The 57,671-nt window shown below is 62.6% G+C and carries 44 protein-coding genes (1 of these 44 running past the window's edge); 21 read left to right on the top strand and 23 right to left on the bottom strand.

Annotated features, from left to right (window positions below; all coding sequences use genetic code 11):
* Together DVK06_RS14985 and DVK06_RS14980 are read left to right on the top strand one after the other, a co-directional pair.
* On the top strand, positions 1-23 hold the 3' portion of the coding sequence (locus DVK06_RS14985) for a thiamine pyrophosphate-binding protein (RefSeq protein ID WP_121600881.1). It extends 1,681 nt beyond the left edge of the window; 23 of the gene's 1,704 nt are visible here — the last part of the coding sequence; the start codon falls outside the window, past its left edge; the stop codon is at positions 21-23.
* Positions 24-520: 497 nt separating this feature from the next.
* Positions 521-1,483: an NAD(P)-dependent oxidoreductase gene (locus tag DVK06_RS14980; RefSeq protein ID WP_121600880.1), complete on the top strand. Its 963-nt coding sequence runs from the start codon at positions 521-523 to the stop codon at positions 1,481-1,483.
* An 18-nt stretch (positions 1,484-1,501) separates the two neighbouring features.
* Here the strand turns inward: DVK06_RS14980 and DVK06_RS14975 are convergent, their stop codons facing one another.
* Positions 1,502-1,975: a VOC family protein gene (locus DVK06_RS14975; protein WP_121600879.1), complete on the bottom strand. Its 474-nt coding sequence runs from the start codon at positions 1,973-1,975 to the stop codon at positions 1,502-1,504.
* Between the two features lie 147 nt (positions 1,976-2,122).
* Here DVK06_RS14975 and DVK06_RS14970 point away from each other — a divergent pair, with 147 nt between their 5' ends.
* Positions 2,123-3,658 (top strand): GMC family oxidoreductase, encoded by a 1,536-nt coding sequence (locus DVK06_RS14970; protein ID WP_121600878.1) that lies wholly within the window; start codon positions 2,123-2,125, stop codon positions 3,656-3,658.
* A gap of 38 nt (positions 3,659-3,696) precedes the next feature.
* Here the strand turns inward: DVK06_RS14970 and DVK06_RS14965 are convergent, their stop codons facing one another.
* Positions 3,697-5,136: an amidase gene (locus DVK06_RS14965; protein WP_158600095.1), complete on the bottom strand. Its 1,440-nt coding sequence runs from the start codon at positions 5,134-5,136 to the stop codon at positions 3,697-3,699.
* An 84-nt stretch (positions 5,137-5,220) separates the two neighbouring features.
* Between DVK06_RS14965 and DVK06_RS14960 the strand changes: the two genes are divergently transcribed.
* From DVK06_RS14960 to DVK06_RS14945, 4 genes are all read left to right on the top strand, one after another.
* Complete coding sequence (locus tag DVK06_RS14960; protein ID WP_121600876.1) at positions 5,221-6,489, top strand: Xaa-Pro peptidase family protein; 1,269 nt, start codon at positions 5,221-5,223, stop codon at positions 6,487-6,489.
* A 538-nt stretch (positions 6,490-7,027) separates the two neighbouring features.
* Positions 7,028-7,411 carry a PaaI family thioesterase gene (locus DVK06_RS14955; RefSeq protein ID WP_094520169.1) on the top strand — a complete coding sequence of 128 codons (384 nt, stop codon included), beginning with the start codon at positions 7,028-7,030 and terminating at the stop codon, positions 7,409-7,411.
* A 423-nt stretch (positions 7,412-7,834) separates the two neighbouring features.
* Positions 7,835-8,149, top strand: coding sequence for a hypothetical protein (locus tag DVK06_RS14950; protein ID WP_121600875.1), 315 nt, complete (start codon positions 7,835-7,837; stop codon positions 8,147-8,149).
* Between the two features lie 56 nt (positions 8,150-8,205).
* Entirely contained in the window at positions 8,206-11,055 is a 2,850-nt protein-coding gene (locus tag DVK06_RS14945; RefSeq protein ID WP_121600874.1) for a penicillin acylase family protein, read from the top strand.
* 1 nt (position 11,056) lies between these two features.
* Here the strand turns inward: DVK06_RS14945 and DVK06_RS19060 are convergent, their stop codons facing one another.
* From DVK06_RS19060 to DVK06_RS14935, 3 genes are read right to left on the bottom strand one after another with little or no spacing between them, the layout of a single operon-like run.
* A complete protein-coding gene (locus DVK06_RS19060) occupies positions 11,057-11,233 on the bottom strand; it encodes a hypothetical protein (RefSeq protein WP_199718714.1) in 177 nt (58 codons plus the stop codon).
* A 57-nt stretch (positions 11,234-11,290) separates the two neighbouring features.
* Complete coding sequence (locus DVK06_RS14940; protein ID WP_121600873.1) at positions 11,291-11,881, bottom strand: HD domain-containing protein; 591 nt, start codon at positions 11,879-11,881, stop codon at positions 11,291-11,293.
* A gap of 3 nt (positions 11,882-11,884) precedes the next feature.
* Complete coding sequence (locus DVK06_RS14935; RefSeq protein ID WP_094520145.1) at positions 11,885-12,601, bottom strand: EthD family reductase; 717 nt, start codon at positions 12,599-12,601, stop codon at positions 11,885-11,887.
* A 724-nt stretch (positions 12,602-13,325) separates the two neighbouring features.
* Between DVK06_RS14935 and DVK06_RS14930 the strand changes: the two genes are divergently transcribed.
* The 5 genes from DVK06_RS14930 (at position 13,326) to DVK06_RS14910 (ending at position 18,511) form a co-directional block, all read left to right on the top strand.
* Positions 13,326-14,504: an ABC transporter substrate-binding protein gene (locus DVK06_RS14930; protein ID WP_199718712.1), complete on the top strand. Its 1,179-nt coding sequence runs from the start codon at positions 13,326-13,328 to the stop codon at positions 14,502-14,504.
* A gap of 6 nt (positions 14,505-14,510) precedes the next feature.
* Positions 14,511-16,538: an ABC transporter permease gene (locus tag DVK06_RS14925; RefSeq protein WP_094520144.1), complete on the top strand. Its 2,028-nt coding sequence runs from the start codon at positions 14,511-14,513 to the stop codon at positions 16,536-16,538.
* Positions 16,531-17,295 (top strand): ABC transporter ATP-binding protein, encoded by a 765-nt coding sequence (locus DVK06_RS14920; RefSeq protein ID WP_094520143.1) that lies wholly within the window; start codon positions 16,531-16,533, stop codon positions 17,293-17,295. The genes DVK06_RS14925 and DVK06_RS14920 overlap by 8 nt, the downstream gene beginning before the upstream one ends.
* Positions 17,292-18,014 carry an ABC transporter ATP-binding protein gene (locus tag DVK06_RS14915; RefSeq protein WP_094520142.1) on the top strand — a complete coding sequence of 241 codons (723 nt, stop codon included), beginning with the start codon at positions 17,292-17,294 and terminating at the stop codon, positions 18,012-18,014. The genes DVK06_RS14920 and DVK06_RS14915 overlap by 4 nt, the downstream gene beginning before the upstream one ends.
* Before the next feature lie 95 nt (positions 18,015-18,109).
* Entirely contained in the window at positions 18,110-18,511 is a 402-nt protein-coding gene (locus DVK06_RS14910; protein ID WP_121600872.1) for a universal stress protein, read from the top strand.
* A gap of 96 nt (positions 18,512-18,607) precedes the next feature.
* Here DVK06_RS14910 and DVK06_RS14905 read toward each other — a convergent pair whose 3' ends face one another.
* The 11 genes from DVK06_RS14905 to DVK06_RS14850 form a co-directional block, all read right to left on the bottom strand.
* Entirely contained in the window at positions 18,608-19,357 is a 750-nt protein-coding gene (locus DVK06_RS14905) for an IclR family transcriptional regulator (RefSeq protein ID WP_199718710.1), read from the bottom strand.
* Between the two features lie 394 nt (positions 19,358-19,751).
* Complete coding sequence (locus DVK06_RS14900) at positions 19,752-20,201, bottom strand: hypothetical protein (RefSeq protein WP_233561757.1); 450 nt, start codon at positions 20,199-20,201, stop codon at positions 19,752-19,754.
* A 24-nt stretch (positions 20,202-20,225) separates the two neighbouring features.
* Complete coding sequence (locus DVK06_RS19370) at positions 20,226-20,474, bottom strand: DUF6516 family protein (protein WP_394345525.1); 249 nt, start codon at positions 20,472-20,474, stop codon at positions 20,226-20,228.
* 1,067 nt (positions 20,475-21,541) lie between these two features.
* The gene (locus tag DVK06_RS14885) at positions 21,542-22,063 is read right to left on the bottom strand and encodes a 3-isopropylmalate dehydratase small subunit (RefSeq protein ID WP_121600870.1); all 522 of its coding nucleotides are present in this window, start codon (positions 22,061-22,063) and stop codon (positions 21,542-21,544) included.
* Positions 22,060-23,373, bottom strand: a complete 1,314-nt coding sequence (locus tag DVK06_RS14880) for a 3-isopropylmalate dehydratase large subunit (protein ID WP_121600869.1) — start codon at positions 23,371-23,373, stop codon at positions 22,060-22,062. The genes DVK06_RS14885 and DVK06_RS14880 overlap by 4 nt, the downstream gene beginning before the upstream one ends.
* Entirely contained in the window at positions 23,370-24,314 is a 945-nt protein-coding gene (locus DVK06_RS14875; protein ID WP_121600868.1) for a hydroxymethylglutaryl-CoA lyase, read from the bottom strand. Before DVK06_RS14875 ends, DVK06_RS14880 begins: the two co-directional genes overlap by 4 nt.
* Entirely contained in the window at positions 24,311-25,570 is a 1,260-nt protein-coding gene (locus tag DVK06_RS14870) for a CaiB/BaiF CoA-transferase family protein (protein ID WP_121600867.1), read from the bottom strand. Before DVK06_RS14870 ends, DVK06_RS14875 begins: the two co-directional genes overlap by 4 nt.
* A gap of 168 nt (positions 25,571-25,738) precedes the next feature.
* Positions 25,739-27,133, bottom strand: a complete 1,395-nt coding sequence (locus DVK06_RS14865; protein ID WP_121600866.1) for a dihydroorotase family protein — start codon at positions 27,131-27,133, stop codon at positions 25,739-25,741.
* On the bottom strand, positions 27,130-27,795 hold the full coding sequence (locus DVK06_RS14860) for an isochorismatase family protein (protein WP_121600865.1): 666 nt from the start codon (positions 27,793-27,795) through the stop codon (positions 27,130-27,132). Before DVK06_RS14860 ends, DVK06_RS14865 begins: the two co-directional genes overlap by 4 nt.
* Positions 27,796-27,868: 73 nt before the next feature.
* Positions 27,869-28,867, bottom strand: coding sequence for an LLM class flavin-dependent oxidoreductase (locus tag DVK06_RS14855; protein WP_121600864.1), 999 nt, complete (start codon positions 28,865-28,867; stop codon positions 27,869-27,871).
* Positions 28,864-29,241, bottom strand: a complete 378-nt coding sequence (locus DVK06_RS14850; RefSeq protein ID WP_121600863.1) for a nuclear transport factor 2 family protein — start codon at positions 29,239-29,241, stop codon at positions 28,864-28,866. Before DVK06_RS14850 ends, DVK06_RS14855 begins: the two co-directional genes overlap by 4 nt.
* Before the next feature lie 176 nt (positions 29,242-29,417).
* Here DVK06_RS14850 and DVK06_RS14845 point away from each other — a divergent pair, with 176 nt between their 5' ends.
* The 9 genes from DVK06_RS14845 (at position 29,418) to DVK06_RS14805 (ending at position 40,546) form a co-directional block, all read left to right on the top strand.
* On the top strand, positions 29,418-30,872 hold the full coding sequence (locus tag DVK06_RS14845) for an FAD-binding protein (RefSeq protein WP_199718708.1): 1,455 nt from the start codon (positions 29,418-29,420) through the stop codon (positions 30,870-30,872).
* On the top strand, positions 30,869-31,636 hold the full coding sequence (locus tag DVK06_RS14840; RefSeq protein ID WP_121600862.1) for an SDR family NAD(P)-dependent oxidoreductase: 768 nt from the start codon (positions 30,869-30,871) through the stop codon (positions 31,634-31,636). The genes DVK06_RS14845 and DVK06_RS14840 overlap by 4 nt, the downstream gene beginning before the upstream one ends.
* Positions 31,637-31,757: 121 nt before the next feature.
* Positions 31,758-33,413 carry an ATP-binding cassette domain-containing protein gene (locus DVK06_RS14835; protein WP_121600861.1) on the top strand — a complete coding sequence of 552 codons (1,656 nt, stop codon included), beginning with the start codon at positions 31,758-31,760 and terminating at the stop codon, positions 33,411-33,413.
* A 140-nt stretch (positions 33,414-33,553) separates the two neighbouring features.
* Positions 33,554-34,879, top strand: coding sequence for an ABC transporter substrate-binding protein (locus DVK06_RS14830; protein WP_121600860.1), 1,326 nt, complete (start codon positions 33,554-33,556; stop codon positions 34,877-34,879).
* Positions 34,880-34,884: 5 nt separating this feature from the next.
* Positions 34,885-35,856, top strand: coding sequence for a branched-chain amino acid ABC transporter permease (locus tag DVK06_RS14825; RefSeq protein ID WP_121600859.1), 972 nt, complete (start codon positions 34,885-34,887; stop codon positions 35,854-35,856).
* Positions 35,849-36,928, top strand: a complete 1,080-nt coding sequence (locus tag DVK06_RS14820) for a branched-chain amino acid ABC transporter permease (RefSeq protein ID WP_121600858.1) — start codon at positions 35,849-35,851, stop codon at positions 36,926-36,928. The genes DVK06_RS14825 and DVK06_RS14820 overlap by 8 nt, the downstream gene beginning before the upstream one ends.
* Entirely contained in the window at positions 36,918-38,246 is a 1,329-nt protein-coding gene (locus DVK06_RS14815) for an MmgE/PrpD family protein (protein ID WP_121600857.1), read from the top strand. Before DVK06_RS14820 ends, DVK06_RS14815 begins: the two co-directional genes overlap by 11 nt.
* 66 nt (positions 38,247-38,312) lie before the next feature.
* Entirely contained in the window at positions 38,313-39,698 is a 1,386-nt protein-coding gene (locus tag DVK06_RS14810; RefSeq protein ID WP_121600856.1) for an MmgE/PrpD family protein, read from the top strand.
* Between the two features lie 71 nt (positions 39,699-39,769).
* Positions 39,770-40,546 carry an IclR family transcriptional regulator gene (locus tag DVK06_RS14805; RefSeq protein ID WP_121600855.1) on the top strand — a complete coding sequence of 259 codons (777 nt, stop codon included), beginning with the start codon at positions 39,770-39,772 and terminating at the stop codon, positions 40,544-40,546.
* 328 nt (positions 40,547-40,874) lie between these two features.
* Here the strand turns inward: DVK06_RS14805 and rdfA are convergent, their stop codons facing one another.
* The 7 genes from rdfA to DVK06_RS14770 form a co-directional block, all read right to left on the bottom strand.
* Positions 40,875-41,501, bottom strand: coding sequence for a rod-determining factor RdfA (rdfA, locus tag DVK06_RS14800; RefSeq protein ID WP_121600854.1), 627 nt, complete (start codon positions 41,499-41,501; stop codon positions 40,875-40,877).
* A 186-nt stretch (positions 41,502-41,687) separates the two neighbouring features.
* Positions 41,688-43,622: an archaea-specific SMC-related protein gene (locus tag DVK06_RS14795; RefSeq protein WP_121600853.1), complete on the bottom strand. Its 1,935-nt coding sequence runs from the start codon at positions 43,620-43,622 to the stop codon at positions 41,688-41,690.
* A gap of 432 nt (positions 43,623-44,054) precedes the next feature.
* The gene (locus DVK06_RS14790) at positions 44,055-44,510 is read right to left on the bottom strand and encodes a hypothetical protein (RefSeq protein WP_121600852.1); all 456 of its coding nucleotides are present in this window, start codon (positions 44,508-44,510) and stop codon (positions 44,055-44,057) included.
* Positions 44,511-44,640: 130 nt separating this feature from the next.
* The gene (locus DVK06_RS14785; RefSeq protein ID WP_121600851.1) at positions 44,641-45,201 is read right to left on the bottom strand and encodes a hypothetical protein; all 561 of its coding nucleotides are present in this window, start codon (positions 45,199-45,201) and stop codon (positions 44,641-44,643) included.
* A gap of 429 nt (positions 45,202-45,630) precedes the next feature.
* Complete coding sequence (locus DVK06_RS14780) at positions 45,631-46,053, bottom strand: hypothetical protein (protein WP_121600850.1); 423 nt, start codon at positions 46,051-46,053, stop codon at positions 45,631-45,633.
* 353 nt (positions 46,054-46,406) lie between these two features.
* On the bottom strand, positions 46,407-46,610 hold the full coding sequence (locus DVK06_RS14775) for a hypothetical protein (RefSeq protein WP_121600849.1): 204 nt from the start codon (positions 46,608-46,610) through the stop codon (positions 46,407-46,409).
* A 2,200-nt stretch (positions 46,611-48,810) separates the two neighbouring features.
* Positions 48,811-57,618 carry a type IV secretion system DNA-binding domain-containing protein gene (locus tag DVK06_RS14770; protein ID WP_233561756.1) on the bottom strand — a complete coding sequence of 2,936 codons (8,808 nt, stop codon included), beginning with the start codon at positions 57,616-57,618 and terminating at the stop codon, positions 48,811-48,813.
* Positions 57,619-57,671 lie beyond the last annotated feature (53 nt).

Genomic DNA, 57,671 nt, shown 5'->3' with positions numbered 1-57,671 from the left:
CTGTCGGCGGTCTCCACGAGTAACGGTCAGCCATCGGCCGGGAGTTCAACTTCGATTTCGACGAATGCGTCTTCCGAGAGAGACGCATTGGCCGAGCATCCTCAGACGGGAGTGTGGTGTTGCGTCGTCGGCCGCTTTCGCGACCTCAACCGAGTTTCAGGCTTCGCGAGAAGGTAAGGGAAGTGAGCAATCACCCCCCAGCATGACCGAGCCGTTTGTCGACGACGTCACCTAGCACCCTGACGCGCTCAAACCCACCGTTCGCCCGAATGAGCGTCCTCGTCTTCAACGTTGAACCCCTCGTTCCCCGTGCCCGGACATGTGACGCGTCTCGCGACCAACCGTGTCGTGATCGTCTGCGATACCTCAAACGCCGATGAGTCGCCAAAACCGAGGGGTTCCGCTGAGGTTCACGTAATGTCGACGGGTCTGTAAAACGGCTGCTAGTGGGTGAATCGGTATCGAATCCAGCCGATAACAACCTTTTTTATTTCCCTCCGTGTGCAGTTTTCACACAACGATGGCAAACAATACAGTACTCGTTACCGGCGGAACCGGCTTCCTCGGTTCTTACGTGGTCGAGGATCTTGTCGATGCAGGTCACGACGTTGTCGCGTATGACCTTTCGACGGACGACCGAATCCTTTCGAAGCTCGGTGTCGCCACCGATGTGGAGATTCGTCGCGGCGACGTCTCCGAGCCAACCGACGTGGTGCGTGCAGTCAAACAAACGGGCGCGACTCACATCGTCCATCTCGCGGCCCTGCTTACGAACAGCGCACGCGATAACCCGCGTGCGGCACTTGACGTGAATATTCAGGGAACGAACGCCGTCTTCGAGGTTGCGCGGACTCTCGACGACCAAGTCGAACGGGTCACCTGGGCGTCCAGCGCCGCGGTGTATGCTCCTCCACACAACTACGACGCAGAGTATGTTTCCGAAGACGAACTGGTCTATCCCGACACCCTCTACGGCGCGACCAAGGAGTACAACGAACATCAGGCCCGCGTCTACCACGAGGACTACGATGTCGACCACGTCGCGTTGCGTCCGACCGTCGCGTACGGGCCGTACCGCGAGACTGGCGGTTCCGCGTTTCTCGCCGACATCATCGAGAAGCCCGCACTCGGCGAGTCTTTCAGTGTCGAGTACGGCGACCAGGTTATCGACTGGCAGCACGCTCGTGACATCGCACAGGCGTTCCGCAAGGCAACCTTCGTCGACGAATCCGCGCTCGGCCAGCGCGTCTACAACGTCCGTGGCGTCCTCGCGACAATCCAGGAGGCGGCCGACACTGTCCGTCAGATCATCCCCGACGCCGAACTCGAGGTATCCGACGAGGGCGAACTTCCCTGGACGCAGAACCTCGATATGACCGCCGCACAGGAGGATTTGGGCTACGAAGTCGAGTACGACCTCGAAACCGGCTTCCGTTCCTACATCAACACGCTGCGCGAGGAGAACGGTCTCGACCCGGTCTGAGAACGCGAGACAGCGCAGCTATCTCTCGCCGAGACGCGTTCCATCGACGTAGAGTTTCTCCGCCGCTGGCCGCCCCTCGTCGTAGCCTTCGTGGTATTCGAACAGCTGAAAGAGCGCGCCGGTCGGGTTCGACGGCGGCACGAACGCCTCCGTCCAGTCGTCGTACTCCCGGTACTCGACGACGTCGAGTCCAGCGGCCTCGATTGCCGTGGCGACGGCGTCGATGTCGGCCACCTCCAGCGTGACGTGGTGCAGTCCGGGGCCGTGCTCGTCGAGGTAGTCGGTCAGGAAGGTGTCCTCGGCCTCCGGCGCGATGAGTTCCAGCCGCGAGGCATTCCGGCCGAAGTCGTAATGGGCCCACCGGAACCGCCCCTCGACCGATTCTTCGATGAGCTTCCGACAGCCGAAGGCAAAGAGGACGCTCTCGGCGTCGGAAATAGAGTCGACGGCAATACCGGTGTGGTCGACGCGAATCGGCGTCTCGTGTGTCATCGCCGTCCGATTGCGCACCCGGACATCTATACTCTTTGCCCGGACCGCCGACGGCCTGTCCGCTCCGCCAGCGTGGAGTATACTCTAATGCTGAAGCGGGGATTAATATTATAGTGTCTTGCATATACTGGCTAGCTGTAGCATACCATGAGCAACACTATCACAGCACACGACTTCGTCGTTGTCGGCGCTGGCTCCGCTGGCTGTGCGCTCGCCCACCGTCTGACCGAGGATAGTGACAGAGATGTCCTGTTGCTTGAAGCTGGCCAGCCCGACGACAAAGAGGAGATTCACACACCGCCGCTTTTCCCGGAACTGTACCGGACAGCAGTCGACTGGGACTACTACACCGAGCCACAACCGGAACTGCACGACCGGAAGCTGTACCACCCGCGCGGGAAGACACTCGGCGGGTCGAGTTCACTCAACGCGATGATTTACATCCGGGGGCATCCCTGGGACTACGACCACTGGGCCGACCTCGGGAACGACGGCTGGAGCTACGAGGCGATGCTCGACCACTTCAAACGCGCCGAGCACTTCGAACCGGGGGATGGCGACTTCCACGGCGAGGGCGGCCCGTTGAACGTGACCACCCTCGAAGACACCCACCCGGTCTCGGAGGCACTGGTCGAGGGAATGGCGGAGGCTGGCATCGAACACAACCCCGATTTCAACGGCGAACGACTGGCTGGCAGCGGCTTCTACCACGTCACACAGCGGGATGGCAAGCGCTGCAGCAGCGCCGCCGCCTACATCAAACCGGCGCTCGACCGGTCGAGCCTCACCGTCGAAACCGGGGCACAGGTCACCGACATCACGTTCGACGGCGACCGCGCGACCGGTGTCCGCTACGAACAGGACGGGACGGAACACACGGCCGAGGCGGGCTCGGAAATCGTCCTCTCGGCCGGTGCAATCAACTCCCCGCAACTGCTCTTGCTCTCGGGAATCGGGCCGGCAGCCCACCTCGAAGAACACGGCATCGATGTTCGGGTCGACCTCCCCGGTGTCGGCAAGAACCTGCAGGACCACCTCAAAGTGGGTGTCGTCTACGAGCAGACCGGCGGCCCGGAAGCGCCAGCCCCGAGTTCGAACGTCGTCGAATCGGGCTGTTTCGTCCACCTCGACGAGGACGAGCCAGCGCCGGACCTGCAGTTCCACAACGCGCCGGTGTACCTGCTCGAACACGGACTGACGCCGCCGGATGACGACCGGAGCTTCTTCACCATCATTCCCACTCAGATTCGCCCCGACAGCACCGGCGAGGTCCGGCTGGCGTCGGACGACCCCTATCACTCGCCCGTCATCGACCCGAACTACCTCGGCGCCGACGGGGACATCGACCCGCTGGTCGAGGGCATCAAACTCGCACGCGACGTCGCCGATACCGACCCGGTCGACGAGTTCTGTGGCGCGGAGGTCCACCCCGGCCCCGAGGTCACGAGCGAGTCGGGACTCCGCGAGTTCGTCCGCGAACACGCCTCGACGGTGTACCACCCCGTCGGGACCTGCAGGATGGGCGACGACGACATGGCCGTCGTCGACGACGAACTGCGGGTCCACGGCGTCGAGGGGCTCCGCGTCGCCGACGCGTCAATCATGCCCGATATCGTGGGTGGCAACACGAACGCCCCCTCCATCGCCATCGGCGAGAAAGCGTCGGCTCTCCTGACCGAGTAGCACTGCTTCGTTTTCGACAGGTCGTCGGGGCCGGTAAGTCAGCTCCCTGCCGCGGTTTCGAGCGCCGCCCCGAGCGCGACCAGCGTCGCCTCGTCGCGCCGGGCGCCGACGAACTCCAGGCCGACCGGCTCGCCGTCGGCGGTCTCTATCGGGACCGACAGCGCCGGGTGGCCGGTGAGGTTGAACGGGACGGTGTTGGCGACGGTCCGGGCGAAGTCCTCGTCGCTCGTTATCTCGCCGAATTCGGGGGCGGTCATCGGCGTCGTCGGCGCGACCAGCGCGTCGTAGCTGCCCAGCGCCTCGTCGACGACGGCGGTGAACTCCGCCCCGAGGGTCTGCGCGGCGACGTAGTGGTCGAGCCCGTCCTCGGCGAGCGCGCCGTTGGTCAGTATCTGCTCGCGGACGTTCGCCCCGAGGTCCGGCGACCGGACCGCCTCCCGGACGGCGGTGCGCCACGGTTCGCTGTGGCCGGTACCGGTCCCGACCAGCTGGCCGTCGGCGAGCGCGAGCGCGGCGAACTCCGCGCCCGCGACGACCAGTCCCGCGAGCGTGGCCGTCTCGAACTGCGGCAGGGAAACCGACTCGGCGCTCACACCTTGTCCGCCCAGCGCGTCGACGGCGTCCTCGACTGCCGACGCGACCGCCTCGTCGGACCCCGCCATCGCGGGCTCGATGACCCCGACGCTGAGGCCGTCGACCGACTCCTCGAGCCCGTCGGCCGCGGCTGGCGGCGCCGGGCCGCCCATCGAGGAGGGGTCGCGCGGATGCGGACCGGCGATGGTGTCGTGGACGCGGGCGGCCGTTTCCACGTCCGCGGCCAGCGGACCGACGCAGTCCAGCGACGGGGCGAGGTCGGCAAAGCCAAACCGCGGGACGAGCCGGTGGGTCGGCTTGAGGCCGACGACGCCACAGAACGACGCGGGGATGCGGACGCTGCCGCCGGTGTCGCTGCCAAGCGCCGCGTCCAGCAGCCCGGCAGCGACGGCTGCCCCGCTCCCGCTGGAGGAGCCGCCAGGGACCACGCCCTCGGCTCCGGGATTCTCGATGGGGTCGAACGCACACGTCTCCCCGGTCGTGAAGTAGGCGAACTCGTCCATGTTCGTCGTCGCGGTCACGTCGCCCCCGGCCTCGTGAAGTCGGTCGACGACCGTCGCGTGGTACTCCGGGGTGAACTCGAGGGCCGCCGAGCCACAGTGCATCGGCACGCCCGCGACGGCGAGGTTGTCTTTTACGCCGAGTTCGAGGTCCGCGAGCGGCCCGTCGGTCTCGGGCAGGTCGAAGCGGTACCTGACGGCGTTGTGCCCGTCGGTCCCCGCCTCGACGTCCGTCGCCGCCGTCGCCGTCGGGGTTTCGGCGGGGAGACTGTCGTACTGCGCATCCATGCCCCGTGCCGCCTCGGCGTACTGGGCTCGCTCCTCCTCCGTCAGGTCCAGCCCGAGCCGGTCCGCGACCGTCCGTACGTGGGTGTCGTCGACCATGCGTCTGTGGCGTGGGACCATACCCACTAAGCTGTGGCGCGCAAATCCGGAGTTTAATTAGGGGCCTCCGTGCACAGAGAGGTGATGTACGAGCGTGACTTCATGGAAGGCACGCGTGGCACCATGGCCGTCGATTGGGAGGAGCGAATCGACATCCAGCGGATGCGACGCGAGCGCAAGAAGAAAGCACTGGAGCGACTGCAGGAGTCGGAACTCGGGTCGATGCTGCTCATCAACGACCCGAACGTCCGCTACGTGACCGGCCTCGCGATGACCGGCGGCAGCGGCGCCGACCACTACACCCTCCTCACGGAAGACGGTGACATCGTCCACTGGGACACGGCCGACCACGCCTCGAACCAGAAGTTCAAGTGCCCCTGGCTGGACGACATCCGGTACGCCTGTCCCGGCCTCGGGAACGTCCCGCGGGCCTCGACGAGCGCCTCCGCGCGGGACTGGCTCAAGGATAAGATGGCCGAAACCGTCTACACCGCCATGGAGGAGTACGGCGTCGACCGCGAGCCGATGGGTATCGACGTGGGCAACGGCGCGCTCATCGAGAAGTTCGAGGACCGCGGCGTCGACGTCGACACGTCGGCCGCGACGGAGATCATGCTCGACGCGCGCAAGGTGAAGACGCGTGACGAAATCGAGTGTCTCCGGCAGGTCGCGGCCATCTGTGAAGCCGGTTTCCAGAAGATTACCGAGACGGCAAAGCCGGGCATGCGCGAATCGGAAGTCTGGGGCGAGGCCGTGGGCGAACTCTGGCGTCACGGCGCGATGGCCCAGGGCGGCTACGTCACCTCCGGCCCGAACACGTGGCCGAAGCACCAGGCCAACACCACCGACCGGGCGATTCGTCCGAACGACCTCGTGTACGCGGACTTCTACAACATCGGCTATCTGGGCTACCGCTCGTGTTACTACCGCACCTTCAGCCTGGGTGAGCCGACCCAGACCCAGAAGGACGCTTACGAGAAGGCTCGCGACGACCTCTACGACGTGCTTGAACGAATCGAACCGGGCGCGACCACCGACGAGATCTGCAAGGGCTTCCCGGACGAAGAGGGCGAACATATGGACTGGTACGGCGCTGACAACTTCTGGCAGATGACCACCAACCACTGGGCGCATGGCTTGGGCCTCCAGCTCTACGAGACGCCGCTCATCTGGCGCGGTATCTCACCGGACCACCCCATCGAAATTGAAGAGGGTATGACGATGGCCGTCGAGACCATGCAGCCCACCGAACGCCAAGGTGTTCGCGTCGAGGAAATGGTCGTTGTCCGCGAGAACGGAGTTGAGATCCTCAGCGAGTGGCCCGTCGAAGAGATTACTCGCATCGACCACTGACGCAGCCAGGCTAGTCGCTACCAGCCGTCGATTCCCTGAACAACACGATCTTCGCCACCCACACTTCCAAGACCGCTGCGGGTGAGTCCGACTCGCCAACGACAGCACGGATGACACCGCTCCCGGCAGATGTCGTATTCCCTCTGACCGCTTTGAGGACCACCGATCTGTTCACGAGTGACATCCTCAACCGGCTGAAGATGGAAGCGTATCTTGTGTAACTGATGGCCGTGTAAATGAGGCCCTCGCTACGCCCGGTAGTGAAACCATGCCGCACAGACGCGGGCGACTGGGTCGCTCGCGACGGCGAGGCCGAAGGCAACCCGCTATCCGATGAGGCCATCGGTTCGGCTACCTGCCACTGTTTCGCCCTTCCTGAAGACTCCTAAGACGAGTCCCATCACGCTAGGAGAACAGCCGCGCCGAGGCAGCTCATCCCGTTTATTTTTCCTGTTGTAGTCCGGAACGCGTCGCCGTACGGTTGGTATTGGTTCGCAGCAATGTTTATTCGTCCGGCTGAGAGTTAGACGAGGTGAACATGGATGTCGAAACGTTCTTCGAGAACATGCCGTTTGCAAAGTTACTCGGTCTAGAGCTGACTGCCATCAACGACGGACATGCCGAAGGCAGCATCGAGATGCGCGAGGAACTCTCTTGGAACGAAGACAAAGTCATGGCGCACGGTGGCGTCACGTTCACCCTCGCAGATACTGTCGGCGGGGCTGCGCTCGTCTCGAAAGTTGATCAGCCGGTGCCGACCATTGATATGCGTATCGACTATCTTGAAGCTGGCACCGGAGACCTCCGCGCTGAGGCAGACGTCCGCCGACTTGGCGGCGATGTCGGCGTCGTTGACGTGGAAGTGTACTCGGCTGACGGCGTACAGGTCGCTGATGCTCGCGGCGTCTATAAGACTGAATGATCGGTCGCGACGGGCTGTGACTCGAAGTAATCAGGGACGAGCGTCTATTTTCCGGCAGCGGAATGCGTGCGTCGTCACAACTAAGTAAGTGACAAGCACCCACTATTTCCCTATACAGTCGGAATTATTACATATTGCGGCGACCATCGAACCCGAGGCGGAGAGTAGCGACGCGGTAAATCTCTACGCGTTCTGGAAATGGGTGTTCACGACGCTTGTCCAGTGGGATCCCGGGCCAATGTCTGTCATCGACCACGAAAGCAGGATACCGACCTAGAAGGGCGACATAGTCGACCTACTACACTACAATGAATACGAAGTCGTCGGACGGAACGGCTATGAGGTCTTCAAGACCGGTGGTAAGACCAGACCCTGGCCGGAACCGTTCTCCAAGAGAGGAAGCCAATCGCCAAGGCCGATATATTGACGGCGACCGACGCCGACCTGCTCCACTCGCTGGCGTTGGCAGTTCCGACCCGGGACAGACAGAGCGACGTGGTCGCCGTCGTTGAGGGCATCCCCGCGGTGACCAGCCTCATCGACAAGGCGGTCGAGCGGATGGACCGGCTCAGCGACGACATAAACTATGTGACGACACACAGTGAGAAACAAGCCCGGCCCGCCCGCAAAATGTTCGATATGGCCGAAGGCTCGAGGCCAATATCGACGCGGCCTGATCGCGATTTCGACCAGCTCAACCGTGTGTCAGTCGCACTGTCGCTCCGGTTTTCTCATTAGAATCATATTAAGATTATGCCAAAAATTTATGATGTATCTACGAACAATGCGAGTGCATGTCAAACAATGCCCAGCGCAGTTGGCAAAACGTATCACGACGTGACGTTCTGAAAGCGGGCACAGCGGTCGCCGGTGCAGCGGGTATCGGTGCCGTCTCACAGACAGAACTCGCGTACGCACAGACCGACGGCGAAGAGGCCACAGTCACGATTAAACGCGACGAGTACGGCGTCCCGCACATCTACGCGCGGGAGGCCGACAGCCGCGCTCCCGTGTTCTACGGCTATGGCTACGCGACGGCCGAAGACCGGCTTTACCAGTTGGAACTGTACAAGCGCTACTACCACGGCACCGTCGCCGCAGCCATTGGCGCGGGCGAGGGCGACAACGACTGGGTCTCCTTCGACAAGGCGGCCCGTCGCAACACGGCTGGGGAGCCGTCGCTGGACGCGCAGGCACAGGACCAGCTGAAAGCCGACCAGCGGGAGGTTTTGCAGGCCTTTACAAACGGAATCAACCGCTACATCCGGGAAGTCCAGGATAGCAACGAAATGGAGTTCCACCAAGCGTTCCAAGAAAACGGCTTCGAGCCCGAAGAGTTCTCAACGGAAGACGCCGCCGGGATGTTCGTTGGGAGCATGGCCTTTTTTAGCGGGTTCCAGTTGGAGACGCTGAACGCGACGGTCGTCGACATCCTCACCGGTCAGACCGGCGACGAGCAGCGCGCGATGGAACTCTTAGAGGACCTCAACTGGGGTGACGACCCTGGCGCACCGACGTCGACTGTCCAGTCGGACGCGGGTTATACGCCACCGTACACCGAAGTTGGGCGCAACAACCCGATGTCGTCGGGAACGTCGACCACGAGCACGCCCAGCAGCTCCGCCGACGTCTCCCGCGGTGCGACCGGCGAGCGCGTCGAGGCAAGCAACCGCATCACCGGTGGGGACTTCTCCATCCCCGACGATCCACAGGCCGTCCACGAGTCCGAGATGAAGCGGGTCCGGACGCTCGCGACCGGCCTGAACGAACTCGGCCTTCCTATCAAGTACGGCTCGAACGCGCTGGCGGTCCAGGGCGACATCACCAATAGCGGATCGTCGATACTCATGGGCGGCCCACAGATGGGCTTCAACACGCCTTCTATCATGTACGAGGCGGGGCTTCATGGCCCGGAATTCGATATCGCAGGCATCACCGTCACCGGCTACCCGTTCATCATGTTCGGGCGCAACCGCAACGGTGCGTTCACCTCGACGGCGGGCATCGACAACTGCCTCCAGATGTTCAACGAGTCAATTACCGTCAACGAGGACAGCCCGGACACCTACACTTTCCAAGGCGAGGAGTACGAGGTCAAGACCAAGGAGGAGACCATCGAAGTTACAGACGGCGAGGACGTGACATACACCGACCGCTTCACCCGCCACGGCGTCATCACGACGTGGGACCCCGAGAACGAGCAGGCCATCGCCCAGACCAAATCCTACGGGGGGCGACACATGAACTGCTGGCGGGCGTATTACGAACAGCAGTTCGCCGAGGATGCAGAGGAGTTTGTGGAAGTGTCACAGCGGTGTGACTACGCCCTGAACTTCATGTGGGCGGACAACAACGGTGATATTGCGTACGTCCATCTCGGTCGGTACCCCGACGCCGAATCCGTCGAGTTCGACACCCGCCTCCCGGCTGACGGGACCCAGTACGAACTAACCAAGGACGACTACCTCCGAGCCGCCAACGGAGAGGTGCCCGCGGCGGTCAACCCCGACCCGGGCTACTCTGCACAGTGGAACAACAAGCCCGCGCCGGAGTGGAATAACGGCGACCTCAGCTACTCGTGGTCGACCGACCACCGTGTCCAGCGCATCATCAACATGGTCGAGCACCGCCTGTCGAACACCGGCAGCGTCGGTTACGAGTTCCTCAAAGACATTGTCTACGACATCTCCTTTACCGACCTCCGCGCTATCCGGTACAAACAACACCTGATGGACGCCCTGGATGGGGCAGACCTCACCGACACCGAGCAGGCCGCGATGGCCGAACTGGAGTCCTGGGATCACTTCGCACAAGCCGACGGCGACCATCACGAGGGTCAGTACCCCGCTGGCTACACCATCTGGAACGAGACATTCCCGCATATCCTGCAGGAAGTCTTCGCCGAGACCTTCGGCGACGCCTACGGTCCGGCGTTGTACTTCCTGAACTACGACTACGGCCGCGGGACGCTGATGCGCGTGCTCAACCCCGACGAGACAGCGCTTGACACCGCCGTCGACTACGTCGGTGACAGCCCCGACGACGAACTCGTCTCAGCGTTCAAAGCCGCCGTCTCGTCGCTGAGCGGTAAGTACGACGGCGACCCATCGAGTTGGCGCGGCGACGCCTCGCTTCATACATTCAACAACCTCGCGCTGTTCGGGATGCCCATCGGCGTCACCTCCGCGGGCAGCACCGCGCGAATGGACCGCGGGACCGAGAACCACTTTGTCCGTATGAGCGACGACCCGACCGCCGAGAACATCCTCCCGCCGGGTAACGACGGCTACGTCGCACCGGACGGGTCGACCGGCCCCCACTACGACGACCAACTCTCCATGTTCGAGAGCTTCAAGTACAAAGATCTGCTCTTTGGCGACGATGAGGTCGACGCCACTACCGAGTCGACACAGGAAATAGCCCGACAGACCGACACGGTGACACCGGACGACAACACTACCACACCCGACAACAGCACGGCAACACCGGACGGGTCGACGCCGGACTCCTCAACGCCCGCTTCCGAAGACGACGCGACTACCACCACCGGCGATAGCGTCCCGGGGTTCACCGTACTGAGCGGCGCGGCGGCCGTATTCGGGTCGGCACTCGTCTGGCTCCACAAAAGCGGCGGCGAGGAGTAAGCTACTTTCCGAGCATCCCGTCTATTTCGTCGTCTCCGAGCAGGTCAACCAGCGACTCCTCACCGTCTTGGTAGGACTGCCACTCACACTCGGACAGTTGGTCGCGGATTTCCGCCTCGCTGAGCTTTGATTCGAGCATTTTATCCACATCGTCGGGGTCGTAGCCTGGAACTGGCATAATATAACATACCACATAATCGGCATTATAATTGCGGGTTGAAATGTCAGGGACTATTTACTCCTGGGTCTGAGAGTACTCCGCAACCCACTCTTTAAGCGTGATTCCCATCTCAGACTGGGTAATCGCGTTCGATGAGGCGGAGTTTGCGCTCTTGATGAGTTCGGCTTCCATCGTCCTCGTGGGAACTTCGCCAATAAAATGAGGGATGGCACGCTGGACGGCCAGCGGACAGCCCACTTCATGTGCAAGGGCATAGCCAGACAGCGAGTGAGGCACTTCTTGGGTGGCATACTCGGGATCTGGCTCGATGAGTTTTTCATTATCAACAAAATCGACGTACTCGTAGCACTTTCCCACGTCGTGAAGAAGCGATGCCGCGACGATGACGTCCATGTCTGGGTCTGCGCCGTGAAACTCGCGCTGTTCGGCGGCGGTTTCACGAGCGATCCGGGTGACACCACGGACGTGTTCGACGTTGGTTACATCGTGGATGTTCCAAGCGTAGGGGATGTCGTCGATGTCTCGCCAGCCGCCACGACTGAGTCCGAGCGTCCATGCCTCAACAACCTTCTCACGCAAGTCGTCGCTCTCGATGTTGTCGAGTTCCGGGAAGGATTCACGAACTTGGGTATTGTACTCCAACATGGTTCACTCTTGGCGCGTGACGACCCGCTCTTGCCCGATGAACCGCGGACGCTCGTTGATGGCGAGGAAGTTATCGACGTCCTCGCGGGCTTCCTTTGCCTTGCCGCCGGGGGCGTCATAGTCCCGGGACCCTTCGCTTCCAAGCGCACGGTGCAGCTTATCAAGATCCTCGAAGTAGAGCTCTGCGACGCCGTCGAACTCAGCGTTCTCGGGATCACTCGGGATCACTTGACTGTACCTGACGACGCCCTCGATCTCGCTGGCGATAGGCGTGTGAGTGTTCTGCCAGTGGTCGATGAACTCCGCGTGTGTCATGCCATCCTGGCGGACAAGGAATGCAGAGTGCTTGTAGAGGCCGTCTGTGTCGCCGTCAACCTCGTCTTTGACGACCCGTTCCTCTCCGATGATACGCGGACGCTCGTCGATCGCGAGGAAGTTATCTACGTCCTCGCGGGCCTCGGCTGCGATCTCTTTTGTCGGGTTGTAGTCGCGCGAACCGGAACTACCGAGTGCTTCGTGAAGGTCGTCAAGCGTCTCGAAGTACAGTTCTGCGAGCCCGTCGAACTCGGCGTTCGCGGCATCTGTTGGCAGGACTTGTTGGTACCGAACGACGCCTTCGATGTTTCTCGCGATGGGCCTATGGTTCGTCTGCCAGTAGTGGACGAACTCCTCGTGAGACAGCCCATCCCGTCTGACTAGTAGAGCTACGTGCTTGTACATCCAGTGAGGATCCCTCGGCATGAAGAATAAAACTTCAGGTTGGGTGGACCGGACTGAATCTCAACGTAGGCGAACAGTGTCTGCCAGGCCGCAAGCGGGCAGACCGCCCAGTGAGAGAGTGACCTCACCGATCCGCGGATCGCCGACAGCGACGCGCTGCTTGCGTTCGTTATCTCCGGATACCGACCAACGAGGCACTCAACGAGGGTGACTGTGATGGCTATCAGCGTCGTGAATACGAGTACGGAGACGGTCCCGAGGAGGCGTCGCCTATGGCACCGCAGCGTGGGTTCGGTTCGCCCGGCATCGTCACACGCCGGACGACGGTCGTTACGATCAGCGCGACCACCGGCGTGACGGACGCCGGCTCGGCGATGGCGACGCCAGCTCCAACATCTCGTCGGGACAGACTCAAACAGTCATTCGTGTCCTAATCGAAACTGCTCACTCGTGATCGACTCGCGCGCTGCATTCAGCACGGTTCCGAGCGCGTCTCACCGATCGAGAGTTTCACCAGAGCTAAAATTCGCCGGGCGAAATAGTCACTAGGAGACCGCCACCGATAATTTGAGACCGAGAATTAGATGACATTCAAGCGAGTCGGACTGCCTGTTCCACAGAAGGTTTTAATAGGAGTTGGATGCCAGTCCTTGGTGTGACTATGAAGCACACACATGACAAGACAAGTGATGCTGCACCGAGTACTAGCTCGCGTCGGAGATTCATGGCAACCGCCGGGGCAGCCGGTGCGCTTGGACTCGCCGGCTGTAGTGGTGGTTCAACTGGCGGAACGAGTACAATAACCGTCGGCAGCGTGAACCCGATGAGCGGTCCGTACAGTTCCCTGGGACCGAACCAGCGCCGGGGCGCCGAGCTGGCCGTCAGCCAGATCAATGCCAACAGCGACTACGACTTCGAATTCGAACTTGTGACTGGCGATAGCGAGACCGAAGCGAGGGCGGCACAAGACGAAGTGCAGCGCCTCGTCCAGCAGGAAGGGGCCGATTTCATAGTCGGTGCGATTTCGAGCTCAGTCGCGCTGGGAATCAACGAGATCGCGAACTCCTCGGAGTTCGTTTACTTCTCGGGCGGAGCCGCAGTCCCCATCACCGGGTCCGCGTGTAACCCCTGGGTTTTCCGGTTCGAGACCAACACCGCAATGATCGCCGAGGCTATTTCGGCCTACAGCGTCAACGAACTCGGGACAAACGTCTGGTTCCACTACGCCGACTACGCGTACGGGCAGTCGGTCTATCAGCGTGTTAGCCAGCGGATGGCCAACGCGAATGGGGAGTACAACGAAACTGGTGTCTCGACCTCGCAACTCGGCGCGTCGAATTACGGCTCGTACGTCAGCCAGATCAGTAACTCTGATGCCGATATCGTCGTCTTAGGAATGACCGGCGGTGACCTCGTGAGTTTCACTAATCAGGCTGCGGACCAGGGTCTGACAGACGACAAGATTGTCATTGGGCCGACCCAAACGTTCCAGAGCGTGCTTGCCGGAACCGGGATGAACAGTATTGGCACCTACGGTGGCGTCCGATACTTGCCGACGCTGGATACCGGTGACAACCAGCAGTTCGTTGACGCCTACGAAAGCGAGTACGACGGCTCGCCGGGCAACTTCTCCCGCGTCGGGTACGACTCGCTGCGTCTGATAGCAAAAGGGATGAACGAAGCGGGCAGTACGGAAGTCGACGACGTACGTGATACGCTCGAGGGCGGTACCTACGAGACGGTCCTCGGAGATATCACGCTCCGGGAAGAAGACCGTCAGGCGACCAACCCGACATGGATGGGCGAAATTATCGACGATGGTGGAACTCCCGCCGTGGATCTTATTAACGAAGTGCCCGCAGGTGAGACAATCCCGCCAGCAAGTGAGCTCGGCTGTAACTAACCCACCATGGTTGCCCAAATTGTCGAACAACTGATAAACGGACTCACACTGGGAATGGTGTACGTTCTCTTGGCCGCCGGACTCTCGGTTATTTTCGGCGTGATGGACGTCATCAACTTCTCACACGGAGAACTATTCGCACTGGGTGCGTACTTCGCGTTAAGCATCATCGCGCCGCTGGGGAGCGGCATCGGGTTCTGGGTAGCACTGCTCGCCGCCCCACTCATCGTTGGCGTCATCGGTGCCGGAATCGAGCGGGTCACTATTCGGCCGCTATACGGTCGTAATCCGCTCTACCACATTCTGCTAACGTTCGGGCTCGTCCTCATCATCAACGACCTCATCAAATTGATCTGGGGAACCGAACAGCAACAACTAGTCGTGCCAGACTATCTCACCCAGTCAGTCAGTATCTTCTCGATTCAGCTCTCGCTGTATAACTACTTCATTATCGCATTTGCGGGGGTGCTCGCAGCCAGCACTTGGCTCCTGCTCAACCGGACGAAGTACGGGATGATCATTCGGGCCGGCTCACAGGACCGCCAGATGGTCCGCAACGTCGGCATCGACATTGACCGCTACTACACGCTCGTGTTCGGATTCGGTGCCGCGCTCGCAGCAGTCGCCGGCATCGTTCTCGGTGGCTACCAGAGCGTCTCCACGGGCATGGGAAATAGTGTCATTATCCCCGCGTTCGTCGTCGTCGTCTTGGGCGGCCTCGGGAGCTTCCGCGGTGCGGTCTTCGGTGGGCTCCTCGTTGGCGTCGTCCAGACAATGATGCGCGTCTATAACGGCGCGACGCTCTTCGAACTCGGTGGGTTTGCGCTGACGATTCCCAACCTACAGGGGCTAACGGTGTTCCTGCTCATGATTGGGGTGTTACTCGTTAAGCCACAGGGACTATTCGGGACTCGAGGCGACGAATCTGAGAGCGGGGAGGGTGAGATTCTCGTTGGGTCGAGTGGTGGGTTACTCAGCGACTCAACGAGAACCAAACTCGGTCTAGTGTTCATTGCGGCGATGATCGTCTTACCAATCTTGCTGTTGTTCACCGGCAGTCGCTACTACGTGCTCGTAATGAACAATATTCTCATCTGGGCGATCTTCGCGTTGAGCCTTGATGTGGTGATGGGCTATGCAGGGCTAGTCCCGCTTGGCCACACGATGTTCTACGGTGTCGGTGCGTACACCTCCGCGCTTGTGATGTTGCACTTCACCTCATCGTTCGTCGTAGCGATCGTCGCTGCGATTTTCATCTGTGCGGTCATCGCTTGGATTGTCGGGAGCCTCTCTATTCGAGTGTCGGGTGTGTACTTTGCGATGATCACGCTCGCGTTCGCCGAATTGTTCTACAACGCGGTGTTCCGATTGGGATTCACGGGAGGCAGCGACGGCCTGCTTGGATTTGAACCGACGATGGGTATCGCCGGACTCGGCGTCCCTCTCTCGGAGATCAGTTTTGTGTTCATGGGCTACGAGATCGATCAACAGATTATTTTCTACTACATTGGACTACTACTCGCCGTGCTGGCGTTCCTGTTCGCGCGGCGTATTATGAACGCCCCATTTGGCAGTGTAATCCAGTCAATCCGAGAGAGTGAGGAGCGCGCGGAGTTCATCGGCTATAACACGGTCAAGTACAAGCGCCGTGCCTTCGTTATCAGCGGCGGGATCGCTGGATTGGCCGGTGGGCTCCTTGCGGCGAGTCCATCAACCTTTGTCATCTCACCTGACCAGACCCTTGCCTGGATTCACTCCGGTGAGGTAATTGTTATCGCTCTGTTGGGTGGAATGGGAACGCTCTTCGGCCCGATGCTCGGCGCCGGTGCGTTCTTCGGCGCTGAAGAAATACTCTCGCAGTACACCGAACAGTGGCGGATGATAATCGGCATCATCTTTGTGTTGTTCGTTATTTACGTTCCACGTGGTCTCGTCTCGGTCCCGTCGCTGGTCGTCCAGCGACTTGATCGGTTCGGGGAAGGCGGCAAACCCGGTATTGGTATCGACGAATCGGAGGTTCAATCAGATGACTGAGGCAGTACTGGAAACCGACGGGTTGACGAAACGCTTTGGCGAGCTCACCGCCGTCGACGACATCTCGTTATCAGTCGAAGACGGAGAGTTCCGCAGCGTCATCGGCCCAAATGGCGCCGGTAAGACAACAACGTTCAACCTAATTACCGGTGCGCTGAAGCCCAGTGACGGGGCCGTGCTGTTCAAAGGCGAGGATATCACCACCATGTCCCCGCACGATCGCGTTCGACGCGGCCTCGGTCGATCGTTCCAAATAACGAACGTCTTCGGCGGTCTTACCGTCCGTGAAAACGTACGGGTCGCGGCACAGTCTGTGTACGACGATGATATCGGTCCCGTGTCAGCAATGTTCCGTGACAAGAACAGCTTCGACGGTATCACCGAGCAGACAGCGGAGGTACTGGAGCAGATCGGGCTTCAGCACCGAGGCGAGGAGAAGGCCGAAACGCTTGCATACGGCGATCAGCGTCGCCTCGAGATCGGGCTGGTCCTCGCAACTGACCCCGACATAGTCATGCTCGACGAACCCACGGCGGGAATGAGCAGCGAGGAAACGCAGTCGACGATGGACCTCATCAGCGAAGTGCTTGCGGACCAGTCGCTGATGCTCATCGAACACGACATTGACCTCGTTATGCGCGTCTCTGACAAAATCACCGTGTTGACGCGTGGACAAGAACTCGCCACCGGGACACCGGAGGAGGTAGCGAACAATGAAGACGTTCGCGACGCGTATCTAGGGGGTGCACGAGAATGAGTGACAAGCTTCTTTCGATGGAAAACGTACAGGCAGGGTACGGCCTGACGCAGGTGTTACAGGGTGTAAACCTCGACGTAGAGCAGGGGAGCGTCGTCTCACTAGTCGGACGCAACGGCGTCGGTAAGACGACAACGCTGCGTTCTGTCATCGGTAACATCTCACCAACCGGCGGGACCATCACGTTCGACGGCAAAGATATCACATCGATGAGTACGGAACAGACGATTCAGAGCGGCATCGCGTTTGTTCCCGAAGAACGACGCATCTTCTCGGAACTCACCGTTCGTGAGAACATCGAGATGGGGCGGCTCGGTGTGGATGCCAGCGACGGCCCGTCCGTCGACCAAATCCTCGACATGTTCGAGAATCTCAAAGAACGCGAGAACAGCCACGGGTCAGTTCTCTCGGGCGGGGAACAACAGATGCTCGCCATTGGGCGAGCACTGACCGCAGACCCTGATCTTCTCTTGCTCGACGAACCTACGGAGGGGCTTGCACCCTACGTTGTCAGACAAATAGAGGAGATAATCCGGGACCTACACGATCAGGGGATGACGATTCTCGTGGTCGAGCAGAACATTCCCATCGCGCTCGACGTCTCCGACTACACATACATCTTGGAAAAAGGGGAAATTGTCCACGAAGGGATCGCTGCGGACGTGCGAGAAGACCAGGAAGTACTCGACAAACACCTTGGCGTCGGGATGGCAGACTGAGCGCGGTCCCTTTTAATTGCATCAGACGGCCAAATAGCGGTGGAAACCAGCAGAGTAGCGATACATACTTTACACTAGTCTCTAAATAGTGTTATATGAAAGAACTGCTATTAGGTATCGACCAGAACGTTGACCGAGCGGTCAAACAAGCGGAAACAGTTCTCGATCTCTTCGAGGCTGACAACATTCACGTCTACTTGCTGCACGACTTTGGCGAGAATCCTGAAGGGGCCTCAGTCGTTCAAGTCACTTCAGTAAAGCGTGCGAAGGAACTCTTCGAGGAAGCCAACGTTCCGGTCGACCTCCGTGAAGGCAGTGGGGACCCGGCAGAGTCTATCATCCAACACGCTGAGGAACTGGACGCTGACGCTATTTGTATTGCAGGTCGGAAGCGTTCACCGGCTGGAAAGATGCTGTTTGGGAGCGTCTCTCAGTCTGTGATTCTGAATGCTGACCGCCCGGTCCTGACCTGTAGCACGCCTCATGAGTTAGAGTAGGAACTGTTTCTAATACGAGTTCGTTCACACTGGTAAATCCTTTGCACGCGGCCGCCCATCGCGATTATCGTCTTTTAAGTCTCGAACGATTCGGACTCATTGGTGAGATAGGTTCACGCGGAGTTCGCCGGTGACTCCTCGAATAAGATCCGCATAATCTCTCTTGATGCGATCGTCCAAGCGGTCGACAGGGCTCGAGATACTGATCGCTCCATAGATATTCCCAGAGGTGTCGGTGAGCGGCGCACCAACCCCTGTGACACCATTTAAGAAGTACTCCGTGCCGTATGCAACCCCTTCTTCCTGTATCTCTCGCAACTCTGTTTCCAAGTCTGCGCGGGTCCGACCATCGGCAAGGGGGAAACTGTAATTGTCGAGAATCGCCTCAAGACGCTCTGTTGGGAGCACAGAGAGAATGGACATTCCACCAGCCAGTTCGTAAAGTTCGGATTGCTGCCCGATCCGCGAGTTCGTTCGAATAGCACGCTTCCCTAATGAGTTTGCAAGGAACACTGCCTTGTCATTTTCTTCAACTATCCACCAAGCCTTCTCGCTAGTCTCCTCTGCGATCTCGTCCAATTTCGGAACGACCTCGTCGTACATTGCCTGCGCCTCCCGAATGTCCATACCGATGTCTAGAAATCGGAGACTGAGACGGTATTGCCGGTTGGAATTCTGTACCACGTATCCCCTGTCTCTGAGGGTCGATAGATGGGCGTGGACGGTACTTTTCGGCATCCCCAACTTCGTGGCGAGGGCCGTAACGCTCGCTGTTGTCTCAGATTTGAGCGATTCAACGATATCCAGCATTCGCTCGTCTGATCTAATTGTATTTTTTGTTGGCATACCACTCTGTGGGGACAAATTAACATAAAATTATTCACTGTGAGTGAACAATCTCTGCGAGATAGCGGCGTCCTACTTTTAAAGAGGTCTGCTCCGGTAACGAATTTTCGACTATTACATTAGATAAAATTTGAAATAAAATTAGCTCTCTCCAGCTTTTCTGTCTTCTGCTCTGTTGAATCCGATGACTGCACGGGGATCACGATCTCTGAAGAGGCGATTATCTCACGCTTCGTCATCGAGGAGTTGGATCGCTCCGCCCAGTGACCTTGGTCCTCACTCTCTCTGTCAAGATTCCATCTCTGAATTCACTCGACAGCGCTCCAGAACCGAGTACAGAGTGACCCGATCCCACCGCCTTCTGCGGATTCAACAGAGCAGTGCAGAGAGGATGTCAAGGCGTGGCAGCCGGTGTGTCGTCAGCCTCTGGATCGAACGGGAGGTTGATCAAGAGTTCGTCGAACCAGACGACCGGGCGCTTACTCTGACCGTTTTCCTCAAAGAAGATGATACCCAACTGGGCGAGGCGGCTGAGTTCCTCGTGGACGTTCTTCACGTCCCGGTCAACGACCCGTGCGGTTTCGTTGATGCTGGCTGGCTCTTCCCTGCGGATAGCTTCGATGAGATCGAGGACACGCGGCGTCAGCGTCTCCATAAGATCGTCGTAACTGGTGAACGAGAGCGTCGGTGTGAAATCCACCGCGTCGCCTCGTTTGAGCGCCTCGATCCCGTCGGTGATGTCGCCGTGGAACTCACTGGACGAGTTCACGGTTACGACGAGAGTTGATTCGGCCCGAAGCTGTTCACGCTCCATCGGGTGCAGCGGCGGCGTGGTGTCGTTCATGGGTATCACCGTGGTGAGATGGCCTCACTTGACCTCGAGCTCGGACTTCGGGATTTCGCTCCAGAACCGCTTCCAGAGTTCGACCATTCCGGGAAACGTGATGCTATCTGGGTGAGAGTCTGGTGCGACGTGCAGTTCGTGCCCTTTGGTGTCCTCGTGCGAGTTGTCGTACCGACGAATCGTCCCATCATCAAGCGTGCGGGGCGGGTCCGGCTCCGTCGCGCCTTGACATCCTCTCCGCCCTGAAGGGCGAAGATTCCCACGGCCCCGCACCGCTGGGTTGGGGTGTTTATGATTTGTAGCTGTCCCGATGACGGCTACTGGCTGTGCCAATCAGCCGTTACTCCTATCCCGGCATGGGATTCAGAGGTACTTCTTATTGTACCCGAACACTACAACAGAAAGGGGTACTTTCTGTGTGTGTGGTCGGGAATCCCGATATTGTCCGATTAAGTGGGCGGATGGACCGCCTCGAATGATTATTAATACGACGACCACTCAGTTAAAACACCCGGCCAGAAGTTCGTGGTTGCTGTAGAGAATTGTCGGATTCATCCCCGCGCTGAAGCGCGAGGCTTTCTCCTTGATTCTCCTTAGATTCTCTGGAGTGAGAGGCGACACCCGAGTCGGCGATGAAGCTCGAGATCTGACTCTATCTGGCTAAACTATCACTTTTAGATACAGTATTTATTCTTTAGAGGTGGGGTATTGATTAGCACCGGACCACCGTTCATTGGTGGGGCTCAGAAAGCTGATCTACAGTTGACAGACGGTGCGAATCTGCATCAGTAGGTTAGCGGGTCGATCGAAGTTGTAGATCCTGATGGCGAGAAGGCCATTGATACCTCGTTCGACGTCTCCCTTGCCCGAATCACACGGTGAATGTAATATCGTCATATGCGCAGACGTGTGACTACCATCGGTGAGTACAAAGTTGACTTGGAGCTCGCGAATACCGTGATATCAGGGATCTCACGGCTGATCAGCGATTTCCGATTACTAGTATTGAAGGGGAACTTGTCGCTATCTCTATTGACTCAAGCGATCAAAATGAACTGATCGCGCTTCGAGTCAGAGAGTCGTTCTCAGATCTTGGGCAGACAAGCGAGATCGGCTAACCGGTATCAAAGAATTTTACGAGTGTTCGTTTGGCAGCGTGCTGCCAACCCATGTCAGCAACAAACAAGACAGTAATATAAAAATAATTATGATTATATTAACACACCAGCTTTATTATCTATTTTGACGGCGGTCGACGACGCGCCGACCCGGCGGTATCGAATGCGGAGGCGACACGGCCTCGGCTACACTGACCGCCCCCCGACCCACGTTCCACGTCCTCACTCGGTCCCGAGTTTCGCTCGCGTGTACGGTTTGAGGCCGCCGCTGTCGACGAGCGACTGGAGGAACTCCGGCAGCGGGTCGGCGTCGTACCGCTCGTCGGCGGTGTGGTTGATCACGGCGCCCTCGTCGAGTCGGAAACTGATCTCGTCGCCGTCGTCGATCCGGTCAGCGTCAGGACAGATCAACACGGGCAGCCCAAGGTTGATTCCGTTCCGGAAGAAGATCCGGGCGAACGACTGCGCGACAATGCCGTCGACGCCGGAGCCCAAAAGCGAGAGAGGTGCGTGTTCGCGCGAGGAGCCGCTGCCGAAGTTGTGCCCGCCCACGACAAAGTCGCCGTCGGCGACGTTCGGCGCGAACTCCGGCCGGAGGTCGTTGAAGACGTTCTCGCCGAGTTCGGCTGGGTCGCTGGAGACCAGGAATCGCGACGGGATGATCTGGTCGGTGTCGATGTTGTCCCCGAACGTCCACGCCCGACCGGGTTCGGTCGTGTCGATGTCGCGGTCGGCGTCGCTCATGCGCCCACCCCATCGAGGACGTAGTCGTCGTACCGGTTCAATTCGACCTCCCGCGGGTCAGTTATCTCGCCGTACAGCGCCGACGCGCCGACGGTGGCGGGGCTCGCGAGGTACACCTCGCTCTCCATCGACCCCTCGCGGCCGGGGAAGTTGCGGTTCGCGGTGGCGAGACAGACGTCGCCGTCGCCTAAGACGCCCTGATGCGTGCCGAAACAGGAGCCGCACCCGGCACTCTGGACGATGGCGCCGGCGTCCACGAATGTCTCCATGACGCCGGTGTGCATCATCTGTTTGTACACGGATTTCGAGGCCGGAACGACGACCATCCGCGTGTTCGGGGCAAGCCGCTCGCCCTCGATGATGTCCGCGACGATCCGGATGTCTTCGTACCGGCCGTTCGTACACGTCCCGACGAACAACTGGTCAATCTCCGTGCCGACGACCTCGTTGACGGGGACCGCGTTCTCCGGGTTTGACGGCGTCGACACCTGCGGCGAGAGCGACTCGGCCCGGTAGGTGTGGACCGCCTCGTAGTCGGCGTCGTCGTCTGGCTGCGTGTACGCCGGTATCTCGGGGCGCTCCCCGGTCTGCGCCTCGAGGAAGTCGACGGTCCGCTCGTCGGGCGCGACGATGCCGGCCTTCCCGCCCATCTCGATCGCCATGTTCGAGAGGACGAGCCGCTCGTGGATCGGCATCGACTCGACTGCCGAGCCGCCGTACTCAGCGGTCATGTACGTACAGCCGTCGAACCCCACGTCACCGATGAACTTCAGGATGAGGTCCTTCGCGTACACCCCGTCGGGGAGGTCACCCTCAACCTCGAACCGGAGCGTCTCCGGCACCCGGAACCACAGCTCGCCGGTCGCGAGCGTCGTCCCGAGGTCGGTAGAGCCGACGCCGGTGCCGAAGCCCCCGACGCCACCGAAGGTGGTCGAGTGCGAGTCCGCGCCGATCACCAGGTCGCCGGGCGAGACGAATCCCTCCTCGACGAGTACCTGGTGACAGATCCCGTCGCCGACCTCGTACTGCTGGGCACCGTACTCGTCCGCGAACTCCCGAACGATGTTGTGGTTGTTCGCGGCCTTGACGCCATCGGCCGGCGCGTGGTGGTCGATGGTGATGACGGTGTTGTCCGGGTCGACGAGTTCGGGGTCATCGCCCGTCACGTCCTCGAAGACCTCGAAGGTCAGCGGCCCCGTCACGTCGTGGGTCATCATCACGTCGACCGCGGCCTCCACGTAGTCGCCGGCGCGTACTTTCGTCCCCGATTTCTCCGACAGCAGCTTTTCCGAGATGGTTTTTCCGGTCATGTGTTGTCCTCCGCGACGGTCGCTAACACGCGGTCGACGGTTCCGCCCATCAGGACGTGGCTCGTCGCCCCTATGTCGAGTCGGTCAGCGACCTCGTGAGCGACCGACTCAACGCGCTCGAAGTCCGCACTCGTTTCGAGACCCATTCTACTTACCAGTTGGACGAGGTCCTCTGTCGGCGTGTTGCCGACGCCGGAGAGCCCGTCCGGCAGGACGACTCCTCCGCCGAGCCCGCAGTGCGACGCGTCGAACCGGTCGACACCGCACTGCATCGCGACGAGGGTGTTCGCGAGGCTCATCCCGTTCGTGTCGTGGAGGTGTAACCCCGCGTCCAGGTCCGGGTGGCGGTCGAACACCGCCGTGTACATCTCCTCGATCTCGACCGGGTCGGCGAGCCCCATCGTCGTCGCCAGCGTTACCTCGTCGACGCCGGCATCGACGACGCGGTCGACGACCGCTAGCGTGTCCTCCATGGGAATCCGCCCCTCGTACGGGCAGTAGAAGCTGGTTCCCATCCCGGCTTCGACCTCGATGCCCGTCCCCTCGGCCATCGCGACGATCTCCTCGACGCCTTCGAGAATCTCCTCGACGGTCATATTCTGGTTGTGTTCGCTATACGTTTCGCTGACCGTCACAAGGGCGTTGACTTTGTCGACACCGGCGTCGATCGCTCGCTCCATCCCGACCGCGTTCGGGACCAGCGCGCGGTAGGTCACGTCGTCATAGCGCTCGATGCGCTTTGCGACCTCGTCTGCGTCCCGCAGTGTCGGGACCGCCTTTGGATGCGTGAAGGAGGTGATCTCGATTTCGTCGACCCCGGTCTTCGAGAGTTCGTCGATAATCTCGACTTTCTCGTCGGTTGGAACGAACTCGTCGAGCCGCTGGAACCCGTCTCGCGGGAGCATCTCGACTAAGGTCACGTCCTCGGGGTACTCGATCATATGACGTCCTCCGCGTCGAGCTCCGCGAGCGTTTCCTCGTCGTACGACAGCCGCTCGCCGTACACCGCCTCGTTGTGCGCGCCGAGCGGCGGCCCGAGGTGCGAGATCGAACCGGGCGTCTCGGAGAGGCGCGGGACTGTGTTCTGGACCGCGCCGGTGCCAATCTCGTCATCCGGGATCTCGACGACCGCGTCGCGGGCCTGGTAATGCTCGTCTTCAATGATGTCGGCCACGTTGTAGATCGGCGCGATAGTCGCCTCGTACTCCTCGAACCGGTCGATGACCTCCTCGCGGGTATGGTCGTCCATCCAGTCTTGGATGGCCGCGTCGAGCTCCTCAACATTCTCCAATCGCTTCTCGTTGTCGGCGAATCGGGGGTCGTCTTTTAATTCCGGCCGCTCGATGGCGTCGAACACCCGCATCGCGATTGGCTGTGCGCTCGCCGAGATAGCAACCGCCCGGCCGTCGCTCGTCTGGTAGACGTTCCGCGGCGCGGACGACGTAGAGCGATTCCCCGACCGCTCTTCGATCTCGTCGAGCTGCTGGTAGCGGAGCGGCTGCGGCCCGATGAGCGAGAAGATCGGTTCGATGAGGCTCGTGTCGATGTACTGCCCGGAGCCGCCGTTCGCGTCGCGGTTGTACAGCGCGAACGCGACCGCCATCGTCGAGAACATCGCCGCGATGCCGTCCGCTAACCCGGTCGGCGGAAGCAGCGGCTCCCGGTCGGGGTAGCCGTTGAGGAACGCGAACCCGGACATCGCCTCCGCGAGCGTGCCGAATCCGGGACGGTCGCTGTACGGCCCCGTCTGCCCGAACCCGCTCAGCCGGAGCATCACGAGGCCGGGGTTGAGCTCGGAGAGGTGGTCGTAGCCGAGGTCCCATCGTTCGAGGGTGCCCGGTCGGAAGTTCTCGATGAGCGCGTCCGCGTCAGCGACCAGATCCTCGAAGACGACCTTGCCTTCCTCAGTGGAGATATCGAGCGTCACCGACTGCTTGTTGCGCCCGAGATACTTCCACCAGAGTCCGACGCCCTCCTTCTGCGGCCCGAAGTGGCGCAGGTGGTCGCCGGTCGCCGGGTGTTCGACCTTGATCACGTCGGCGCCGAAGTCCGCGAGCAGACGCCCGACCGTCCCGATCGAGATCATCGAGCCGGCCTCGATCACGGTGACGCCATCGAGCGGGCCTGCGGGGGCGTTGGTCTGTTCGTCGTCTGCGACGTCGTCTACACCGCCGTCTGTAGCCGCGTCGCGGCTCATCGTCGCCTTGTGCGTGTCTCGGCGGCGCCGTGTGCGGCGCGCGCCGGTCGGTTCGTCGTCGGTGGGGTGCTGTGTCGTGTCATGTGCGTGTGTCCGTGTTCTTGGGTGGTGGGTTGCCCGCGCTCGATCCCGACGTGGAGCGGGCGACAGCGATTGGAGCGAGAGCGGTTAGATCGGGCGGTCGATGTGGGTCCCGTGTCCGCGCTCGCCGACTACCTCGCCGTTTTCGTAAGCGACCTGTCCGCGGACGACCGTATGGGTCGGCCACCCGGTCACGTCGCGTCCCTCGTATGGGGAGTAGTCCGCGCCGCTTTGGAGCAGTTCGGGGGTCACCGTCTTCGTCTCGTCGAGGTCGACGATAACGATGTCGGCGTCGGTTCCGACCTGAATTGAGCCCTTCTTCGGATATATATTGAACGCTTTGGCGGTGTTCGTCGACGTCACCTCGACCGCGCGCTCCAGCGAGATGCGTCCCTCGTGGACGCCCTCGGAGAGCATGAGGGGGAGCAGCGTCGCCGACGATGGGAAGCCGGGGAGGCTGTCCGGCACGTCGTCACCGATCTTGTCGTCGCGCAGGTTCGCGCAGTGGTCAGTGCCGATACAGGAGATGGTCCCGTCCGCGACGCGTTCCCACAGCGTCTCCTGATTCTCGGCCGACCGCACCGGCGGGTTGACGTTGTGGCGTTCGTCACACTCCTCGGTCGTGAGACACAGGTAGTGGGTACAGGTCTCGCCGGTGATCTCCCAGCCAGCGTCGTGTAGCATCGCCAGCTCGTCCGCGGTCCGGCCGGCAGAGATGTGGACCGCGTAGAAGCTGTCGTCGTAGCCGTGTTGCCGGGCCAGCGATCCGCTCGCAGTCATGCTCTGTGCCTCCGCATAGTCCGGGAACTGGTCGACCAACACATCGTAGCCGCGGTACTCTTGATCGTCGTCGACGACGGAGTCGAGGTACGGGTTGTCCCCGCGGGCGCTCGTGATCTCCATGTTCTCAGAGTGGTGACCGAGCGTCGTGGGCGCGTCCTGGGCGGCGAGTTCCTGGATGAACGCGTCCGCCCAGTCGTCGTGCATCTCCGAGTCGGTGCCGAACTTCTCGGGCGCGACATCCTTGTAGTTCTTATACCATTTAAACGACGTAATCCCCAGCTCCTCGACGATATACGGGATCTCCTCGATATGTTCAAACGAGAGCAGCCCTAACGAGAAAAAGTAGTCGTGGTAATAGTTCGGCTCTGACTCGGCGAAGTAGCCGTCCATGATCTCCTCGTAGGAGCCACCCCGTCGGAAGTAGTTCCCGATGGTCGTGACGCCGCCGACAAGATCGGAGCGCGACTCCGTCTCGGCGTCGGCATCGAGGCCGCGATAGATCCCGTGGTGGGTGTGCGGGTCGATGGCGCCTGGGAGGACGTGTTTCCCTGTGGCGTCTATCTCCCGGTCGCCGGAGAGAGTCCCCGGGCTCGCGATGGCCGAGATTGTCTCCCCGTCGGCGGCCACGTCCGCCTCGAAGACGCCGAGTTCGGGCGTGACGACTGTACCGTTCGCGACGACGAGGTCGTGGTCGGTCATGCGTCGATCCCCTCCACCCACGATTCCACCTCGTCGCGTTCGAGCACCTCAGCGTACTTCATCCACAGGTCCATCAGGGCGATCTTGTGGCTCGCCTCGATCCGGTCGAACAGACACTCCTGTGGCAAGACCACGTTGAACCCGTTCTGTTGGGCGTCAATCGCGGTCGCGCGGACGCACCCGCTCGTGGAGTTGCCGACGATGATCACGGAGTCGTGCCCGTCCCGGACCAGCCGCGAGAGCAGGTCGGTCCCGTAGAAGGCGGAGGCGTACGACTTGTTTATCACTGTCTCGCCCTCCTCCGGCGCGACGGCCTCAACGATGTCGAGGTCCTCGTGATTGGGGTCGTCGTAGCTCGACGGGACGACTCGAGTGTACGTGACGGGAACGCCCCGCTCGCGAGCGAACGCCAGGAACGGCTCGATGTGGTCGATCGCGTTCCACGCGATCTCGCCCATCGCGGTGCGATACTCGTCGACGGCGTCGAGGATCGGCTCGTCGGCCCCGACGACGAGTCGCTGCATGTCGATAACTAGGACCATCGGATTCGTGCCCATCCCGCGGGACTCCCACGAGGACGCGCCTTCCTGGTCGTACCCGGCCGCGGAGATGACCTGCTTGTCGCGCTCGGTGAGCAGGTCCTCCCAGATGCGTTTAGTCATGTGAACAAGTGGCAGTATGTCGAGCAGTCTGATAATTCTGTGGGTGGGTGGAGGCGGGACTGCAGGTCGGCGGCTACCGCGAGGGCGCGAACGCCGCCAACGTCCGTTCGACCCACTCCCTGTCGCTCCCGGCGGGCGCGCGGACGATCGGAAGGTCGACGCCGATGTCGCGGAGGTGAGCCAACTGCGCGCGCGCCTCTGTCGGCGTCCCGACGACCGCGAGGTGGTCGAGAAGCTCGTCAGCGACCGCGTCGGCGCCAGCTTCGAGCGAGGGGGCCGCACGGACCGCGTCGACGACCTCTTCGTACCCCGCCTGTTCAGCGGCGCGATCGTAGTACCCCGGAATGTCGCGCAGGTAGTAGGCGATGTGTTCGGCCGCGGCCTGCCGTGCGCGCGCTTGGTCCTCGTTGACCGCGGTCAGCACGTACATCGCCACGTCGATTTCTTCCGAATCCTTGTCCGCGCGGGCCGCGCCGTCGGCGAGCCACGTCAGCGCCTCCTCAAACTGCGAGTCCGGGTAGAGGTTCGGCACCCAGCCGTCGGCGAACTGCCCGGTGAGGCGGACGTTTGCCGACCCCAACGCGCCGTTATAAATGGGGATGGACGCGCGTTCCGGCTCGAACGCCTCCCAGAACGCGGTCCGAGACGGCGAGAAGAACTCGCCGTCGAACCCCTCCGGGTCGCCGCGCAGATACCGGCGCACCAGCTCGATGTACTCGTCCATCCGGGGCAGCGGGCGGTCGAAGTCGGCTCCGTGGAACCCCTCAACGACGCCGGGATGCGCCACGCCGAGCCCAAGGATTGCCCGCCCGGCCGAGTGCGCGTCGAGGGTCGCCGCCGCCTGCGCGATGGCGGCTGGGGTGCGCGAGAATACGTTGACGATGCCGGTCGCGAGGCCGATTCGGTCGGTGTGGACCGCCCAGCGTTCGAGTTTCCCGAACGCCGACTTCCCCTGGCCCTCCGCGGCCCACGCGTTCTCGTAGCCGAGTTCTTCCGCGCGGACGACGAGATCGGGCTCGTCGCGCAAGGCAAAGAGGACGCCGATGCGTTCAGTCGTGTCCGCGTCGCTCACGGCTCGACTACCCCCTCGACCGCGAGGTCGTTGTACACGTCGAGCCGGGCGATCGCACCCTCGTCGACTTCGTACACGTCGACGTACCGCACCTCCTCGAAGGGCTCGCCGTCGTTATCGACGCCGTAGAGCGTCCCCTGGCTGACGACACGGTTCCCGGCGACGGTCCAGCGACCGAACGCTTTGCCGGCGCGCTCGTACCGCGGTTCAAGAAAGGCGAGGAACGAGGCCGCGGCTTCGGGCCCTGAGAACCGAGCGCCGGGGACCGTGATCACGGCGTCGTCGGCAAACAGCTCGCCAACGGACTCGCGTTCGTCCGGGTCGGCCATCCGCTCGAAGAACTCCTCAACCGTCTCGCGTGGCGTTCGGGCCATGGTCATCATACACACCCAAAGAAATATAAATGAAATCATCATGAATCTAACTGCCGGTCAGCGGTCGTCCACGTGGGTCGCCAGCGGCGCGGACTCAGGGGAAACGCGGTAGGCACACGAACGGCGACACCCCGCAGACCGGTAGATTTACGCGACATGGTTTCGAGTACCATGGTATGGAGTCGCCCGATTTGGAGCCGCAGCAGCGGACGTTAGACGACGCGAGCGCGGAGGTCGTCTCGGCCAACGAGGTCGAGTTCAATGTCGAGACCGACGTGCTGGTCGCTGGGGCCGGCGGATGCGGGCTCACGGCGACGCTCGCGGCCTGCGAAGCGGAGGACCTGACGGTCACGCTCTTAGAGAAGAGCGCCGAGGTCGGTGGCAACGCCGCGCTGTCGACGGGGATGATTCCCGCGGCCGGCACTCGCTTCCAGCGCGAGGCGGGGATCAAAGAAGAGCCGGCCGACATGGCCCGAGACATCTTGGAGAAAAACAGCCACGAGGCCGACGCGGAGTTGGTCGAGCACCTCTGTGAGAGCAGCGTCGACCTAGTCCACTGGCTCGTGGACGACTGGGATATCTCGTTGCATCTTGTTGACGATTTTAAGTACCCGAAACACTCCGAGTATCGGATGCACGCGCCGCCGGGACGCAACGGCGAGAACCTCGTCGCCGAGATGCGCGACCGGATCGAAGCGCGGGAGAACACGGAGTTGCTGACGGACACGCCGGTGACGAAGCTGGTCGCGAGGGACGGCGCCGTCGAGGGCGTTGTCGCTGGCGCGGTCCGCGAGGAGGCGATCCAGGCGGACAAGGTGATACTCGCCACCGACGGCTTCGCGGGGAACCGGGAGATGGTGCGCGCGCACTGCGAGGACGACATCGCCGACGCGCTCTACTACGGCTCCGACGGCAACACCGGGGATGGGATCCGCTGGGGCGCCGAACTCGGCGGCGCCCTCGCGTCGATGGACGCATTTCAGGGGCACGCGACCGTCGTCAGCGGGACGGGCGCGCTGTCGACGTACGCCGTCGTGATGAACGGCGGCGTCCTCGTCAACGCCGACGGCGAGCGCTTCGGGAACGAGTCGAAGGGGTACTCGCAGTTCGCGGTCGACGTGGTCCGTCAGGAGGGCGGCGTCGCCTACGAGATCTTCGACGAGCGCATCTTCGAGCGTCTGCAGGGCGAATTCGACGATTTCGACCGGGCCGTCGACCTCGGCTCGTACACGAGCGCCGACACCGTTGAAACCCTCGCCGCCGAACTCGGCTGTGAACCGAAGGCGACCCGCGAGGCGGTCGAGTCGTACAACGCGGCCGTTGAGGCGGGCGAGCCGGACGAGGTCGGCCGCGAGGACGGGCGACACGTCCTCTCGGCTCCCTTTTATGGAACTGAGGTGACCGGCTCGCTGTTCCACACGCAGGGAGGGCTCGTCGTCGACGAGCACGCGCGGGTGCTCCGTGAGGACGGGTCGACCGTCGACGATCTTTACGCCGGCGGCGGCACCGCGACGGGCATTAGCGGCCACGGGGCAGCCGGCTACCTCTCCGGGAACGGGCTCACAACCGCGATGGGATTCGGCCGGCTGGCCGGCGTGCACGCCGCCCGGTCGCTCAGCGAGCAATCGTGACGACGAGAGAGACGGCCTCGGAGCCCTCGTTCGCTGGCGACACCGTGCTTATCACCGGCACGGCTCGGGGTATCGGTCGTGCCTGCGCGGTCCGCTTCGCCGAGCGCGGCGCGACGGTGGTCGGCGGCGACCGCCTCGACCAGTCGGAGACCGTCGGGGCCTGTGCGGAGCTTACAGGGGATTTCGAGCCGGTAGACGCCGACGTGACTGACCCCGCGGCGGTCGCGGCGTTAGTCGAGCGCGCGGCGGACACCGGGCGCATCGACGTGGTCGTCAACGTGGCCGGGATCGTCGCCCGCGAGCCGATCGAGACCCACGACGGCGAGCCGTGGGCACGCTCGATGGACGTCAACCTCACCGCGCCGTTCCGGATCGTCCGCGAGGCCACGCCGCACCTGCGCGAAACCAGCGGCGCGATCGTCAACGTCTCGTCGATCTACGGGCAGATCGGGGCGGCCGAGCGCGCGGGCTACGCATCGACGAAGGCCGGACTAGATGGGTTGACGCGGGCGCTTGCCGCCGAACTGGGTACGGACGGCATCCGCGCCAACGCCGTCGCGCCGGGGTTCATTGAGACCCCGATGACCGCGCCGTACGCCGAAGACGACGCGGCGCGCGAGCGGTTCCGCGGGCTCGCGGCGCTTGACCGGCTCGGCGAGCCGACGGAGGTCGCGAGCGTCGTCACCTTCCTCGCGGGCGACACGGCCTCGTTCGTCACGGGTGAGACGGTCCTCGTCGACGGCGGGCGGGCGACTGTGGAGTGAGCGGGACACGCCGGCCGGAGTTTGACGCGTCGCTACAGGACGAGAGCGTGTCAGTACTAGGTAACTGCGTGTCACTGACTAGCGGGAAAATGTTTATTCGGACGTGCGGTGACGTTCGGGTATGACTCGCCCAATTTTATCGACCGAGGGGTTGACCAAGCGCTTCGGCTCCCTCGTCGCGAACGACGAACTCTCCGTAACCGTCGAGGCGGACACGATCCACGGGATTATGGGGCCGAACGGCTCCGGGAAGTCGACGTTTTTCAACACGGTCACAGGCTTTTACCGCCCCGACGGCGGCACCGTCCGGTTCGACGGGGAAGACGTGACCGGCTGGAAGCCCGACGAGATCGCGCGGCGTGGGCTCGCGCGGACCTTTCAGATCCCGTCGCCTTTCGAGGATCTCACCGTCAGGGAAAACATGCTCGCCGTCTTCACCGGGGGGCTCCGCTCCGGAGTGCGGGTCCCCGACGAGAAGCGCTCGCGCGCCGACGAACTGCTCGAACTCCTCGAGATCGACCACGTCGCCGACCAGGAAGCCGGCGGGGTCTCTGGCGGCCAAGAGAAACTGCTCGAACTCGGGCGCATCCTGATGCTTGAACCGGCCTGCGTGATGCTCGACGAGCCCACCGCGGGCGTCAACCCTTCGCTGCGGAACCGCCTGCTTGACCACTTGGAGACGCTCAACGACCGCGGCACGACGTTCGTGATCATTGAACACGACATGCGGGTTATCGCAGACGTCTGCGACCGCGTGACCGTGTTCAACCAGGGACAGGTCCTCGTCGAGGGCGACTTCGAGTCGGTGACGAGCGACGAGCGCGTCCGCGACGCGTACCTCGGGGGCGCGGCCGACCACGACGCGTCGCTGGAGACGCTCATCGGGGAGGAGGAGGGGGAGACAGGGAGAGCCGCGGTCGACGACGCGGCCACGGACCCGACGCCGGCCGCCGCCGGCGGCGCGGTAGCTACCGGGAGTGCGGGCGCGTCGTCCGGGGCCGCGGCGACGGGTGCCACAGCCAGTACGGCGTCCGCGCGCTCCGAGGCCGGCGCGGCGCCCGACGGAGAGTCGTGGCTCGTCGGTGAGAACCTCGTCAGCGGCTATGGGAACCACCGTGTCGTTGATGGGGTCTCGGTCGAAAGCCGGGACGGCGTCACCTGCGTCTTCGGGCCAAACGGGTCGGGGAAGTCGACGCTTTTGAAGACGCTCGCCGGGGTCGTCCCCGCGTGGGAGGGGACGGTCAGGCACCGCGGAACCGACCTGACCGGCAACAGACCGGCCGAGAACGTCCACCGCGGGGTGACGATGCTCCCGCAGGACGGCGGCATCTTCGGCAACCTCACGGTCCGCGAGAACCTCCTTCTCGGCGGGTACACCGTCGACGACGGGGCCGTCCGCGAAGAGCGGTTCGACGAGGTCCTGTCGGCGTTCCCGGAACTGGAAAATAAACTCGACAAGAAGGCGCGGTCGCTGTCGGGCGGCCAGCAGATGATGCTCAGCTACGGGCGCGCGATGATGACCGGCGCGGAGGTGTACCTCCTTGACGAGCCGTCGAGCGGGCTGGCTCCCTCCCTCATCGACCAAGTGTTCGAGATGACCCGGCGGCTCGTCGAAAGCGGCGCACAGGTCGTGCTCATCGAACAGAACGTCCGCGAGGCGCTGCGGATCGCCGACTATGTCTACATCTTGGCACAGGGGCAACTCCAGTTCGAGGGGACGCCCGACGACCTGACCGGCGAGGACGACCTGGTGGAACTGTACCTTGGGCTGGACTGACGCCCGCCGACTCATTTCCACACCCGTTGTCTGTCTCGCCGCCCGGCTCGCCGGATGCACCCGTCACCACCGCGAGCCGCAGAACTGATCAGAATCTTTCGTAACAAACTATATGTGTGCCCGTATCACACAAGGCATATATGGGAGACAATCCCGCAGACCGTGTCAGTAGACGCTCGTTTGTTAAATACAGCGGCGCCACCGGCGTCACCGGTGTGCTAGCCGGCTGTAGCAGCAATGGTGGCGGCGGGGGCGACGGGAGTGATGGAAGTGATGGAAGTGATGGGAGCGACGGGAGTGGCAGCAGCGACGAGAGCGACGGGAGCGACGGCAGCAACGCCGGCGACGCGCCCGACGAGGTGATCATCGGCTCGAACCACCCACTGAGCGGATCGCTCAGCAACACCGGTGAGCGGATGGATCAGGCTGTCAAACTGGCAGCGATGATCAAAAACGAGGCGGGCGGCATCGAGTCGCTGGACGGCGCGGAACTCAGCGTCGTCAGCGGGGACAACGAGGGGGCACAGGAGCTCGGCGGCGAGGTCGCACAGGAGCTCATCGACGAGGGGGCGAGCGTGCTGACCGGCTGTTACTCCTCGCCGGTGACGAGCGCGGCGACCCGGACCGCGGAGAGCGCGGGCGTGCCGTTCGTCATCTCGGTTTCCGTGGCCAACTCGATCCTCCAAGAGACGCAGCTCAACTACGCCTACCGGCCCCAGCCGCCGGCGAACCAGATGGCGGTCGACCACGCGCGCCTGCTCGCCGACGCAATCCGGAACGCCGGCGAGGAGATTGAGACCGCAGGCCTGTTCTACATCGATATCAGCTTCGGGCAGTCGGTGCGCGACGCGCTCCGCGAGGAACTCCCTGCCAACGATATCGAAATCATCGCCGAGACCGCCTACGAGCCGGGCGACACCGCTGACACGCAGGTCACGACGCTCCGGGACGCGGACCCGGATGCGGTGATCGCGACCACCTACCGGTCGGGGACGATCGAACTGGTCAACGCGATGAACAACCAGAACTACCAGCCGAAGTACGTCACCGGCTGTTCGAACGCGGCAATGAACGACGTCAGCGCGCTCGAAGAGATGGGCGAGACCGTCGAGAGCGGGTTCGCGACCAACTTCGCACTCGACCCGACCTCCGACGCCGCGTCCGAGGTTCGGTCGCGCTTCGAATCAGAGTTCGACTCCAGTTTCGATGCGAACGTCGCAATGACTTATGCGGCGACCCAGGTCATCATCGCGGCGATAGAGGAGGCGGGGTCGGCCGACCCGGACGACATCAACAGCGCGTTAGGGGAGATCACCGTCGAAGATCACATCGCGGCGATGCCGCCGATCACTTTCGCCGATAACGGTGAAAACGAGAACTCGCTCGCCCCGCTGTTCCAGATCCAAGACCTCGAAGACCGCGTCGTCGCACCTGAGGAGTTCGCTGAGACCGACGTGCAGTTCTGACCCACATGCTCTCTTCGTTTTTCCTTGACGCCTGCGGTCGAGAAGCGGCTACCGTCGCCGGCGCGCTTTACGCGACTGTGGAGCCGGCCGTTCTCGGCCTCGCGCTTCCGTCTCCGACAATCTTCGCGCAGTACTTGGTGTTCGCCGTGTTGCTCGGGGGGATATACGGCCTCGTCGCGCTCGGGCTGACGATGATATTCGGCGTGATGGATGTGATCAACTTCGCGCACGGCGCGCTGATGGTGGTCGCGATGTACACCGTGCTCGTGTTTTCAGACGCCACGGGGCTCTCGCCGTTCTTCGCGATCCCCTTCGCCGTCGTGCTGCTTTTCGTCGTCGGCATCGCTATCTACCGGTCGACGATCGCGCCCATTATCGACGCGCCACAGGAGAACCAGCTCATCGTCACCTTCGGCGTCCTGTTGATACTCGTCAGCGGCGTCGAGATGGTGTTCGGCGCGGACCCCCGACAGCTGGGGCTCGACCTCGGCTCGCTCGAACTCTCCGGCGTGTTCGTGCCGCGGGGACAGCTGTACGCGCTCGTCATCGCGCTCATCGCGCTTTCGGGGACGTGGCTGTTCCTCCAGCGGACGATGCTGGGCCGGGCGATCCGCGGGACCGCCGACAACCGCGACGGCGCGCAGTACGTCGGGATCGACGTACCGCGGATCGACGCGCTCACGTTCGGGATCGGCGCCGCGTTGGCCGGTCTCGCGGGAGGGGTCATCCCCCTCTTCCAGTCGTTCACGCCGGCGCTCGGCGACCAGTACCTGATAAACGCGTTCGTCGTCGTCGTGTTGGGCGGGCTCGGCTCGTTCCCCGGCGCGTTCGTCGGCGGGCTGATCATCGGCTTCATCCAAGTGTTCGGACAAGCGTACTTGGGCGGCTCAACCTACCAGATCGTGATATTCCTCGCATTCATCCTCGTGTTGCTCGTAAAACCGGAAGGACTGCTCGGAGGGAGCGCCGATGAGTAACCCGCTCTCCCGCGCCGTCAGGCAATACGGCGCGTTCCGAGACGAGTGGTACGCGCTCCCGGCGTTGGTCGCGGTGAGCCTCCTCGTGCTCGCTGCGATGCCGTTCCTCCGGCAGCTCGCGCTGTTCGGAGTCGCGCCGCTCGGGTGGCTCAGCCTGAACATGCTCATCATCACCCTCGTCTGGGCGACGACCGCGCAGGCGTGGAACATCATGTCCGGGTACACCGGACAGTTCTCGTTCGGGCACGCCGCGTTCTTCGGCCTCGGCGCCTACACGACGATCATCCTGACCGGGAACTTCGGCATCTCCCCGTGGATCGGGATGCTCCTCAGTAGCGCCATCGCAGCGGTATACGGGCTTATTATCGGCGCGTTGACCTTTCGATACGACCTAGAGGGCCACTACTTCGCGCTGGCGACGCTGGCGTTCGCGGAGCTGTTACGGTACGTATTCACGAACGTCGCACAGCTCGGCGGCGCGAGCGGCTTCTTCCGTCCGCTCGCGCGGGAGTACGCCGACGGGCCGGGCCTGGTCGCTTTCCAGTTCACCGGCGACCTCCCGTACTACTACCTGATCCTCGGGTTTCTGACCGTCGTCACCGTCGTGTCGCTCGCGATCAATCGGTCACAGCTCGGTTACTACCTGTTCGCGATCCGCGAGCGGGAGCAGGCCGCGGCCGCCATCGGAGTCCCGACGTACCGGTACAAGCTGCTGGCCGTCGCCGTGAGCGCCTTCTTTACCGCGTGGCCCGGCGCGTTCTGGTCGATGTACTTCAACACGATCCGCCCCTCGACGGTGTTCGACCTGCTCGTCAACGTCGAGGTGCTCCTGCCGGCCATCGTCGGCGGGGTCGGCACCGTCCTCGGGCCGATCGTGGGGTCGCTCATCGTCATTCCGGTCGGCGAGTTCGTCCGACAGTCCTTCGAGATTCCCGGACTGAACAACGCCGTCTACGGGGCCATCCTCATCGCGATCGTGTTGTATAGCCCGAAGGGCGTTATCTCGTGGCCGTCCCGGTTCGTTGAGCTGCTCCGGGCGCGCACCGACTTCTTGGACGACGATGCCGCCTGAACCCGAACGCGAACTGGCGACGTTCGCCGCGGAGCTCGAGACGGGCGCGATTCCCGACCGAGTCTGCGACCGCGTGGGGCTCACCGTCGCCGACACCCTCGGCGCGATCGTCGCAGGGTCGACCGACGACGCGGTTGACGCGCTTGCGCGGCGCTGGACCGACGGCATCTCGGGCGGAGCGACGGTCATCGGCGCCGACGGCGGCGAGACAGTCCCGCCGCTCGCGGCGCTGTGTAACGGTGCCGCGGGGACCGTCCTCGAACTCGACGAGGGACACCGGTTCGCCGCCGGCCACCCCGCGATTCATGTGTTGCCGGCGCTCTTGGCCGACGCGGAGATCGGGTACGGCGACAGCGATGCGTTCGTGCGCTCGTTCGTCGCGGGGTACGAGGTCGCTGTCCGAACCGCGCGCGCACTCGGCACGCTCCGGTCCGGGTACCACCCGCACGGCGTGTGGGGTGCGGTCGGCGGCGCGGCCGCGGTGGCCCGCTCGCGCGAACTCGACCCGGAGACGACGCGGTCGGCTATGGCGATCGCGGCGGACTACGCCCAACACACCCGGTTCGAAGCCGCGACGGAGGGCGCGACCGTGCGGAACGCCTACGCAGGCATGAGCAACCTCGCGGCGCTGGTCGCCGTCGATCAGGCCGAAGCCGGGTTCGGCGGCCTCCAGAACGGGGTCGCCCGACATCTTGAACACGCCGCCGCGGGCGACGTTGACGAGTCAGCCCTCGCTGCCGGACTGGGCGACCGGTGGGAGATCGAACACGGGTACTTCAAGATCCACGCCGCGTGCCGGTACACGCACCCGGCGCTGGACGCCGTCGCCGCACTCGAAGCCGAGGTGGATCCGAGCGCGGTCGAGTCGGTCCGCGTCGAGACGTACCCGGCGGCCGCGCGGCTGACGGAGCCGCGGCCGCGGAACCAGCTACAAGCGAAGTTCTCGATCCCCTTCGCGGTCGCAACGGCGCTGCTTCGCGGTGACTCCGGGCCGCCCGCGTTCACGGACGAGGCGATAACGCCCGAGGCGATCGCCTTAGCCGAGCGCGTAACCGTCGCGGTCGACGACGATATTGCCGCCCGCGCCCCCGAACAGCGGGGCGCCCGTGTGACGGTCGAGACCGCGGACGGGCGACGGTCTCACGAGGTCGCCGCCCCGCGCGGAGGCGAACACAACCCCTTCGAGGAGGCGCGGCTCGAATCGAAGTTCCAGAACCTAGTCGCGCCGGTGATTGGAGCGGACCGGGCGACCACGCTCTGGGAGCGCGCCAGGGCGCCGGCGCCGCCGCGCGTCCTCTGTACGCTCGCGAGCCGGTAGCGTCCGACCGTTTTCCACGACCGTCGCGTCCCATACGCTTTTGTCCGCGACGTACGTCCTCGGTGTATGGTAGAATCACACACGCGTGAGTGGGAGCGAGCCGTCGGCGACTTCCTCGCGACGCCCGTCGAAGCGACGGCCCGGGAACACGGGCGGGCGGTGGTCGCGGACGTGCTGGCGGCCGCCGTGGCCGGATCGGTGGCGCCGGGCGTCGCCGGGGTCGCGACGGACGCGTCGTTCGCGGCGGGCGACGCAACGATCCTCGGGACAGACCGGCGAGTCGCCCCACCGCAGGCCGCCATGACGAACGCCGCAGCCGCCATCGCACAGGAGGTGGAGGAGGGCCACAACACGGGCGGCCACGTCGGTGCCGGGATCGTCGCCGGGGGGCTCGCGGCCGCGGAGGCGAACGACGTCGACGGTGAGATGTTCGTCGACGCGTGTGCGAAGGCCTACGAGGTCTGCGTGCGCCTCGAACGGGCAATATTCGCGATGAAAGCCCGGATGAACGACACGATCCCCTGGCTGGTCCGGAACCCACACTCGACGTGGACGACCGTCGGACCGGCGGTGACAAGCGCACTCTGTCTGGACGCGACCAACGAGGAGCTGCGCGAGACGTTCCGGATCGCGGCGAACCTCGCGGTGGTTTCGATGCACGATCCGTACGCTGAGGGGCCGACAGCTCGGAACTTCACCGCGGGCTTTTCGGCGCAGGCCGGCGTGACCGCGGCGCTCACGGCGATGGCGGGGCTCGAGGGGTCGGAGGCGGCCATCGAGGCGGTGTACGACCCCTTCGAGGAGCTGCTTCCGGAGGGGTTCACGAGCCAGTTCGAGACACTCGGAAAGGAGTGGGCGGTCGCGGAACACTACGTCAAGCCCTACCCCTCCTGCCGATACACCCACCCGCCGCTCGACGCGCTCCGCGAGGCGATAGACGGGCGAGACGTCGATCCGAGCGCCGTCGAGTCGATCACGGTCCGAACGTTCGCCAACGCGACCGACATGGCACACGCCGCGCCGGAGACGTTGACCGCCGGGAAGTTCTCCGCGCCGTACGTGCTGGCGACGTACCTCTGTCGGGGCGGCGTCGAACTCGACCACTTCACCCCGGCGGCGCTGGCCGACGAGACGGTCAGGGGCGTGGCCGCGCGCGTCGACCTGCGCGTCGACGACGGGTTCGAGGCGGCCTTCCCCGAGTCGTGGGGCGCGAGCGTCGCAGTCGAACTGCGTGACGGGGCCACGCTACGCGGCGCCCGCAAGTACCCCCGCGGCGACTACCGAGACCCGATGCCCGAAGCGGCGTACCGAGAGCGGAACCGAAGGCTGCTGGCGCACGGGCTCGGTGCGGGCGAGACCGGCGACGACGAGCGCGTCGACGCGGCGCTCGACGCCCTCGACGCCGTGGCGGAGCGACCAGTTCGGTCGACAGTCGACGCGCTCAGCCTGTAAAGCAGAACGAACGTTTTGGCAGGTAGAACGGACGCGACAGATACATTACCCGCCCGAGCGATCGCCTACGTATGACAAGCGACGACACACCAAACGCGGCGTCAGTCGGGGCGACAGAACGGTCGTTCAGTATCATCGAACAGTTGGGCGAACGCGGCGGGTGTGGGGTCTCGGAGCTGGCGGAGTCGCTATCGATATCGAAGAGCACGGTACACAACCACCTCCAGACGCTCCGGAGTCTGGGGTACGTCGTACAGGATGGCGACGAGTACCGGCTCGGGCTCCAGTTCCTCGGGCTCGGCGACCGCGCTCGCCAGCACCACGATCTGTACCACGTCGCCAAACCCGAGACGGACAACTTGGTTGAGGCGGTCGGGGAGCGCGCGCAGGTGATGGTCGAGGACGACGGCGTCGGCATCTACATCTACCAGTCGTTGGCCGACCAGGCGGTGCGGACGGACTCACATATCGGAACCGTCGTCGACCTCCACGCCACGTCGGTCGGGAAGGCGTACCTCGCACACCTCCCTGACGACCGCTTAGACGAGGTGCTGGAGGCGATCAGCTTCACGGAGCAAACGCCAGATACGCTGACCGAGGTCGAATCGCTCCGGGCCGAACTCAACGAGATCGCGGAGCGCGGGTACGCGTTCAACGACGAGGAGCGAACCGTGGGGATGCGCGCGGTGGGCGCGCCGATCCTCTCCGCGGATGACAATCGTGTCCTCGGCGCCATCAGCGTCTCGGGACCGACGACCCGGATGAAAGGGACGTGGTACCGCGAGGAGGTCTCCGAGATGGTGACACAGTCCGCACAGATCATCGGAATTCGGGCGACATACTCGTAGTGGTTCGGGAGAGCAGAATGACTGTTCGATTAGCTGTCTCCGCGGGCATCGACGTCGCATCAAGCGTTCGAGAGGCATGCTATTACAGTTGTACAAATGTAATGGATTGAATTACCCGTGTCGTGAGAACCGACGGCGTAAAGTTCGTTGCCGAGGGGCGGGTGTTGACCGTTTTTCGCAGTGATCTACCAGCTTAAAGTATCATATAAACTATAACATAAACAGATGATGACGACGCTGTATCCCCGCCCTGCTCCGCTTCTTTCAGTCGCTCCGTTGAGGGTGGGGGCGTAGCTCCTATAGCAAGCGAGGTGACAGAGACGCAGGCTCACACCTCGTCGTCGGACGTTGGGTCGCTCGCACAGCCACATCCCCCCTGGCGAATAAGTTCGCTCACCGGGGCGTCGGTCCCGCAGTTCTGGCAGACGGCCCGTACGTCGATGAGGACATCGTAGTCAGCGCGGTCCAGCTCGTCTGCGTTCGCGAGCGCGGTGAGCGCCGACTCCGCCACTGCTGACATCCGGCCCTGAAGCTTCTCGACGGTCTCGACCTTCCTCTTAGCGATGTCTTCGCTCGCATCGGGGAGGCTCGCCTCGCGCTCCTGCGTGAGGTACGTGTGGATCGCTTGGTGGGTGACGAAGTCGCCGGAGACTTCGTCGACGTCGACGCCCTCACGCTCCAAGCGTCGACGCGCCCGCGTCGCCGACGAGCCAGAGTCGCCGCGGATCGCTTCGTATGTACTCGATACGTCGACTGAGAGCGATGAGGCGCCGGCCTCGTCAAGGGCCGCCCGCAACACGGCCTCGTTGAACTCGTCGGCGAGGTCGCGCAGACTCGTGCGCTCACCCGACGCGCCGGTCCACGCCGCCTCCAAGTTCGCGCCCATCCCGTCGAGGTCGTACGCTCGGATCACCCGCGCCACCTTCGTGTTCACGCCGCTTGCTGCCGTGGTCATACCGGCAGTTCGACGCGAAGGGTTACAAAAACATCGGTGAGCCGACGCGAAAGCCAAAGCCGACGGGCTCGACAAGAAACAATCTGTTTATATTCACACATAATCTTGTTATTATACGTGCGGTCCGAGAGTCGCGGAATCGACGACAAACAAGCTTGAGGATCTGTTAAAAGGCTATGTCGGCCGTCAGTCGATCTGTTCGATGTAGTCGTGCTCGTCGGGGAGGGAGGTGGTGTCGCCCGGCAGCAGCGCGGCAACGAGGTAGTCGGCGTGGGTCCGGAAGTAGTCGACGACGCGCGCAATCCGGTCAGAGTCGATCGCTTCGAGCGAGTCGAGCAGGATGAACGGGACCGTCTCGTGAACGTCGTGGACGAGATAGCCCGCGAGCGCGAACACGAGCCCCGCCACCTCGCGTTCGCTCTCGGAGAGGTGGTCGACCGTGTCCTCGTAGGCCGTCCCGTCGGGCGACGAGCGGACGATGTGGAGGTCGAACTGGGTCCGCATGACCTTGCGGCGCCCCTCACGGACCTCAGTCTTCCGCCGCTCGATCCAGATCCGGTCGAGGTTGTCGTACTCTAAGATGTCGAGCACCGTCTCCATGTGGTCATTGAATCTATCGACGGCGTTCTCCTCGATGCGATCGACGCGCGTCCGCAGCTCGGTGATCCGCTCGGCCAGCTCCTCGCGTTCGGCCTTCAGGTCCTCGCGGCGCTCGATTGCCGCCTCACGGTCGTCGATCTCGTCGTCGATCTCGTCGATCTCGTCTTCGAGCCGCTCGATCCGGAGTTCGATCCCGTTCGCCTCGCGGTGGAGCTCTAACGCCTCGTCGTAGCCGTCGACGTCAATCGACTCGGCTTCCGCCTCTAGCTCCTCGATCTCCGCTTCCTTCGACTCGATCCGGTCTTCTAAGTCCGCGATCCGCGACTCGGTCGACTCGATCTCCGCCTCGACCGCGTCGAGCCGCTCCTCGGCGCGCTCAATCTCGCGTTGGGCCTGCTGGATCGACGACTGTCGGTCGGTGAGATCCTGGATCTCCGTGCGGATCTCGTTGCGCTCGTCGAGCTTGTCGGAGCGGAGTTCCCGCAGCCGTTCGAGGGTCGCCTCGATCTGCTTGGTCTCGACCTCGGACCCACAGGTCCAACAGACTGTCCGATCGCCCCCGGTCAGCGCGGCGGTCGGGTTGTCCCCGGTCGTCCCCTCGTCGACGTCAAAATCGATCTCCGCGTCGCCCACCATGTCCTCGTTGAAGCTAATGACGCTGCCGAGCTCGTTGATATCGTCGTCGAGCGATCGCTTCCGGCTGCGCAGCTCGTCGATGCGGCCAGCCAACCGGTCCGCGTTCCCATCAGGTTCCTCGGCCGCCTCGACCGTCTCTCGGAGCTCCTCGCGCTCCGCGTTCAGCTCCGAGAGCGTCGAGCGCTCAGTCTCGAGGTCGAATTTGAGGTCGTCAAGCTCGGACCGGGCGTCCCGGACCCGCTGGAACGCCTCCTCCATCTCTTGTTTGCGCGTTCGGCTCTTCTCGACGCCGGCGTCGAGCTGGTCGAGCTTCTCGCGGACCGATTCGAGCTCCGCTTTTGCCTCTTCGAGCTCTTTGATCTTCTCGCTGCGATCGGCTTCAAGATCGGGGAGATCTCGTTCAAGACTGTCGAGCTGCTCAATTTCGGACTCCAACTCGTCGCGCTCACGCTTACACTCGCGGATCTCCGCGTCGATTGCGTCGGTATCGATCGGGCGCATGATGATCTCGCGGAGGTCGTCGCCGCGCGCGACGGCCCGCCGCGCTTCATTGTCTTCCAAAAGGAACGCGAACAGGTCAGCCAGTTCCGGGTCGTCGAGGTAGGGGTCGCCGCCGTACGAGACGGAGTCGCCGCGGCGCCGTAGCGTTCGGGTGTACGTATCGTCACCAAGTTCGAGGGTGACCTCTCCCTCCTCGGCGTCGCCCTTCAGCGAGCTCTGGCGGCTGCCAAGTCCGGCCATCAGCGCCTGTAGGAAGGAGGTCCGGTTCGTCGCGTTCCGCCCGGTGAGAACCGAAACGCCGTCAGAGAGCGTCACCGACGCCTCGTCGATGCCGCCGATATTGCGGACATCGACGCGAACTGAGTGCTTCGAAAGTTGAGCCATTAATTTGGCTAGGGATTGGTGCTTGCGGTGTTAAATCTGTCCTTCGGCCGGGTGGTCGGCCGCGCGTCGCCCAGGGCTGCCGGCGGGAAGCACAATTTCGGTGGTGCGGCGGCTCATTCGTCCTCACCCTCGTTACCGAAGAAAGAGAATCGATTGCGAGCGTTGAAGGGACTGAACGACTGTGCTTTCTGCTCTTGCGTCGGCTCGACCTGCTGAGAGTTCTTTCGTTCCATGGTCGGAATCGGGCTTCCCTGTCGGGGGAAAACCCTCATCTCCGGCTGGGGGCGATAATGTTGTCTTCGACGGCCGGCCGAGGGGTCCACGGCTGTCGATTGGGGTGCGGAACCGAGAGCCCCACTAAGAGCGATCGTGGAGTTGCGGGATGAAGAAGACAAGCTGGTGGCGCAAAAAAAAGAGGCCGCCCGGCCGGGCCTACTGGGGCTGGGCGAGAAGCTGTCCGTCGACGAGGGTCCGTGGAGCCCGAGTCGGAACGTTGGGCCACTCCATCGAGTCGGTCTCGCTGCCGACAGGGCAGCTACATGGGCGGTTCTCGGAAGCGTCGAAGGTCACGCCGCAGCCGAGACAGAAGTTGGTGACGTCGGGCGAGTAGTCGCCGTGGAGGTACTCGAAGGCCTCACCGGGGTCGACGGTCGTCGTCCGGCCGTAGGCCTCGTCGTAGTGCATTCCCGATGGCGTCGTCCGCCGGACGCTGTCGCTGCCGATCACGAGGTACAGATCGCCGACCCGCAGGTGGTAGCTGCGGCCTTGGGGGATGTCGTCGACCCGGCGACACTCGCCGGGGGCGAGGTCGAGATCGTCGATGGCGCGGTGGTGGTCGTCGTGGCGGGGCTCGAAGCTGTCGGCGTCGGTGGGTGTCGTGTCGAACATAGCGGTCTCTCGGGCGACCCCCTCGGGGAAGCCCTCGTCTCCGGCTGGGAGGAATAATGCCGCCGACGACGGTGGTCGATCAGGACGGGGCGGTCGCCGGAGCGCAAAAAAAGAGGCCGACCGGCTGGCCCTACTGGGAGCGGTCGGTGTAGTAGTCGGCGAGCTGGCGGAACTCGTCGTCGTGAGCGACGAGCCACTCGCGAATCGAGTAGGGAGCCTCGGCGACCTCGAGAAGTGCGAGATGGTCACCGTTCGGGAGGGTGTGGAAATCGTCGTCGCCGTGGCTGGCCGGTGCGCCGAGCGTGCAGTCGCTGTGGACCTCGCGAAGCGGCGTCCGGATCGCGTCCTCGGTGTCATGGTACTCGGAGTGGGCCGGGACGACCGTCCAGAACTGGTCGTCGATCTCGTCGTGGTAGATGACCGTCCGGTCGGTGGTGATGCCGAGCAGCCGGACGTGGCTCGTCACGGTGCTGGTGGCCCGCCCCTCGTGGGCGGTGCGTTTCTCGGTCTGGAGGACAGTCGGGTAGTCGTCGATATCGAACCACGGCTCGCTGTGGTTGAGGAAGCACGTCCGGCAGACGCGGAGTTCGCCGATGAGGAAGGTCTCGCTGCGGAGAACGGTGTGGCCGCAGTACGGCTGGATGGTCTCGACGCTGTCGGTGCTGTCGTGGGACTCGGTGTTGCTGCTCATGGTTGTCTCTCGGGCCACCCCCTCGGGGGAAAGCCCTCGTCTCCGGATGGGGGGAATAATGCTGCCCTGCGTCGACCGGCCCGTCCGGGAGATGTGCGGGAGCGGGACGGAGCCAGTCCCGTCGCGGGAGCCGAGGCCGCGGCCCGCTGGGGATTGGGCCCGTGGGCGCAACGCGTGTGGAGCGAAGCGACCGCGTGATGCGTCCGCGTGGACTGGCCGCGGCCGTTAGCGGTCGCCGTCGCGGTGCTGTTGCGGGAAGACCTTCTGCGGTAGGGCGGCGATGGGGCGTCGGCTAGAGAGGCAACCGTCCCGCAGGGACTCCGGATCAGGCCCGACGGTTGGGGAGGTGGCCGACGTCCCGTCGACGGCCGTGATCGAGTCCGCGTCGAGGCGCCCTCCTCAGCGCAAAAAAAGAGGCCGGCAGGCTGGTCAGAGTGCTTCGGTCTGGATCGAGAAGTCGTCAGGAGAGAGGCCGGGGTCGTCGACGAGGTCGGCCACGATCTCGGCGGCCGCCTCGATGGCCTCCTTGACGTCGAAGCCGAGCGTGGCCTCGATGACCTCGCCGTTGTGGACGACGGTCGCGACGACCGGGTCCATCGTGTAGACGATCAGGTCCTCCTCGAGCGACTGGTACGGCCCCGCCGAGACGAACTGGCGGGCACACTCAAGCGAGCAGAAGCCGACCGTCCCGTAGTCAGCAACCATCCCACGGGCGTCACACCCGAGCAGGAGTTTCAGCTGGTCGTCGACGTCGTCGTGACAGCCCTCACAGGCGCACTCGATCTCGTCGTCAAGGGTAGTCGTCAGGTCAAACTCGGACTGAGGCGTCGAACCGCGAAGCGTTTCGGTCATGGTGGTTGGTCGGGTCACCCCCTCGGGGGAAACCCTCACCACTGGTGGGAAGGAAAAATGTCGTCAGCTGAAGCCCCGACAAGACTCGGCCGTAGCCGGTGTCTCCGACACCGTGCTGAACGGTGGGTTAGTAGTCACTGCTAACGTCACAACCAGCCGTCCCATTGGGGCCGTTACGAGTGGGGAGTCAAACAACGATTCCCCCACTGGTAACCCCTCGAGATCGGCCCCGATCAGACCCGAGTGATCGACCGTCTCCACTACAGGCTGGTTGCGGTTCCGTCAACTGCCGCAACAAACCCACCAGTCACCGGGCCATAGAGAGGGGGTCACGACCCCTGCTGAGAAGCCGGTCAGAGGACCCGGCGTTTGCAGTCACTACAGGCGACGTCGCCACCCCCGAGACGAGTCGCGGCGTCACTCGAACAGAAGTCACAACCCTCCGATCCACTCCGGGCGTTCATCGACAGCAACGCAGCGAAGACGATGCCGACGAGCAGGGCGATTGCGGTGCCGAACGACGCGGTGAAAACGACGAGTGCGAGGAGCGTATTCATCTTGGGAAACCTCACCGCTGGCTCGACCAAAATAATGCTATCACTGGGTTGGGGCCTGCCGCCACTCCGTCCGGATTCAGACGGTGTCGTCTCACCGTGTTGAGACAGAACGAGGCCCCACCGGAGGTGGGTGGCTCGTGGACGCTATTCTGTATACCAGATTTCTGAGAGATTCTCGGTGGGGATACTGGCGATGACTCCCGCCAAGAGGGAGTCGTCGAGGTGGGGGCAACCCACCCAACAGAACAGTGACCAACTGTCCTCGAGGCGTGTCGGTCGCGACCACTGTTGGTGGGGTGGACCCGACACCGTTCGGTCCCCGTCGGCTGTCAGACTCGAAGCGGTCACCTGCCGTGTCTGTAGTGGTGGCGATCCGTCGCTGGTGACGGCTGACAGCGTCGTAGTCAGAATACTGAGAGGTCTACCTCGCTGTGGATCCTGATCGTCGGATCCGAGCCGAGGGCCACCGATGGTGAAGCGGCGACTGGTCGCCGCGTCTGTGGTCTCGAGGAGAGGCGGTGTCGATGCCGACTGGTGACCACGTTGTGACCTCGGTCGGGAGACGCCGCGAGTCGAGATCGACGAGTCGAGTCGCATCGACAAGCCCACCCGGACGAGGGGATCAGTAGAGTCGGTCGCCGACGTCGGAGGTGAGAATCCCGCCGGGGTCGAAGCCGTTCCACACGGCGTGTGATCGTGGCGATGGTGACAGCCGGTCGGCGTCTGCGGTCGACTTGTCATCGGCTGACTCATAAGGTTCCTGAAACAGTCACCACAGCCACGACTCGGCGGTGAGAGACTGGTCGACAGCTAGTGTGTTGAGGGAGTCTCTCGTCTGTGGATCGGACGGCGTGTCGACGGCAGTCGACTGGTCCCCAAGGGGACTGTCCCGGTGGCGGTCATCGACCGTCAGGAGATGTGGAGTCTACCGAGACGATCGTGGTCGTCGAGACGACGAGTCGTGTTGGGTCCGGGGTCCACTTGACCCGTGGGGAAGTGTGCTGAGACTATTTCGAGATTCTGAGAGGATTCGTGAGTCACGCAGTGTCGATGAGGCGGTGGCAGTGCCGACCGCCGTGTAGTGGTGTCCCCGTCTTGCTGGCCGACTGCCCTCTGCGGTCAGTCTCGATCTTGGTGGTCGACCAGCTGGTGATGCTTCTGTCTGAGGTCCTGTCTCTTCATGTCCCCTTCAGGGGACTGCTGGGGTGATCCCGGTTGCCTGCTGTATCAGGCATCTTACTCTTGGCCCTTGGGCCTGAACACCCCCACCCAACGGGGGTATTACCCGGTATATCTCAGACGCCGCTGGCAAAATCGGGGGTGTTCTGAGAGGGTGAAAATAAGTCGGTCTCAGAAAACGGCTGAAACGGCTTTCTAGAACACGCTCAGGTATGCGAGCGAGTCATATTAGTGTGTAGTCCCATAATGTGAGTTAGACCCCCTTGACACACGCCGCCGTCATGCGATTTTGAATCCATGTCAAGGGGGTGGTCTAGATTGGGTTGTAAATCGACCAGAATCCACCCCCGTCACATTAATTTCACTGCTCAAGGCCGAATAGTCAGAGATGTGGTACTAAAAATTGAAAATAAAGGTCATTCTGAGAGTCCAACACACAGTACACCTTTGCCGTCATGCGATTTTGATTTGCGTCAAGGGGGTAAGTTCCGGTACTGCCCGACCCCCTTGACGCGCCTCCCGTATGGTTATTTTCAGGTTTTACTATGTCCCCACATTCCGCATATTAGATGTTGGAATTAACTAGATGGCCCCCGAGTGGATTCACAGTATAGTATACAGGGTAGAATTAGAGAAATTATACTGGGCATCTGGTGGGGATCTACCCCTTGACATAGCCCGCAGTCATGCGATTTTGATATCTATGTCAAGGGGGTGTATCGCCCCGGTCCAAAGTAGGCACTGTTGAGTGTTGTTTGTGCTCAATAGCAACGTGGCGGAGTGGCTAGATAAGCGCCTGTGACGAGACAAAAGTTGGCGCTAGAATAGTCGAGGTTGGGTGGTTGGTGACAAACTTGTGTGTCGTCAAATTCCAGCTCATAGCTGAGGCCACTACATTCAGCAAATGGTGAACCGCAGGTGATTACAGAGCTAAAACAAACATATGAATGCTGATAAAAGTGCCAGAGAAAAGTGAACGTCAGAGGAAGAACTTGACGTTGAAAGCGTACGTGTGAAGTCGCTATTCGTCCTCGGGAGAGAACTTGCCTTTGAGCTCTAAGAGATTCTCGCCCTCTGCTGTGAGTTCAATTCCGTACCAGACAGTTGGCCGGCTACCATCCTCAAGTTCGGGCCGACCTTCCTTCAGTTCGACGTCGACTTGCGCTTTCAGTGGGCTGGTGAACGCACCCGGAGCGTACTCTTGGATCGCTACATCATCCACCGACGTATCAGTACTGTTACGGATGTGCCGGAGGCAGATTTGCGCCCACGAGTTGAACGCATCGCGGAGTTCGGCCTTCGGAACGAACACCGTCTCGTCGGTGTCGGTCGTGATCGTCTCGTCTTCCGTGTTGGTGTAGCGACGGAGGAACTGCTTCAGTGGGTCGGGCATGTCGTCCCCGATGAGCGGCTGGCCATACTTCCGGTGGATGCTGTCGAACGCCACGTCTTCTGTGTCGACCGAGGGCGTCGTCGAACCACTCTCGTCTCCGCCCGAGTCACTCCCGGATCCACTACTGTCCGCGAGGCGTGCGGGCGTGTATCCTGTCGTGTATTCGATATCTTTGAGAACTGGGAAGTAGACATCATCCGGGAGCTTGAGGTTGCGCTTCCCGGCTTTGTTCCTGCCCGGCGAGTCGGCATTCTGTTCGTCCGAATCACCGCCGGAATCATCGCTACTCTCGCCGAATTGTTCGAGGTCATCAGGCTCGCAATAATCATGCTCGATCGCGTATCCCACAAGCCCCTTCAGCGGGATAGGCGTGTGCTCTGGAACGAGGTTGTTCTGCCGCGCGTAGGTCCATAGATGCAGGTACTCTAAATCATCGAGATTCTGACCACTTGCGGAATCCTTCGGGTCGCGCTTGCCCATGTCACAGAGCGCAAAGTGTTGGAAGTTATAGAGTGCCTCCCGCTTGTGGCAGTAGGCAGTTTCGTCGTCAATCACGACGAAGTAGTTCTCCGATTCACCGAAGTGACCGAAGGGGTTTTTCCCACGGGATCCGGGCGTGAGTCCAAGGTCGCGCAGGTCGAGGTTCCAGAGGGGGTTGTGGCTCCCAGTGAGCTCGCGATAGTCGCCCGCTTCGATCCGGTCTTCGATCTCCTGTGGGTCGATATCCATTGCGGTGCTGGCGTCGTTCACAAGCCCCCCAATGTTGCCCGTCGCAGCGGGGTGTTGTGACGGGTGGATTGTGGGGATGAATCCGAACAGCGAGAGGGGTGGATACACCGCGTTTTGTTCAGGGACAGGATCGAGAACATTACCCTCGCCGCGAAGCGTGTTCGCGTCGCCAACAGGCCACCTGTGAGCGGCTGTCAGCGCCCCCGTGTCAGCGTCGGGATCAGCCGGGATGATGTGGGGGTCACGAACGGGCAGATCCACGCCCGTTTCCGTCCGGTCGATCGCCCCGACAGTCTGGGGCAGGTCGTGCGCTGTGGGATAGCCAAGCGACGACGGATCCATCCCGGTTGGGTACTCACCAACTGGGTCCGACCGGTCGGCGAGCGCCCGCATCCACGCAGGGGCCGTGGCCGGTCCCTCACTCTCGTCGTCGGTAGTCGTCGGGCCATTCCCCATCGTCAGTCGAAGCGCCCACTCAGCCGGCGGCGTGAGCGCAAGCCAGCCCTCTTGGAGGAAGTCGTCAAGGTCGCGTTTCTCATCGCCAAACTGCGGCAACTCTAAGAGCCACACGTTCGTCCCACCGTAGTTTGTGTGGGTCGGCTCCTCGTCGGGCGTCAGCGCCGTCTGTCCGTCCGCGTCGGCGCTCTCAGCAGTCTCGTCTGTCTCGGTGTCGACGTCAATGACGCCAAGCCGCGTCGCGACTTCCTCCCAGAGCTCGTGATCATCTTCGTTGGGGTCGGCGTCGCCCTCGAGGACTTCTTCGCGGTAGACCTCGGCGGCGGCTTGGACCGTCCCGGTGAACGTATCGTCCGGCGACGGCGTGTGGGTGTCCAGTACCCGGCCCATATTCACGGCACTATCCACGCCGGGCCCGTACTGGTGGATCTCGATGACCTCACTGATCGGGCCTCTCCCGTGGAATTCGCCTTCGGACTCTAGCAGGTGAACCGGGACTTCCTCCGCAGCGACCGGCGTTTTCTCGTCTGCGTCGACGTCGGCGTCAGCCGGCGGCGCGACGCGAATGTCCTGATCGTCGAGTTTGTCTTGGAGCGTCCCGTCGCGAGCGGCCTCAAGAACCAGCTTCCGGGTGAACATCTCGTCGCCGGGGAACTCGCCGGTACAGAACAACTCGCGGATGTTCATGTCGCGTTCACACTCACGCTCGTCGTGGTCCCGGTCTTCCTCAGCCAGTACCACCCGCTTTGGCGGGTCCGAATCTTGGAGGAAGTACACGTCGGGGATCTCCCGGCGCTTGATGATCTCCGCGAGCACGTCGCGGTGCTTCATCTTGAACGACTTCGTCACCGGAGAGATGCACGGGATGCCGTGGGCGTGAGCGGTAATCGCGTCGGCCATCCCTTCCGTAATCGCGAGCGGTTCGCCCTCGACAATGGTCTCCCGGCCGTAAATCGGCTCGTCGGCGATAGTGTAGTTCTTCGTCGTCGCGAGCTTGGCGTACTTCCCCTTCGTGAAGTCGTTAGGGTGCGTGCCGTGTTCCGTATCGAAGTCGGGCTGGCGCCCGATGAAGAAGGCGACCTTGCCGTCCTCGTCGTAGTACGGGAAGATGTACCGCGCCCGGAAGAGACACGAGAGGTCGGCAGGGTCATCAGGATCGTCTATCGTGGTGTAATCGACGTACTCCTCGCCTTCTTCGTTCTCGCCGTAGGCGTCGTTTGGGTATGTGAACAGCCCGGTCGCGACCATCGTGTGGTGGCTAAAGCCCTGCTCCTCGAGGTGGAAGAACAACTTCTTGCCGAACGCAGGCGCCCACCCGAGCTGCTTGTCATCGACGAGGTCGTCGTTCCAGCCCCGATGGTCAGCGCCGAGATACTGATACGGCTGTTCGTCGGCGGCGAAGTCCTCGGGCTCGGCAATGCGTTCAGCGGCGTCTTCCGTGGACTGGATGCCGGCGGTCTGTGCGTCCTCGTTCGGCGGCATCGCGTCAGCAGCGTCGGGATCCTGCTCAACAGGGTACGCCGGGTCGGGCTCGTCAAGTGTGGTGAAGTATTCCCGCGGTGTCTCGGGCTTGCGGTAGCCCGCCTCGAACGCCTGCTCCTCGTTCCACGTGACATTCTGGTCGATCGTCGTATCCAGCTGACTGTGGAAGAAGCGGGCGGCTTCTTCGAGACACGCTTGGACTGCGCCGAGGTCCGGTGTGGGGCTCAAGCGGAGGTCTACTGGGTCGGCGTCGACGAGCGTGCTGTTAGGCTCGGCACGCGGCTCGCCGGGTGCGGTCTGTCCTGTCGGGCCTGTGTCGTCGACGTCGCTCTCTGCGTCGGCTACGTCGTCTGCGGGCGGCTCTGTCTCGCGGTCGTCCGGGTCGGTGTCGCTCCCGGCGTCCGTCTCGGCGCCGTCCTCGCTCCCAGCGTCAGTCTCGGCGCCGTCGACGTTCGGTGTCTCCGTCTCGGCGTCGGACGTGGTGTCTGCGTCGTCCTGATCCCCGGCCTCGCTGTGCGCGCCTGTGCGCCCCTCTGAGCCATTCCGACTCTCGGACGGGGCGTTGGTCGTCTCGGTGTCGGTTGCGGCTTCCTCGTGTGTGCTGGCCGTGTCTGGCTCCGCGCTCTCACCGTTCGCGTCCGCAGGCGTGGGGGACGCATCTTCGCTGTCGTCCGTGGCGGGTGTCTCTCCCCCACCGTCCGGGCCGTCGTCGCTATCATCGGACCCGTCGCCGCCGGAACCGTCGCCGCCGGAGTCGTCGTCGCCAGAACTGTCGTCGGAGTCCGAGTCGTCTCCACCTACGGGATACGCATCCCGGCTGAACGCTGCGGCGTCGATTTCCGGGCCCTTTTCGTCCCGTGGGGTGTTGATCTTGAGGTGGTCAGAGTCCGCGTCTTGATACACGGCCCCGTGGTTGTATGCTGCCTCGATGGTCTTGGTTACTTCCTCACCGTCAAGCCCGTGGAACATCTCGAGCCCGATGGTTACCTCGCTCTCCGTGAGTGGCTCATGCGGGTCGGCGTCGACTTCATCAAGAACAGTGGCCCAGAACGCTGGGACAGTTCGATCGCCGAGAATGAGTTTCTTTCCGGATTCTTTGATGACGCCAGCTTCTACACCTGCGCCGATAGCGGCCTGCGCCATCGGTTTCTTGAAGTCGAACTCAACACGAAGGCCCATCATCGTCCGCGGAACGGTCAGCCCCTCGTCGTGGTCGCGGCCGAGTGCGTCCCACACGGGCACCCAACTGTCCCGGCGCTGTATCTCCGCAACCTCTTCTTCGGTGAGGTAGTCCTCATAGGCGTCACGCGGGCCGGGCAGCCGGACGGCGTTCTCACCGGCAGGCACGAGCTCTTCTTCTGCGAGCCCGATCCGGATCGCGTCGGCCGCTTGCGTGCCACGGATGCCGGGCCCGTACCGAAGCGCACCGGGGAGGTTGTCCCGGAAGATGGCCTCCGTCTGGTTCACGTTCGCCGAATCCCATACGTCCTGCCAAAAGGCGGCGTCGGTGGGGTCTTTCGCGCCGAAGCGGTCGGTGACCGCATCGTAGTCGATGTCGATATCGTCAGGCGAGCTATCCTCGTCGACGGCGTCACTGTTGGCGATGTAGTAGGTGCTCAAGTTTGTCATGGCGGCTGCGTAACTGAACGTCACGGCGTCGATCGGGCTCGTCTCGTCGGCGCCCGCGTCATCGTCAAGGATACCGACTGGCCCGTCCGTATCGCTGTCGGCGCCGAACGGGTCGTCTTCATCCACGGTCGTGTCCACGTTCGGGGTGGGTTCCTCGTCAGGCGTATCGGCGTCGTCCGTGGCCGCTGTGTCGCCCTCACCCGAGGTTGCGTCGTCGTGGATCCCGACAGGGTCGTTGGAGTTGTCTCCGATGTCGAGCCCACCGATGTCTTCGTACATCGGCATGTGCTTCTCAGGGACCATCGGCTCCAGCGCCTCATCGGGGATGGTCGTGTACTGCTGACCGCCGGTCACGGATTCACCAGTTGGGCTGTCGGGGTTGTCCGGGAGTTCGTCTACCACCACGCGGTTCGGGATGGGAACTGCCTCTCGAGTGAACCCAGCTCTGTGTAGATCAATGTCCGACTCGGCATCCGTACTGGCGGTCGCTTCGGAGTCGTCGTCGGGTTGATTCAGTGCTGCTTGTACCGGTACGTCTTCGATGTTGTCATACTGAGATTGTGAGGTGTCTGTATCGGCGGAGCCGGCGTCGGGTTCGTCTTCGCCATCAGTGGGCGTCGCTTCTTGAGTCTCGTCTGTCGCATCTTCGCCAGCGGGAGAGAGGAACGACGGAAGTGAGGTTTGGATGATGTTCCATTGATCCTCAGTCGGTATCTCCTCAAACTCCCGCTCCGGGACGAACGGCTCGTAGACGAGTTGCCAGTCCTCGCGAAGGTCGCCAAGCGTCCGGTAGCGCTGGACTTCGCCGCCGGGGTAGACCACCCACTCGTTGTTGTGGTCGTCGTACCGGCACCACACGTCGAACGCGTTCGTTGACCCAAAGCCCTCGTCCATCCGGAGGGCGCCTTTCTTCGCGCCAGTCATGCCGTCGTACAGCTGAATCTCGTCGTCGTGGGTGTTGACCCACACCGCTTGCTTGCCCTTCCTGATGAGCGCGTGCTTGCGCTCACCGTCCGTTGGTGTCCCCAACTCGAGGTAGTCCGTCTTGTTGTAGTACAACGGCATCGGGTCGCGCTCTGTGAGGTCTCCGGCGTCACTCGGGTCTTCATTGGGGCGCATCCGGAGATGATCCCGAATGAACATCGGATCTGAGAGGATGTGGTCAACCCGAGCAGCTGGTGCTGTCCGATCTTTAGCCTCCATTTCCGGGGTGACGAACATAACCCGACGGTCGTTGCGAACCGACCGGGCGAGGTTCTGGAGCGTCCGGGCTGGCTTCTTGTACGTCGATGTCTCCGCTTCAATGGTGATCGCACCGCCCCCAGAGAGGTCTGCGGCAATCGGGTAGTCCTTCTTGAACTTCTCAATCAGGCGCGACGCCCGTTTTGTATCGACTGTCCCCCTGATCGGCGGGTAGGCAACTGCGTCCGGTAGGCTCGCCTCGTGGTCCTGCCGGACGACGGTGACTTCCATCCCGATAGCCGACAGCATCACGAACGACCGGCGAATCACTTCGTTGTGCTTCTCTGTCTCAGGCCGCCAATCCTCATCAGCCTGCTCAAGAACCGACCGGATCCCCTTGTCCGTGATCGACAGTTCCGTCTCCGGGTCGGTGATCCGAACCTGTCCTGTCGGCGTCCCGCCCGTCCCCCGGACGCTGGTTTCCTCTTTTTCATCCTCGGGGTCGGCCAGCTCAACATACTCTTCATCGACGAGGATTCCGTCAGGCAACTCCTCGAAGTCCGTCGACGTCCGGCGGTGGAACCCCTCGTTTGCGGCCTCGACACTTACCGAGAGTGTGTCGTCGCCGTCCATCTCCGGCGGGTCGATATTCAACGCTGGGGCGGGCTCAAGCGTCTCGTATGCGCCGGGCAGCGTATCGAGTGCGTTCTGCCGGATCTGTTCAGCCCACACTGCTTCGAGGAAGCACTTCGTCAGGTCGTGTTCGCCCCCGAGATGCATCAGGGCGTGTTCCGACTCGTCAAGGTTTTGCTCGAGTGCGTCGACGCCGTACTCCTTGAGGTTCTCCCCGATGATCGCTTCGGCTTCTGCCGGCGTCCGCCGTGCGGGATACGGCGCAAAGGTGTCGGGCGCAAGCGGGTCCGACCGCATCGGCCCGTCCTCGTCCATCGTGGAGATCGTCGTCAACGCGGTGTAGGCAGGCAGCGACTGGATCGTCCCCGAGTCGATATCGTCGTCGTCGAACCGCTCAGCGATGATCTGGGCGTCATCAACTTCTGTCACACCGAAGCTCAACAGCGTGTCCGTGTTCCCGAACATCTGCTTGAGCGTCTGGGGCGCAATCTCCCGCACCTGCGAGGGGTTCTGGAGACACGTCACAACGCCCATTTTCCCGGAGCGGGCCTTCGAGAGCATCTTGTCGAGCGCCATGTTCTCCGAGGCGATGTCGTCAAACTCGTCCATGAACGCGAAGAACGGCTCCCGGTCGGCCTCCTCGATCTTCTCGCGTTTCCGGATGGTCGACCACACGCGGCGCATGATCCCCGTCGAGACGACCTTCCGGATCTCGTCAGACCGCACCGTGTTCCGGACGAGAATGATCTTCCCCTCTTCGACGGCGTGCGAGAGGTTGATCGTTCCATCTCGGTGGGCCACAATCCCCCGGCTGATGGGGTCTTCGACCCAGTCTTGAATCCGGCGGAGAACCGGGTCGATTTCCTCGGTGTCCATCTCCGCGATTTTCGTGGTGTACTCGTGGATGAAGCTCATCCCCTCTTGGCTGACGACGTTCGAGAACTTCGCGCGGCTCTCGTTGTCGGCCAGCACGTAGTACATATCGACGAGGGTGAACTTCCGTCGCGACCGGATCATCGCCCGAGCGATATTGGACGTGATCCCCTCCATCTTCGGGCCCCAGTACTCACCGCCACGCAGGACCGCCCGGAGGTCGTTGATGATGGACTCCACCTCGCGGTCGAATTCGATCTCCGTCTCACAGTCGCCGGGCTCGAGGAAGTTGATCCCCGCGACTTTCTCGAAGGTCTCACTGCCCGGTTCAACCCAGATAATGTCGTCCATCCGCTCGTCGGGCAGCTGCGTGATCAGGTCGTCGACGGTGTCGCCCTTCGGGTCGATGAAGACGAACCCGTGGCCCTTCCGGGCAATCTGGTTCATCATCATGTTCAGGGTGGTGGATTTGCCTTTCCCCGTCGACCCGAAGATCGTCATGTGGCGGAACCACGAGAACGGCTCAAGCCCGATTTCCCGAATCCCGTCCATCGGGTTGCTGTCGTACCCCAGCCAAATCGGTTCGTCCGGGTGGTGGGTGTGCGAGTGAACGAGGCGATCACGCACGTCGAAGCCCGCAAACAGGTCGCCGTCCTCGGCGGCGCCGTTCCCGCTGGCGGTCGCCGTGAGCTCGAACGGGAAGTAGCGCTGGAGTCCCGGCTCCCGACGAAGCTGGACATCTGTATCCGACTGATCGTAGGTGTAGTGTTGGTGGTGGGCGGGGTTTTCGCGACCGCGTGTGTACGGGCTTGGTGGGCCAGTCTCGTCGCCCGTCGTTTGCGGCAGGTCTTCTTCGGGCTTTGCCGGAAGGTCGGCCACGCCCTCGACGTCGTCTTCCGGGTGTGTGCCGCTCGGGCCGTTCGTCCCCTTCCCAGACTCGGCGTGGTCTGTGGTGTCGTCCGTGGCTGGTGTCTCCTCTCCCTCGTCTGACTCGGGCGTCTTTCGGGCACCGGGGGCGTCAAACACGTCGTCGCGCTTGTCTAGCTCCTCAAGATCGACCCCGAGTTCCTCGGCCCGTCGGTTCTGGAACTTCCGGACGAGGTTGTCCGCGACGTGGTCGTTGTATTGGCTTTTGATCTGTTCACGGGTGAGTTCGCCGTAGATGAACTGGCGATATAGCTCGTTGAACGCTTCTTGCTTCTCAGGCGTCGAGTCGACGTCAACGGTCGCGGTGGGTGTGTCGGGCTCCGTGTCGGTGGCCTGCGTCTGGTCATCGAAGAAGAATCGGAGAACTGTTCCGAGTCCCTTCATGAACACGGAGTCTTCCTTCTCTGTCGGGTCGGGGCCGACAGTATCCGACTCTTCAACTTGGTCACCAGAGAGTGACGCCATCGCAGACGCCTCGCCACCGAGTTCGGATAGGTCACGGTTCACCCGCATGTCTGGTGGCATTGCTGTCCGATTTGCTTGTGCGGGAGGCCGGTTGCCGACGCCTTTGCGTGTCC

It is taken from the genome of Halorubrum sp. Atlit-28R (genome assembly GCF_003665955.1).
Classification (GTDB): domain Archaea; phylum Halobacteriota; class Halobacteria; order Halobacteriales; family Haloferacaceae; genus Halorubrum; species Halorubrum tropicale.
Note: the sequence above shows the minus strand (reverse complement) of the source record. Positions and strands in the feature narration are given on the sequence as shown.

Coding starts and splice junctions, on each gene's coding strand:
- DVK06_RS14795 (WP_121600853.1), bottom strand. CDS start 43,622: ATGGCTCAACTTTCGAAGCACTCAGTTCGCGTCGATGTCCGCAATATC.
- DVK06_RS14910 (WP_121600872.1), top strand. CDS start 18,110: ATGAAAGAACTGCTATTAGGTATCGACCAGAACGTTGACCGAGCGGTC.
- DVK06_RS19060 (WP_199718714.1), bottom strand. CDS start 11,233: ATGCCAGTTCCAGGCTACGACCCCGACGATGTGGATAAAATGCTCGAA.
- DVK06_RS14915 (WP_094520142.1), top strand. CDS start 17,292: ATGAGTGACAAGCTTCTTTCGATGGAAAACGTACAGGCAGGGTACGGC.
- DVK06_RS14920 (WP_094520143.1), top strand. CDS start 16,531: ATGACTGAGGCAGTACTGGAAACCGACGGGTTGACGAAACGCTTTGGC.
- DVK06_RS14885 (WP_121600870.1), bottom strand. CDS start 22,063: ATGAGCGACGCCGACCGCGACATCGACACGACCGAACCCGGTCGGGCG.
- DVK06_RS14945 (WP_121600874.1), top strand. CDS start 8,206: ATGTCAAACAATGCCCAGCGCAGTTGGCAAAACGTATCACGACGTGAC.
- DVK06_RS14975 (WP_121600879.1), bottom strand. CDS start 1,975: ATGACACACGAGACGCCGATTCGCGTCGACCACACCGGTATTGCCGTC.
- DVK06_RS14865 (WP_121600866.1), bottom strand. CDS start 27,133: ATGACCGACCACGACCTCGTCGTCGCGAACGGTACAGTCGTCACGCCC.
- DVK06_RS14770 (WP_233561756.1), bottom strand. CDS start 57,618: ATGCCACCAGACATGCGGGTGAACCGTGACCTATCCGAACTCGGTGGC.
- DVK06_RS14930 (WP_199718712.1), top strand. CDS start 13,326: ATGGCAACCGCCGGGGCAGCCGGTGCGCTTGGACTCGCCGGCTGTAGT.
- DVK06_RS14980 (WP_121600880.1), top strand. CDS start 521: ATGGCAAACAATACAGTACTCGTTACCGGCGGAACCGGCTTCCTCGGT.
- DVK06_RS14805 (WP_121600855.1), top strand. CDS start 39,770: ATGACAAGCGACGACACACCAAACGCGGCGTCAGTCGGGGCGACAGAA.
- DVK06_RS14970 (WP_121600878.1), top strand. CDS start 2,123: ATGAGCAACACTATCACAGCACACGACTTCGTCGTTGTCGGCGCTGGC.
- DVK06_RS14820 (WP_121600858.1), top strand. CDS start 35,849: ATGAGTAACCCGCTCTCCCGCGCCGTCAGGCAATACGGCGCGTTCCGA.
- DVK06_RS14810 (WP_121600856.1), top strand. CDS start 38,313: ATGGTAGAATCACACACGCGTGAGTGGGAGCGAGCCGTCGGCGACTTC.
- DVK06_RS14925 (WP_094520144.1), top strand. CDS start 14,511: ATGGTTGCCCAAATTGTCGAACAACTGATAAACGGACTCACACTGGGA.
- DVK06_RS14785 (WP_121600851.1), bottom strand. CDS start 45,201: ATGAGCAGCAACACCGAGTCCCACGACAGCACCGACAGCGTCGAGACC.
- DVK06_RS14830 (WP_121600860.1), top strand. CDS start 33,554: ATGGGAGACAATCCCGCAGACCGTGTCAGTAGACGCTCGTTTGTTAAA.
- DVK06_RS14850 (WP_121600863.1), bottom strand. CDS start 29,241: ATGGCCCGAACGCCACGCGAGACGGTTGAGGAGTTCTTCGAGCGGATG.
- DVK06_RS14940 (WP_121600873.1), bottom strand. CDS start 11,881: ATGTTGGAGTACAATACCCAAGTTCGTGAATCCTTCCCGGAACTCGAC.
- DVK06_RS14935 (WP_094520145.1), bottom strand. CDS start 12,601: ATGTACAAGCACGTAGCTCTACTAGTCAGACGGGATGGGCTGTCTCAC.
- DVK06_RS14870 (WP_121600867.1), bottom strand. CDS start 25,570: ATGAGCCGCGACGCGGCTACAGACGGCGGTGTAGACGACGTCGCAGAC.
- DVK06_RS14815 (WP_121600857.1), top strand. CDS start 36,918: ATGCCGCCTGAACCCGAACGCGAACTGGCGACGTTCGCCGCGGAGCTC.
- DVK06_RS14790 (WP_121600852.1), bottom strand. CDS start 44,510: ATGTTCGACACGACACCCACCGACGCCGACAGCTTCGAGCCCCGCCAC.
- DVK06_RS14780 (WP_121600850.1), bottom strand. CDS start 46,053: ATGACCGAAACGCTTCGCGGTTCGACGCCTCAGTCCGAGTTTGACCTG.
- DVK06_RS14875 (WP_121600868.1), bottom strand. CDS start 24,314: ATGATCGAGTACCCCGAGGACGTGACCTTAGTCGAGATGCTCCCGCGA.
- DVK06_RS14905 (WP_199718710.1), bottom strand. CDS start 19,357: ATGCCAACAAAAAATACAATTAGATCAGACGAGCGAATGCTGGATATC.
- DVK06_RS14835 (WP_121600861.1), top strand. CDS start 31,758: ATGACTCGCCCAATTTTATCGACCGAGGGGTTGACCAAGCGCTTCGGC.
- rdfA (WP_121600854.1), bottom strand. CDS start 41,501: ATGACCACGGCAGCAAGCGGCGTGAACACGAAGGTGGCGCGGGTGATC.
- DVK06_RS14955 (WP_094520169.1), top strand. CDS start 7,028: ATGGATGTCGAAACGTTCTTCGAGAACATGCCGTTTGCAAAGTTACTC.
- DVK06_RS14880 (WP_121600869.1), bottom strand. CDS start 23,373: ATGACCGGAAAAACCATCTCGGAAAAGCTGCTGTCGGAGAAATCGGGG.
- DVK06_RS14825 (WP_121600859.1), top strand. CDS start 34,885: ATGCTCTCTTCGTTTTTCCTTGACGCCTGCGGTCGAGAAGCGGCTACC.
- DVK06_RS14900 (WP_233561757.1), bottom strand. CDS start 20,201: ATGAACGACACCACGCCGCCGCTGCACCCGATGGAGCGTGAACAGCTT.
- DVK06_RS14960 (WP_121600876.1), top strand. CDS start 5,221: ATGTACGAGCGTGACTTCATGGAAGGCACGCGTGGCACCATGGCCGTC.
- DVK06_RS14775 (WP_121600849.1), bottom strand. CDS start 46,610: ATGAATACGCTCCTCGCACTCGTCGTTTTCACCGCGTCGTTCGGCACC.
- DVK06_RS14860 (WP_121600865.1), bottom strand. CDS start 27,795: ATGACTAAACGCATCTGGGAGGACCTGCTCACCGAGCGCGACAAGCAG.
- DVK06_RS14965 (WP_158600095.1), bottom strand. CDS start 5,136: ATGGTCGACGACACCCACGTACGGACGGTCGCGGACCGGCTCGGGCTG.
- DVK06_RS14845 (WP_199718708.1), top strand. CDS start 29,418: ATGGAGTCGCCCGATTTGGAGCCGCAGCAGCGGACGTTAGACGACGCG.